The sequence below is a fragment of the Mucilaginibacter phenanthrenivorans genome, from assembly GCF_024721155.1.
Classification (GTDB): domain Bacteria; phylum Bacteroidota; class Bacteroidia; order Sphingobacteriales; family Sphingobacteriaceae; genus Mucilaginibacter; species Mucilaginibacter phenanthrenivorans.
On sequence record NZ_JAHVAP010000018.1, the window covers coordinates 1 to 56836 of the forward strand.

Below are 56836 nucleotides of genomic sequence, written 5' to 3' on the forward strand. Positions count from 1 at the left end.
TCACGAAAAATAAACAATCTAAAAGCAAATATCGAACCTTTTCTAACTTTAAACCAGCGTATTAGGCCCTTAACTTAATGACATTGGCCGTCGGTACGCAACCCTGCGTTTACATCTGCGTTGTTTTGTTTCTGTTGTTTAACGGATTAAAATCCGTTGCTATTATATTGGCCGAGGCGCTGCCTCTGAATATTCTTTTCTAAAAAAACACTGCCCTCACAAACCTCTAGAGCCATCGGCTCGACACATTTTGTAACAACGGGTTTTAACCCGTTGCGAATGCTCACCCAATCAACCACTCACTCAAAACAACTTCGTCTGCCTCCCTCCCTTCGGCATAAACAAGGTATAATCAAACTCCGGCATTTCACGGTCAGCTAAAAAACGCGTGGTTGCCATTTTAAACATCTGGTGAATGGATTCCGCAATCTTTCCCTCGCCGCTCATTCTCCTGCCGAAATTACTGTCGTTCAAATTACCGTCGTGACAGGATTTGATCATGTTCAAAACCTTTTCGGCCCTGTCGGGAAAAGCCTTGTTAATCCAATCCGTAAAAATTTCGCTAATGCTGCCATTGAGGCGAACAATGGTAAATCCTGCTGACAGCGCGCCTCGATCTGCTGCTGCCTTTATAATTGCCGGCACTTCGTTGCTGTTTAAACCGGGAATTATCGGTGCCGCCATTACCCGGCATGGAATCCCCTTTTCGGTCAACTTTTGGATCACCGCCAGCCTGCCGGTTGCCGTTACCGTGCGTGGTTCCAGTTTTTGGCGCAACTGCTCATTGAGCGACGTGATGGAAACGTTAACATGAACCAGGTTCATTGAAGCAAGTTCGGTCAGGATATCCAGGTCGCGCAGGATCACGTTGTTTTTGGTGATGATGCTAACCGGGTTCCGGTATTTTAAAAACAACTGTAAAAGCGACCGCGTAATTTTCAGCCGGCGCTCAATGGGCTGATAGCAATCGGTATTGCCGGAGAGCAGGATGCAAACCGGTTTGTAATTCTTTTTATTGAAATACTGCTCCAAAAGCTCGGCTGCATTGCGCTTTACAATGATCTTGCGCTCAAAATCGAGGCCGGCGCTAAAGCCAAAATATTCGTGCGTATTCCGCGCGTAGCAATAAATGCAGCCATGCTCACAACCCTGGTATGGGTTTATGGAATACATGTGGCTCAGGTCCGGGCTGTTCGATTCGCTTACTATCTTCTTTGGGGTTTCCTCAAAAAGCTGGGTGGCGCTGTTTTCAAGCAAGGGTTCATCCAGCCCCTCTATGTGTTCCAGCACATACTTGTTCTTTAAAAACTTGTTGTGTGTGTTTACCTGTGCGCCGCGGCCCTTAAAAAACTCATCGTTATCCTCATATCCCATGAAGACAAATTTGCTAATTATTTTAGCAAATCACAATTCTATCAGCTTGTTTTTTATGGCGTACAATACCAGCCCAATCCTGCTTTTAACGCCCAGCTTTTCAAACAAATGATCGCGGTAACCGTCGACGGTGCGGATGCTGATGCACATTTGTGTGGCAATTTCCTTATAGGTAAGCTCTGATGCCGCCAGCTTCAAAAACTCTAGTTCGCGAAGCTGCAACGTTATCTGGTTGTGGGCCTGGTTAAACGAGTTGATCAAAAGCCGAGTAACGAACTCCGGATAGTAAACCTCACCTACCGAAACCTTTTGCAGGGCCTGCTCAAATTCAAACGGCTCCGAATCCTTAAGCAGGTAGCCCTTTGCGCCAAATTTGAGCATGGTGAGCACCTTATCCGGGTCCTCCAGCATCGATAAAACAACAATGCGGATCTCCGGGTAGTTTTCCTTGAGCCATAGTGCGGTAGCTGCGCCGTCCATTACGGGCATGTGAATATCGAGTAAAACAATATCGGGCTTTAATCTTGCGGAGATCTTGCGGATCATTTCCTCACCGTTACTGGCTTCAAAAAGTATGTTAAATCCTTTAAAATTATTAATTAATGATGTAATTCCGCTTCTAAAAAGGCGGTGATCATCAACTAACGCGATCTGGATGTGTTCCATTAATATAGGGTATTTGTTGTAAAAGGTTTAGGGTAACTTTAACGTGGCATCCGGCGCCGGGCGAGCTGTTTATTTCTGCCGAGGCGCCTATGGCTGTCGCTCTGTTTTCAATATTCGTCAGTCCCGAACCCTTGCTATGGTCAAGCGAGTTAACTGAAAAGCCGTCCCCGTCATCTTCGAGTGTTAAATTAAACATTTCAGGAATATAATACAAACTGATTTTCAATTGCGCTGCCCCTGAATGTTTAATGGTGTTGTTAACAGCCTCCTGGAAAATGCGGAACAAAACCAGCTCCCGTTGTTCGCCGAGGGGAATGCTCTCGCCACTAACAATCAGCTCGGCATTGATCAGCCCGCTTTTATTTAATTTTTTTACTTCGTTTTCAATAGTTTTAACTAGTCCCTGTTTGGTAATATGTTCAAAGCTGAGGCTTTTTGAAAGATCGCGCAGATCGGTTATTACCTGCGCGATCAAATCCCTGTTCTCGTTGATCTTTGTCTGTTGACCGGCATCTGCAGTGCTTATCATCGCCATATTAAGCTTCACAAATGATAACACCTGGTTAATATTATCATGAAGCTCACGACTTACATAGGCAAACGTTTCCTCCTGGATCTCCAGCCGGGACTTTAAAAACTCCTGGCGAAAGTTGGCCTCCAGGGCGTCGCGCTCCAGTTTGTTTTTTATCTGCCGTTTTTGGTATAGTACAATAAAGTAAACGATAAAGCCAACCAGGAACACAAAAAATGCTGTAGCCGAAAACAAAACCACATAAAGTTCATCCGTACTTGGACTTTTAACCATAATTAAAATCAACGGCGCGTACCTGCTTATTATTAATAAATATCGATATCCCTATTACAATATAAAAAATATAATTTACAGCAAAACTAAATCCTACCATTATACCTAAATCTAATTTATTCTGGATAAAATAACTGGTTAGTGCGTAATTCAGGAACATGGTTGTTCCGTAAAATAATATATTCAGGTTAAACCAAAACAAACTCTGCTTAAACAAGCTAAGTTCAGACGGGTTCAACAGCATTTGACTGAATAAAAACAATGAATAAATTACGTAGACAATTTGGGATATATTTAGGATTGCCGATGGAAATTGCATCAAACTTTCAAATACAGCTAAATTTATTATTTCCAAAACCAACATTGCGGGCATAAGCAGCAATATTATTTTTTTTAACCGGGCATTCTCTATTAAGTTATAATAAATGTATGAGAAAAAGCAGAATTCAATAACGGCCCATATATGCGCTAGCGGCATGCTATTGTGATATATTTTACCAACTATTTTTTTTATCGTTTCGCTTATTAAAGTGGATACCATAAGAATAACCAGGAGCTGAAATGCCCGGGTAAGCTTCTTATAACGGGTAATCCCGGCGATTGAAATTAGCAGCAATAGGAATATATATACGTAAAATGCCTTTTCCATAAGTTTATATTAAATCAGTACAATAGGGAGGGCATGGGGTTAATTGATCCCATGCTTCATATTTACCAAGATACGGGGCCGCGCCGTTCTCCTCGTTATAATCAGGATTGGGTGATGCCCCGGTAAGCACCAGTGTGAATATATTTTCAGTAGCAGTTTGATGATCCGGGTGTTTCGCAAAATGTACGCTCACCCCAATATTATTAGTGTCGCTTAAAATAGCGTCCAAACACCTGCGGCTGATGAAAAAGCCATTCAGGAAGTGGCCGTCGGGCGTTACCAGGGCAGGGCCGCCGGTTGCTGAATTCTGCGTTTGGTAGCTGCTGATTAAATTTTTCGCTAATGTTTTGTCGATGACTGCTGACATGGTTAAATTGATTAAAGGGTTAGTTATTAGGGCGTGAAGATAGTTGTTGCGGGTGAGAATACTGGGAGTTAATTAACTGTTTTTTTACCGTTATTTAACGCAGTAAATACCGTTATTTAACGGGGTGATAATTTAGAATTTTTTGTTATGAATTTCGACCCAAAACGCTGTTAAATCCCCCTTGGAGATCCATGCGAAAACTAAACAAAACGCCAAAATTCATGTTAACCCACTGATGCGTAAATTTTTACAAAACCTTTTAACCAGGCCGGTAGTGCAATTTGCAAACCGGGTATCATCCCGGCCCGACAAAAGAAGGGTTGACAAAGCACTAAGCGGGTTATATGAAGAGATTAAGAGCAGGAACGTTAAAAAAGGCCTGCTGCTGCCCGTTGATTCGCAAATTGACAAATTTATTATCCTCTCCGATCAGCATAAGGGCGCGCGGGATGGTGCCGACGTTTTTGCAAAGGCCGATAAAAATTACCTGGCCGCGCTCGACTACTACAATAAGGAGCATTTTTTTTATATCAACCTGGGCGATAGCGAAGAGCTTTGGGAAAACCTTTTTGTTACGGTGAAGCGGCACAATAAGGCCACATTTGAAAGCGAGAAGAAATTTATAGCCCGTAAGTCATTCATCAAGATCTTTGGTAACCACGACCTTTATTGGGATAATGATCCGCTGGCTGCGGTAAACCTGCAAAGTATCTACGGGCAACCGGTTGATATCCACGAGGGCGTAATACTCGAAGTTAATACCGCTAATAAAAAGCCGCTTGAAATTTACATGACCCACGGTCACCAGGGCGATCTGCAAAGCGATGGCAACTGGTTCAGCAAGTGGTTTGTGTCAGATATCTGGGGGCCGTTCCAGGCATACCTGCGGATAAACCCCAATACACCGGCCAATAACGATCAGCTAAAAACCGACCATAACCGGATGATGTATGAATGGAGCTCGAAACGGAAGGATACCCTGTTAATAACCGGGCATACCCATCAGCCCGTATTCCGGTCGTTAACCCAGCTTGAACTATTATATGAGGGTTTAAGGCAGGCTAAGGCGGGTAACCGGAACGACGAAGCCGCCACAATTCAAAACAAAATAGATAAGCTTCACCTTAAGGCATCGCGCCCTCCCGATTTTAAGGGATACCTGGACACCTACTTCAACAGCGGCTGCTGCTGTTTTGACGACGGCGACATAACCGGCATTGAAATAGCCGAAGGCTGCATCCGGCTCATAAAATGGGAATATGGCAAGGGTAAAAAAAGCGAACGATCGGTGTTGGAAGAAAGCAGGCTGGAAGATTTGAAGCTTAAATAGCAGTATACTTTGGCAGCACCTTATTGGCATACTCTTTATTAAACGTTAAAAGTAATGACCCGTAGGGTCTACCTCTTTGTAGAAAAAACATACCACGTCCCTTTGCCTCGTAGAGGCTACCCTTCTACACAATATATTGCGGATAAGAAATTCATGAAATGTTCATTCGTCGATAAATTTCAATGTAACCCTGGTCCGCCTGTTGAACGGCTGCAAAGGGTAGCCTCTACGAGGCGAAAAATATTTTCTTATAAACATTTCTACAAAGCGGTAGACCCTATGGGCCAAATATTTTTACACCAGCACAGTCCAATCTAATCGGTTACGCACCTCCGGAGCGCAAATCGCTTTCCTGTTTTTTCTACCGATATTTTGCTCCTAACGGAGCATGAAACGTGGATGGTCAAGCAATCAAAAGCGGGGATACGCGCGGCCTGATAAAAATCTCATCAAGCGCAAAGTTAAAATCCCCTCCAAAGGAGAGGATTATTTTTCATGAGTGCTGCGCAATTGAGGTGAGGTCAAAATCTACTGCGGACTCCCTGCGCTCAAATACATCGCCAAATTATTTACGCTTTTGGCCACTACACCAATTTGGTCCTGCGCTTCTTTCCAGTTGCGTTGTTCAATGGCCTCGCGGATGCCGGGGAGGGTTTTTACACCGTAACCGGTATAAAAGCCGGGTGCATATATGGTATGCCTGTACCATGGGCGGCGTGGCAAGCCATCAGATAATAATTGTTGTTCGGCGTGGTACAATAATTTGTTCAGCTTATCATTATTGGCGGTTGATTGCGATGCTGTGGACCATGTTACGGCCAGCTTATCGGCAACTTTTTTAAGGGTATCAACCGCGGTTTTTAAAGCGGCAAAATCAAGCTTTGGTACGGTATCCTTTGCTACGGGTAGTTTTTCATTTTTTGTAGGATCATTTGCTAACGCGAACGCATTGCCTTTTATCAGCTGATTTTCCATGTCAGTATTTTCACGCATCTTGTCGAGCAGCTCGTTTAGTTCGGTAACGTATTTATTAATGGTAGTTTGCAGGTTGCGGAAGTCGAACGGCAGCAGTTCGGCATCGGCCATGCGTAAAACGGCATGCCCGGCAGTTTGCGATAATGCCACGCCATACTTAAATGATGAATCCTTAAACCTGCGGTAATCATCAAACGAATCATAAATGGAATGGTACTCGCCGCCGCCATCCTCGCCGCCAAAACCAAGGTCCAAAGTTGGAATGCCTAAGTGTTGTAAAAACGAAGAGTAGTCGGATCCCGAACCCAGTGATTCCAGGCGGCCACCCTTGCGGTCCAGGATCTCCTTTTTATCTTTTGCCGATGAAGCGCTTACCACGTCATGCGCCTTCTTACGGTCATACACACTTACACTGGTTTGCGGGTCAATTACATTTTGGGTGATCTCGTCCATAAACGGTTCCAGCGCCTGTGAGCCACCTGCGCCTAAAAAGCCGCGGCCATTCCCATCCGAATTGATATAGATAACAGCCTTTTCCTGCAATTCCTTATCATGCCCCTCTGCAAATTCGGTAGAGCCCAGCAGCCCTGGTTCCTCACCGTCCCATGAACAGTAAACGATGCTTCGTTTTGGCTTCCAGCCCGACTTAAGCAGATCACCCAAAGCCTTGGCCTCATCCAGCATGGCTGACTGCCCGCTGATAGGGTCGCCCGCACCGTTTACCCAGCCATCATGGTGGTTACCGCGCATCACCCATTCATCAGGCCATTGCGAGCCCTTTATTTTTGCTATCACATCATAAGCCGGAACCAAGTCCCAGTTAAATTCCATTTTTAAATGCACCATTGCCTTGCCCGCCCCTATATGGTAGGTAATGGGCAGGCCGCCCTGCCAGTCGCGCGGGGCAACAGTACCATCCAGGGCCGCCAGGAACGGTTGTGCATCGTGATAACTGATTGGCAAAACCGGGATCTTCAATATGGTAACAGCGTCCTTCCTGTCCAGGCGCTTCGCGTCCTTAGTGGCGCCAACGCCGGGTGTAAGGGGGTCGCCGGGGTAGATCACCATATCCATCACCGAGCCGCGCTGAACGCCGTATTCATTCTTATACGCGCCTTTAGGGTATACATCTCCGGCGGTGTAGCCATCGTCCTTAGGGTCAGAGTAAATAATACAGCCAACAGCCCCGTGTTCGTAGGCAACTTTTGGTTTTATCCCGCGCCATGAGCGGCCGTATTTAGCGATCACAATTTTGCCCTTTACGTCAATACCCAGTTTTGCCAGTGTTTCGTAATCATCGGGTAGCCCATAATTTACAAACACCAGCGGCGCACTCACATCGCCATCAGCGCTCCATGCATTATAAGTTGGCAATTGGTTGGCCTGGCCCGAAGTTGCATCCTCCGCCAAAGCCGGTTCCTTTAATAAAGCGGTATATTTTGTTGGGCCGGTTAGTTCCAGCACCCTTGTTTTTGGGGTTGGGAACAATACGGTATAGGTTTCAATATGTGCATCAAGTCCGTAGCTTTTATATTTCTGCAGAATTTTTTCGGCAACTATTTTGCTTCCCGGCGAGCCTACATTGTGCGGAATTGCAGCCAGCTCCTTTATCGTTTCCCCAATTCTTGGCGCGCTTAAAGAGGCGTCAAAAGCTTGTTCGGTTTGTAATTCCTTAGTCGATGATGCCGGCGTAAAGCCACTGATGGTTTTCTGCTGGGCGGTAGCCGCTGCGGTTATTGCTATGAAAGCCAGTGTAAGTGTTTTTTTCATGTTTTACAGGAATGTATGTGATCCCGTGAAAATAGTGAATTTAGGGTGGATTGACAAATGATGTGGGGATGATGTGCGGATGTGCGAGTATGTAAATGTGCGGATGGTTCGAAGTTAATAAGGAGGAACTACATGTCACTAAAAACGCTATCGACAAAAAAAGAAACGCCTTATTCTTACAAATTCATTTATATATTTATTCTGATTTTAATTCCCTAATAACCTGCCTGACAAAACACATCATGAGTATTCAAAAAAAACGCCTGCTGTTCTGCTTAATAGTAGTTTTTGGTATAACCAGCGCTGCTGCACAAAGCCAGCCTGATTCTACTACCCAAAAAATAGATGCCTTATTTAAATGGTGGGATAGCCCCGGGAGCCCCGGGTTTGTGGTAGGTATTGTACGGAACGATTCGCTTATTTTTGCGAAGGGATATGGGATGGCCAACCTGGAGTACAACATCCCCATTACACCCGAAACTATTTTTCACATGGCTTCGGTTTCCAAGCAGTTTACTGCTTTTTCAATTGTGCTGCTGGCCCGTCAGGGAAAACTGAACCTGGATGATGATATTCGAAAATACCTGCCATGGTTTCCGGATCTGAAAGTAAAAATTACAATAAGGAACCTTTTGAACCATACCAGCGGTATCCGCGATCAGTGGCAATTACTTGCCATTGCAGGGACCCGGCTAGATGATGTAATTACAAGGGATCAAATTATAAAGATCCTGGGCAAACAGCAGGCCCTCAACTTTAAGCCAAACGACGAATACAGCTATTCGAACAGCGGGTTTACTTTGCTGGGCGAAATTGTACGCGCGGTTAGCGGTAAAAGCCTGCGACAATTTACCGACTCAGCCATTTTTAAACCGCTGGGGATGAAAAACACCCACTTTCATGATGATTATACCGAAATAGTGCCCAACCGCTCTTATTCGTATGATCGTAAAGACGCCAAACATTTTGCAAACAGCACACTCAGCTATTCGGTTGTGGGCGCTACCAGCCTTTTTACCAATGTTGATGACATGAGCAAATGGGTGACGAATTTTTATAACCAAAAGGTTGGCGATCAGAAGGATATTGAACAACTAACACAACATGGCAAACTGAATAACGGCAAAGATATTGACTATGCGCTGGGCATTTCGGTGGATGATTACAAAGGGTATAAAATGTATTCGCATAACGGCGCCGATGCCGGTTACCGCACCATGGTTAGCGTTTTTCCTGAGCTGAAAATGGGGTTTATTATTTTCAGTAACCTGGGCGATACCAATCCGTTTGGCAAGGCCAATCAATTGAGCGCCCTTTTTATTAAAGATCGTTCACCCAAAAGTGCTACGCCCAAGCCCGCAGTTGCCGATAGCGCCAGTGCCATTTTTAACGATACTTTGGCTATCAAAAAGTTTATGGGAAGTTATATTGCAGATGATGGCACCCGGTATGGCTTCACGCTGAAAAACAAAAAGCTTTATCTGCAAGAGAGTGGAAAAAGCAGCCAGTTAGTTAAGGGAATAAAGGACACACTTGTGATGCTTTACTGGCCTGTGATGAAGATTGTTTTTACGGCGAAAACCTCTAAGGAAATAATAGTGAACGAATACGATCCCTATAACAATCGCCGGCTGGTAAAATATAATGCTGATGCAAAACAAACGGACGAGGTATTGCGCACCTATACCGGCACCTACTATTGCCCGGAATTGGATTGCAACTACCGGATTGTGTTAAAGGATCATCATTTAATCCTCACCAATAACAAATACAATGATACCCCGCTCACTTTGTACGGGGATAATCACTTAACCGATGGTTTTTGGTGGATGGATAATTTACTAATTCTCAGAAATGCCAAAAATCAAATAACCGGGTTTGAGGTTAACTCGGGGCGAATAAGGCATTTGTTATTTAAAAAAGAGAACCGGGATTAACGGACCGGGATTAAAAGATTAAACGGATTTCTAAGGCATGGTGAATGATGCAGTCGCGCTGTTCTGCGGACGGGCACCCGCATCCCAAAACTGGGATTACGGGGTTAATAAATCCGCCCGACAATATTACGATTCGGGAAATCGCTAAAATCCGTTAATCCCGGTCACGAATTCCATCATCGCTGCCCCGGGATCTTCCTGCTTCATGAAATTCTCACCAATTAAAAAGCCATTAAACCCGGCAGCTTTTAATTGTTTGATGGTTTCAGGATTGCTGATGGCGCTTTCCGAGATCTTTAAAAATTCCGCCGGAATGTGCGGTGCCAATTTATAGGATGTTTCCACCGACACGGTGAAATCGGCCAGGTTGCGGTTGTTTACGCCGATGGCATCAAGATTGGGGTTGATGCTGCGTTCCAGCTCTTCTAAATCATGCACCTCCAGCAGTACATTTAAACCGAGACTTTTTGCCAGCGAGGCCAGGGTATCAATTTCAGTTGGCGTAAGGATGGCTGCGATCAGCAGGATAATATCGGCGCCCAATGATTTTGCCTCTATCACCTGGTACTCATCAATCATGAAATCCTTACGCAAAATCGGGATGGTGTTGGCCTGGCGGGCGGCAACAAGGTCGGCCTTTTTGCCCATAAAAAAATTGCGGTCGGTTAAAACCGACAGGGCCGAAGCCCCGGCTGCGGAATAGCCATTGGTGACAGCCTTAACGCTAACTTTATCGTTAATGATCCCCTTTGACGGCGATCTGCGCTTAAATTCGGCGATAATGCCGGTACGACCGGGCGCCAGCAAAAAATCCTTAAAGGAATAACATTCCCTGTGAAAAAGTTCAGATTCTTCCAGTTGTGTATAAGAAGTGCGGCTTTTAGCACGCTGTACTTCCTTCCTTTTGTTGATTACTATTTTATCTAAAATGTTCATGCCCCTAACCCCTAAAGGGGGATTTAAGCCCCCAACCCCTAAAGGGGAGGAAGCGGTTATTTATTAATTATTTTTACACGCTATCATATATTCGCCACCATTTCTCCCCCTTTAGGGGGCCGGGGGCTTAGCTTAGCCAGTTTTTCATCATTTCCTTCCCAAATTCTGTTAGTATCGATTCAGGGTGGAACTGTACGCCGCGTACATCATACTCTTTATGACTCAATGCCATTAACGAGTTATCGGCTTCATCAATCGCAGTAACTTTTAACGAGGAAGGCAATGATTTTCCATCCACTACCCATGAGTGATAGCGGCCCACCTTAAACGTTTCCGGCAATCCTGCGAAAAGGCGTTCGTCCTTGTCTGTTACTTTTATTGGCGTGGCAATACCATGCATCGGCTGGCTTAGGTTATACAAACTTCCGCCAAAAACCTCGGCAATGGCCTGCTGGCCCAAACATACGCCGAAGATGCTTTTTGTAGGGGCATACTTTTCAATTACCTCAAGCAGCAAACCGGCCTCGCTCGGGATGCCGGGCCCAGGCGACAGGATGATGCGATCATAAGCGTCCACATCACCAATGCTGAATTTATCATTCCTCCATACCTCGCATTGCAAGCCAATCTCGTTTACCAAATGCACCAGGTTGTAGGTGAATGAATCGTAATTGTCTATTATTAAAATGCCCCCCGGCCCCCTAAAGGGGGAGTGAGCTTGTATATCTATATTGTCTGTCATTTCTCTTTATTATGCTAAATAAACTTCTGTTCCCCCTTCAGGGGGCTAGGGGGCCCTACAGTTCCTCCGCCAATTCAATGGCCTTCCTTAAAGCCGCTATTTTATTATCAACCTCCTTCAATTCACTTTCTGCTATGGATCCTGCCACAATACCGGCACCAGCCTGGTAATGCAGGGTGCTGTTTTTGCTTAAAAACGAGCGGATCATGATGGCATGGTTAAAATCGCCGTTAAAGCCAAGGAAGCCTATCGCGCCGCTGTAAAAGCTGCGTTTTGTTTTTTCATTTTCGTCGATGATCTCCATGGCGCGAAATTTTGGTGCGCCGCTTAAAGTACCTGCGGGGTAAGTATCCGCAACTACTTTAAATGATGATACGCCGGGCAGCAGCTTGCCGCTCACGTGCGATACCAAATGGATCAGGTGTGAATAATATTGAACTTCTTTAAATGCCTTAACCTCTACCTCGCCGCAGTGACGGCTCAAGTCGTTACGGGCAAGGTCGACCAGCATCACGTGTTCTGCAGACTCCTTGGGGTCGTTTTCAAGTTGACGGGCTATCTCGGCGTCCTTCTCATCATCGCCGCTCCGTTTAAAGGTACCGGCTATCGGGAAGATGTTGGCCACTTCATTTTTAACGGTGATCTGTGCTTCAGGCGATGAGCCGAAGATCCTGAAATCGCCATAATCAAAATAAAACAAATAAGGTGATGGGTTGATGGAACGCAATGCCCGGTACACGTTAAATTCATCGCCCAAAAACTTCTTTGAAAAACCACGTGATGGCACTATCTGGAAAACGTCGCCGCGGTAAATGTGCTGTTTCATTTTCTCAACCACAGCCATAAACTCCTCATTGGTGAGGTTTGATTGTTCCTCGTCCTTGCTTTCGAAACGGTATTCAGGGAAATTCTTATTGCGGATCAGGTCGGCCAGTTTTTCCAGGCCGTTATTATCGGGCTCGCCTTCTGGCTGGTTCTGGAAAATATAAAGCTCGTTCTTAAAGTGATCTATGGCGATGATATAGCGGTAAACATGGTACTGCATTACCGGCACCTTGCGCGAGGTATCATCGCTTTTCTTTAGCACGATGGTTTCAAAGTGTTCCACGGCCTCGTGGGTAAAATAGCCGAAGATCCCGTTCGAAATAATTTTGCCCGGGAATGGCGTGGTATCAAAGCTGCCGATAAATTCATTGATCCTGGTTATCAGATCGAATTCGCCCGGTGCATAATTTTCTACGCTGTTGTCGGGGTAGGTTATTTTCAATGCGCCATCATTCAAAACAAACCCGCTGATGGGTTCGCAGCAAACGTAGCTCATGCTGTTTTCGCGGCTATGATAGTCTGAGCTCTCCAGCAGCAGCGAGTTCGGGAAAACGTCCCGCAAACGTAGATAGATGCTTACCGGCGTGGTGGTATCGGCAAGTAGCTTTTTATGCGTTGTTATTATTTTATATTTCTTCATATCGTATTTAAAACGCTGTAAAACAAAAAAACCCGGCGAATGAGGGTCGCCGGGTTTCCTATTTAGGTTTATAATTGATTAATCGTTCAGATCAAAAACTTAGCCGGCTCCAAATTTAATTGGTGCCACCAGCTGTTCTTATGTGTAGTTTCGATCATAACGGTCACAAATTTATAAAGAAAATTGAATTAGCAAATTTTTTCTGTGTTTTTTTATCATTAACCGCCAAAAAGAGGCAAATGACCAGCCAAAATGGTGGCAATAATTATTAAAAAGGCTATGATATAGAAGATTGCGATGGTGCGGTGCTTACTTTCAGGTAAAATGATCTTTTTTGATTTGCTGTGCCCAATGGTTATTAAGGTAATGGCAATCACCATTCCAACCCAATGTTCAACGGTAAAATAGCGGGTAACATCATTCTTCATGGTATCACTGCTGAAAGACACCAATGGGCTAATAAAAAACAGGATGATGCCGATAAGCAATTGTGTATGCACCGAGATGAGGGCAAATAAATTTGTTTTGCGATGCGACTCGGTATACGGCTTTTGATTTAACCATCCAATCAGCGATTGAACAATGGCAATAAGCACTAAAATAAATACGATGTACCTGAAACCGGAGTGCAGGTGTTGAAAAAAGCTATACATATCTGTCGGATAAAAATTTATCGAATATACGATTCCGTTGTAAGACTTACGAAGTTTTCAAAACTTCGTAAGTCTGGCAGGCATTAACTACTTTTAGCACTATCAACCTGCAGCCCCTGGAAATCGCAAAACATATCGTCAAAAACATAATCCTCTACCTGCTACTTTGTGTGGCTACATTTTTAATGCTGCGAGGAATTGTACGTTACTATCCCATGCAGGATAATATCGGCTTTCTGCAATTTAAACAGGACTACGTTCATATTATCCAATGGAAGATTGCCTTTTATACGCATGTGTTTACTATTATATTCGCGCTATTGGCAGGCTTTACTCAATTTTCTAATTACATTTTGAAACAGTATCGGGCCGTGCACCGATTGGTGGGAAAGTTATATGTTTATGATATTTTGTTTTTAAACTTCCCCGCGGCTATGATAATGGCCATATACGCCAACGGGCAGCTGCCTGCTAAAACTGCATTTGTTGTTTTGGATTGCCTGTGGTTTTGGTTTACTTATAAGGCGGTTGCCGAAGTAAAAAGGAAGAATATAAAAGCTCACCGGCAGTATATGATCCGTAGTTATGCGCTTACGCTTTCTGCAGTTACGCTAAGGCTTTGGAAAATTATAATCCTGGCTTTTGTTTATATCGATCCGTTACACCTTTATATGATTGATGCATGGATGGGCTTTGTTCCGAACCTGTTATTTGCCGAATGGCTGATAAGGAGAAATAAAAAACAGGGAACGCCTTACCGCTCGATACGAATATTATAAACTATCAGGAACAAGAACGCGGCAGAAATTAAGATTAAGCTTACCAGGAAAGTGACACCAGAAATTACTTTTGGGTATTTATTACCTGATATTTCCAACGTGTGGTAAATTTTCCGGGCGATAAAAAAGGAAATAGCAAAAGCAACAGCCAGCAAAAAAAGTGGTAAAACAATCAATATGAGCATTGGATATGTTTAAAGTTTAACTGCCAGTAGGTTAACGTGTTTTAAACGCCAACCGCAAGATATTATTTCTTCGCGGGGGAAAAAATAAACCAAAAGATAATAGTGACAATTTTGCTGGACGCTCAATAACTCTCGCTCAAAGGCGGGATCGCATTCTTCTCCGGGTTCTTAGGTTTCTTTTCCTTTGGTGTGAAAAGGTGCTTTACTTTATCCCAAATTCCAACAACTGAGTCCTCGGTTATAAAATGCGAGGCCTTTTGGGATACAAGACCCACAATGGTTTTTATAATGAAGTTTGAATTGCGGAAGATGGTTTTATTAAGCGTAAACGGCAGCACGAAGCGGGAGATCAGGCCTACCAGGTCCTGCTCAAAAAAGCTGCTGGTTTTGCCATCCGGAGCAATTGATTTTGGAAACAGCGTTCCTATTGTTGATATGGTAGATGAAAATGTTCTGAAACGGTCGCCAATGGCTACACTTTGCTCGCGCTCCAGTTCCTTAAGCCGGTAGATCTCGCCCCTTAAATCGCTTATGTTTTTGATAGGTACATCCATTGGGTGTTAGTTTTTAAAGATCTTTTGGATAAAGGCGTTAACAATTGGTTTTTCAAGCGCCGATTTGTTGAATTTAATAAGCAAGGCGATAATCAAATATATTATTGCCACGCAGCCAAAACCCAGCCAGTCGGCGCCGAAAAGGCTGCCAAGATAAAAGGCGAGTGTAAAACTGGCGAATATGAAAGCCAGCACCATTGCCATTACCGTTACCACATCGGCAATAAGGCTGGCTGCAATTGAAGTTCCGCCCTCAATGGCCTGGTATTTCGCCAGCTTGATCCGCGTTTCGGCGTAGTCCTTAAGCTGATCAATAATGGGTTGTGGAGGTGGAGTATCTTTTTCTGCTTCCATATTTTTTAGTCTGGAGTCGTAAGTCTTAAGTCCGGAGTCAAAAAACTATCGACTTCGGACTTAAGACTTTGGACTTAAATTCATGCGTGTTCCAAATCGTCCTGGTATTCTGCTTCAGCGCTGCTGATCTTTGATTTAATATTATCAACAACCTTATCCTTCAAATTCATCAGGTTTTCAATCTCGGCCGTGGCTGTTTCCTTTATGGAATCGCCAAGATTTTTCAGTGATTCAGCTAACTTATCACGTGTTTCGTTGCCTTTATCAGGTGCAAATAATACGCCCAATGCTGCTCCTGCCGCTAATCCTACAAGCAATGCGACAAATACTTTTGAGTTATCGTTCATATACTATAAATTTTTAAGTTGAATAATTGTTTTCGTTTTGAGTAAATATATTGATAAATGTTACCAGGCAAAGATAACGACTTAGAATTTAGTTCATGGTTCATGGATGATAGTTCATGGTAAAAATTTAGCATCCGTCGCTTCGGCTATGAACTATGGACCATCAACTATGAACTTTCTCATCCATCCGGCCCGGTTCTTATCCTTTCCAGCCTGTCGGCAGCAAGGCGGTTTGTTTCATAGATTTCCAATAATAGCAAAAAGTATGATAATAACAGCGGCCCGAACACCAATCCTAAAATTCCGAACAGCGGAATGCCGATAAAAACACCGATTATCGAAATAATTGGGTGCGTGTTACCCACGCGTTTATTGATGATCATCCGCAGCACGTTATCAATATTGCCGATAAATAATAACCCGTAAGCCATCAGTAAAATGCCCTTTACACTATGCCCCCCAGCTATTAAAATTATGCCGGCTGGTATGGTTAATGTTGGCGCGCCAACAACAGGCAAAAACGAAATAAACGTACCAATTACCCCCCAGAATATCGGATCGGGAATGCCAAAGATCCAGAAGCCGTTTGCCAGCAGTGTGCCTTGTGTTAACGCAATTATACCTTGTCCCAGTACATTTGAGTAGGTGGAATTTCGCAGGGCGACGGCAAATTTTACGGCATGCTGCTCGCGGAACGGGGCATATTTTAACAGCCCGGTTTCAAACTCACGCATTTGGGTGAACATAAAATAAAGCAGGAAATACATTACCAGCAGCGTAATGATTATTTGCGCCGCGCTCCCTAAAATTGAGGGGAACAGCTCTGTTGCATAGGCACCCAGTTTCTGGAGCGTATTTTCAGCAAGATGCGGCTGGTTAAAGTTGTAGCCGGCGTAATCGTCAATTTTTGTTACCCATTCCTGCAAGTTAAATGACTCCTTATTAATACTGCCAATTTTACCCACGACCATGATACTTAACGACATCAGCGGCAGGATGATCACTACCAGCGATGTAAAAATGATCATTACGGTAACCAGTGTTTTATTCCATCCTTTTTTTTCGACCAGGATAAGATAAAGCGGCCTGAATATGGTGAAAAGTACAATGGCCCCGAGTATAGAACTGAATAAGCCGCTTAATGCATATACCAAAAAACAGCCCAATATTATTATGGCTGTTAATATGATATTGTTGCGCTGCTTATAGTTAAAAATGGACATAAGGCCTAAATATACCTAATAAACGCAGGGTTAGAAAAATGTTTTGGAGGGGAAGTAATAAAGTGGTTGGAAATGTTGTAGTTGTTGTAAGAGTTGTAAAGGTTTCGATGCGCATGCCTACTATTTTATAAATGTTTAGGGAGGTTTTTACCTCTTTAACGTTTACAACAACTACAACTTATTCGACTTCTTTTAACAGCGTATCAATCCGTGCAGAGCTCAGGGAGATGGAATCAAGATAAAAAATACAATCGGCGGTTGGTTCGGGGATCTCGTAGCGCAGCTGCTCAATGGCGAGCAAAATATTTGAAAGCTGATTTTTTACATCATGCTTTAATGCCCGCATTGCTTGTTGGTTAACGTCTGCGGTTTGCGATTCTTCAAGTTTTGCAGATCCCTTCATATCACTTTATATTAATGGCCTTCATTTTATTATACAACGTTTTGCGGTCAATGTTTAATATTTCGGCGGCCCGGGTTTTATTGAAGTTAACTTCCCTTAGCACCTTCAGTATGGTTTCATACTCGGCTTCCAGGGCAGCATTCTTTAAATCGTGCCTGTTCTCCTTTATCTCCTGCATTTCGGCAACGGGGGTATAATCATATACCGGCAATTTAAAGTTGGTTAGTTCAAGCGGCAGCGCTTTCATGGTTATCTCGTTGCCCTCGGTAAGCAAGGTGGCGCGGCGCACCACGTTTTTCATTTCGCGGATGTTTCCCTGCCAGCGGTAGGTCATAAAGCTGTCTATCACCTCGGGCGAGAACGAAGTAACGTTACGGCCAAGTTCCTGGTTGGCGATCCGTAAGAAGTGATCGGCCAGGAGCATGATATCTGAACCACGCTCACGCAGCGGAGGTATAAATATGCTGAATTCGTTAAAACGATGGTAAAGGTCCTCCCTGAACTTGCCCCGCTGGATCCCATCCTGCAGGTTTTCATTGGTGGCTATAATAATGCGCACATCAAGGTTGATCTCCTTGGTGCTGCCTATTCTTTTAACCTTGCGTTCCTGCACGGTACGCAGCAGGGCGGCCTGGATCTCGTATGATAAATTACCAACCTCATCCAAAAATAAAGTGCCGCCATTAGCCATTTCAAAGTGGCCAATTTTGGTGTATAAGGCACCGGTAAACGATCCTTTTTCATGCCCGAAGAATTCGCTGGCGGCAAGTTCCTTGGTAAGCGATCCGCAATCCATCGCAATAAATGGCTGGTTATACCTTGGACTATTTAAATGGATACTTTTGGCTACCGACTCCTTGCCGGTACCGCTTTCGCCTAAAATAATTACACTATAATTGGTTGGCGCCACCAGCTCAATTTGCCGGGCCAGCTCCTTTGACACCTTGCTGGTGCCCATCACAAACTCGTTGCTGAAAACCTGTTTTTTACTTTCGCGGCTGGCGCTGCTTACCTTATCGTAGCTAACAGATTCTGTTTCCTTATCTTCAACCAGGGCGTGATGCGTTTCAATGGCCTTGGTAATGGTATTTAAAATTTCATCAGGATACAGGGGCTTGGTGATATAATCATAAGCGCCCATTTTTATCAGCTCAACGGCCATCTTTATATCAGAGTAGCCGGTGATGATGATCACACCCGTTTTAGGATATTGCGTTTTAATGTTTTTAAGCATTTCGCGGCCATCAGTATCCTCCAGCCTGAAATCGCAAAGCACAAGATTAAAGTTCCCGTTTTTAAGGTACTCCATACCCGAGGTACCTGTTGACGCGGTAGTAACATCAAAGCCGTTACGCGTTAAAAACTTTGAAAGTAGTAACGCAACATTAACTTCATCATCAATGATGAGAATTTTCTTCATAAAGCAAATACCGTTTTACTGATAATAGGGGAATTTACATGTTAATTAAATATGTAACTCCGCTAATTTATAAATTTAATCCCATCATACGTTTTTGGGCGACAAAAAGTTATACAAACAAAAAAGAGAGCCTGCGGCCCTCTCTTTTATAAGTAGATGTTTGTGGGGGAAGAGAGAGTCAAGATGACAAGAATAAAGAGTCAGGAAAAATAAAATATTTCCGTTCTTGATTCCTGACTGTTGACCTCTTGCTTCTTAATTATAAACCGAAGGCGTAAGCTACGCGTAAACCGAAAAAGTTTACTTTGCTGTCGCTAACTTCGCTGTTGAATTTGGTTGAAGCTTCATACCTCACACCTGCATCAATAAAGCTTTTGCCGCCAAGCGGGAACTGGTAACCAATTTGTGGTGCGTAAACAAATGCTGCTGATTTGTTATCGGCCAGGTCAGATTTGTTTAGTAAAAACGCGGCACCTGCTTCGCCCTGAACATAAAAGTTAGGAACTACGAAGTATTTTAAGCCCGCCTTTACAGGTAGTAACTGAATGTTTGGAGCGTCAATACCTGTGCCACCGATGTTGTTTTTACCCTGGATGCTGTTGTATCCTGCATTCAAAGTAACAAACAAATTTTGTGCTACCGGAAGGTCGGCCTGAACTGAACCGCCGATGTTCCAGTTGTATGAATCTGATAATTTTCCCGTCGGGATACCTGCGTCAACACCTATGCTTAAAATTACTCCGTTTGAAGTTGTGGTTTTAGTAGAAGTAGTTGTGGTAGAAGTTTGTGCTTTTGCGCCAAATGCTAAACCGGCAAAGGCTAAAGCTAAAGCTGAAATTTTTAATGTACTTTTCATGACTATATATGTTATTAAATTGTTGTGTTTTGATTAACACGGGGACAAAGTAACAGCACATTTTAACACGATTTTTCATCCTATTGTCACGATTATTCAATCGTTTGATTAACAGCAAATTAATTTTGACCTTTTTTGTCATTTGGTCAGGGCTGTGTAAAAATATTAGCTTAACGACCCTTAAAAGCGGGTTTTCGTTTTTCAAGAAAGGCTGATACGCCCTCCTTAAAGTCTTCAGTTCCGAAACATTTCCCGAAATTTTCTATCTCTGTTTCAAATCCGTTGACGCTATCTTTCAGCCCGGCGTTTACTGCAGTTATCGCAGCTGCTATGGCAAGCGGCGCGCGCGATAATATTTTGTTAAGGATCTCTTCGGCTTTAATTAACAATTCGTCCGGGGTGGTTACGTGGTTAACCAGGCCCAATTGAAGCGCTTCTGCAGCAGGGATCATATCGGCAGTCATGATCATCTCCAACGCTTTGCCTTTGCCAACTAATTGGGTCAATCGCTGTGTGCCGCCGTAGCCGGGCATCAAACCCAGGGTAACTTCAGGCAAGCCCATTTTAGCATTATCAGAAGCTATGCGGATATGACAAGCCATCGCCAGTTCCAATCCGCCACCCAGAGCAAACCCATTAACAGCAGCCACTACCGGTTTGCTGCCATTTTCAATTAAATTGAAAACTGCGTTATGCCCAAGTTTGGCCAGCTCAGTGCCTTCTTTAATATCCAAATCAGCAAACTCTGAAATGTCTGCCCCGGCAACAAATGCCTTTGGGCCGGCACCTGTAATAATGATACCGCCAACGGTTGCAGTGCTGAACGCTTCGGTAATGGCAATATGCAACTCGGCAAGGGTAGCCTTGTTAAGCGCATTCAGTTTACTTTCGCGGTTGATGATTACGTAGCGAATACGCTCCTTGTCTTCTATCAGTAAATTCTGGAATGGCATAATAAATCAGTTTAAAAATTCCGGTGCAGGTGCACCCAATTTGTTATGTATTTAACAATATCCTGCGTACTTGTTCCGGGAGGAAACAGCTCGCCAACGCCAATCTTTTGCAGTTCGTTCATATCCTCCTGCGGGATTATCCCGCCACCGGTAACCAGCACATCATCCATTTTTTTCTCCTTTATCAGGTTCATGATCTTCGGGAAAACCGTCATGTGTGCACCGGAGAGGATAGAGATACCTATGGCATCCACATCCTCCTGCAAAGCAGTATTCACCACCATTTCGGGTGTTTGGCGCAGGCCGGTGTAAATCACCTCCATCCCGGCATCGCGCAGCGACGTGGCAATAATACGAGCGCCGCGGTCGTGCCCGTCCAGCCCAACTTTGGCAACTAAAACACGGATGGGGCGGTTAAATGGATTGCTCATTAATAGCTGATTGGTTGGGGTAAAAGTAAGAAGAAAATTAAGCTATTGTATTATTACTCTTAGAAAGGTACTTGTCGAGTTGTTCAATCACTTTATTTAATTCGTTCTCAACCTCAGCATTTGTAAACCGTAAAATATTAAATCCCCATTCCTTCATCACAATATCACGGTTATTATCATATTCCTTCTTCAACAAATGGATTGGTCCATCAACTTCAATAACCAATTTGTACCTGGCGCAATAAAAATCTGCAATGTAAAATGCCTTCCTGCCGGTGCCCTGGATAATAAATATGGGAAACTGACGCAAAAATTTCTCGCCACCTATATTCCGTCTCCTTATTTCATCCCATAATATTTTTTCGGCCGGTGTTTGGTTGTTTCTAAGCTGGCGGCAAAGATCAGTGACGGGGTTCATGGGCTTAAAGGTTGCGGTGCTTGATATAGATAAACTAAATGTACAGATTTTTTTATTCACCCCACAAGTCGGTCCTACTCCTAAACTTATTTTACCCCACCCTACCTCCCCTTATAAAGGGGAGGAGCTAGGAAGCCTTTTTGAATCATTTTCTAAACCATGCAAATCACCCCTCCCCCTAAGCTTAGGGGGAGGCCGGGAGGGGGTATGAAATGTTTGTGATGAAGAAAATGCTTGTTTGGGGAGCCCGGCCATTGGCATAATCTCCAACAGGCAATTTCGCACCCCAATAACCTTGTTTTTACCTCACCCAGCCTCTCCTTATAAAGGAGAGGAGCTAGAAAAGCTTATTTCTCTACACCAGGCCGATCACCCCTCCCCCTAAACTTAGGGGGAGGCCGGGAGGGGTTATGAAATGTTTGTGGTAAAGAAAATGCTTGTTGAAGAACCGTTAGCCTATCAAATTCCAATTTCTTACCTTTGCCCGATTGTACAAATATCATGAGTGAAGAAAGATCATTAAATTTTATAGAGGAGATAGTTGAAGAGGATTTAGCCGCCGGCAAAAACAATGGCAGAGTACTTACCCGTTTCCCCCCCGAGCCTAACGGATACCTGCATATTGGCCACGCAAAGTCGATTTGTTTGAACTTTGGATTGGCGCAGCGTTACGGTGGTAAAACTAACCTTCGCTTTGATGATACCAACCCAAGTAAGGAAGAAACCGAATACGTGGATAGTATTAAAGCTGATGTAAAATGGCTTGGCTTTGAATGGGCCAATGAATTGTACGCATCCGATTATTTTGAGCAGCTTTATGCATTTGCCGTTAAGCTTATAAAAAAGGACCTGGCTTATGTTGATGACAGTACTTCTGAAGAGATAGCCGCACAAAAGGGCACGCCAACAGAGCCCGGTACGCCAAACCAGTACCGCAGCCGCAGCATTGAAGAAAACCTGCAGTTGTTTGCTGATATGAAAGCCGGGAAATATCCCGACGGTGCCAAGGTATTACGCGCAAAGGTTGACCTGGCATCGCCAAATATGCTGATGCGTGATCCGCTGATGTACCGCATTAAGCATACCCACCATCACCGCACCGGTGATGCATGGTGTATTTACCCCATGTATGATTTCGCCCACGGCGAGTCGGATGCGATCGAGGAAATTACCCACTCGGTTTGTACGCTTGAATTTGTGTCACACCGCGAATTGTACAACTGGTTTATTGAAAAGCTGGAGATCTTCCCTTCAAAGCAATACGAGTTTGCCCGTTTAAACCTTAACTACACAGTGATGAGCAAGCGCAAGCTGCTGCAGTTGGTTGAGGAAAAGCAGGTTGACGGCTGGGACGATCCGCGGATGCCTACCATTAGCGGTTTACGCCGCCGGGGTTATACGCCTGCATCTATCCGCGAGTTTTGCGAGCGCATTGGTGTTGCCAAGCGCGAGAATATGATCGACGTTGGTCTGCTGGAATTCTGTATCCGCGAGGACCTGAATAAAACAGCCTGGCGCCGTATGGCCGTGCTTGATCCTATTAAAATGGTGATCACCAATTACCCCGAGGGTCGAACAGAAAATCTTTATAGCGAAAACAACCCTGAGGTTGAAGGCGGTGAAGGCGGCCGGGACATCCCGTTCAGCAATGAGCTTTGGATAGAGCGCGAGGATTTTATGGAAGAACCGCCAAAGAAATTCTTCCGGTTGGGCGTGGGCCTGATGGTGCGCCTCAAAAGCGCCTATATTGTTAAATGCGACAGTTTTGTTAAGGATGCCGATGGCAATGTAACAGAGATCCATTGTACTTACATCCCGGAATCGAAATCACAGAATGATACCAGCGGGATCCATGTTAAGGGGACTATCCATTGGGTGAGCGTACCGCATGCCAAAACTGCTGAAGTGCGTTTATATGATCGCTTGTTTAAGGTGGAAGACCCGTCAAACGAGGATGGTGATTTTAAGGAATATATAAACCCGAACAGTTTACATGTATTGCCCAATGTTTACATTGAGCCTGATCTTGCAACTGCTGTTGCCGGCAAAGGGTACCAATTTATGCGCAAAGGTTATTTTACGCTCGATAAAAACTCAACCAGCGACAAGCTTGTATTTAACAGAACGGTAACCTTAAAGGACGGTTGGGTTAAGAAATAAGCGTTATTTTTGTGCGCTGCAAAAAGCCAATCCTGAGGGTTGGCTTTTTTTGTATAAATATAAAAAACGCCAATAGGGTAACAATAAGGCCATTTTTACCGTAAAAGACCGCATGAAACAGACAACAAAATTTTTAATTGCGGTAATGGCTGCTGCCATTACGTTGGGCTCCTGCAAAAAGAGCTCCGACCCGAACGCCTCCAGCACGCAATCAATGAAGCTCACATTGAACGGGAAAGCTGTAAGCTATAGTGCATGTTTAATAAGTACTGCTGAAGCCGGCTCATCAAAGCAAACGATAATAACCGGTACTACTCTTGCTAATGGCGTTCCAACCGGTGCTACTTTTGAAGTTGAGCTTTTTAAGGATATTGCCTTAATTAAAGCAGGCGATGTGTTCCCTGCTTCTACCGTGTTCGCCCAGGCAAATAGTTCAGCACTATTATACTTCCCGAACGATAATGATTTTTTCGCAACCCAACCGGGGAATCCACAAGGAACAGTTACCATCACAGCTGTAACTTCCGATATTATTAAAGGGACCTTTTCCGGTAAATTATTTACACAAGACGATTACGAAGGCAAAACTGTGAAGTACACAGCTACAGGCGGCACCTTTGTTGCTTCAAAAAGTATTGGCAAATAAAAACTTACCGGCAAAATTGTTTTGCTAAAGGGGGCAGTCCCCTACTGCCCGCTATATTTAACGTATACATTGTATAGCACATTCAAATCCAGCTGCGTTAATTGCGGAGTGATGTCGGTTTGAACAAAATGCCGCTTAAAGGCCACTACTGCTGCATTAAGATCTGAAGTATCGTAACCTATCAGCTTAAGCGCTATGGTGTAGTCAAAATTTTCAGGCGGAAGCTCTAATAGATCGTCGCTCCAAAATCCGAAGCCATGTTGGGCGAGCGTTTTCCATGGGAAAAGGGGTCCGGGATCTGGTTTACGTTTGGGTGCAAAATCCTGGTGACCGATGAAGTTTGCCTGTGGGATGTTATAGGCTTTTTTAAGCTGTGCCAATAAGATAAGCAGGCTATTGATCTGCTGATCGGTAAATCTTTCCTGGCTGTTATTATCTATCTCGATGCCTATCGAGCAGCTGTTCATATCCGTAACGCTTCCCCATTTTCCCAACCCGGCGTGATTGGCTCTTAAATAATCATTTACCATGTGGAACACCTTGCCGTTTTTGGCGATCACATAGTGAGCGCTGGTTTGCGTAGTTGTAACGGTAAAGGTTTTTAGCGTTTGCTGCACCGAATCCTGAGCGGTAAAGTGGATGATCACAAAATTAGGCTTCCGGATGCCGAAATTAACTGTGCCTACAAACTCCGAGGGGATCGCCATGCCGGAGCTATCAGTCAAGGTTGCCGGTAGTTCCTGTTTTATGGTTTCTGTAAAATCTTTTGTCTTGTCTTTATAAAATTTATTGGTTAGGGCGTATGGGCCCTTAGGGGAGCAGGCGGAGATGAACACCACGAATAACAATAGTAAATGGGTACAGGTACTTTTCATAAAATAATGCTGTAGCTAATTTACATAAATAACATCACTAATGTTTTATCAACACCAGCGTTAGTTTCTTTTATTTACTTTCTTTCCATCGGTGTCTAACCGTCGTTCCAATTTCTTTACGTCTTCAGCTGCGGGAAGAGCTTCCGGTTTTACGCCTCTTTTTAACAGAATGTCTCTTACCGCCTTATTATTATCGACATGTTCCTTTGAAATAGACGATTGATTATTCAGGTCTTTTTCAATTACATTATGGCTGGTTAGTTCATTTGCAAAATCTTTTGCTTTGATTGTGAGGGTAGGGAGGAAATCAGCTAAGGGCTTAGCCGCCGGCACACCCAGCTTTTTCTTCATATCATTAGTACTGAAGCCGCCAAATAAGGCCTGATCACCCTTGGAGCGGATGATTGCAAAGCCCTGGCTATCTACACCACGTTCATATAAAATACCGGATAGTTTTTTCTCGGATTTAGATAGTTTATCGCGAGCTGTAACTCGTTCTACGTCTATCAGGCGTTGTTCAATAATCTCTTGCTTGCGCGTTTGAACAGCAAAATAAGTTTGAGCAAACGCAATTGCCGGTTTCGCTGGGTCGCCGTTTTGAGCAATCAGGTAACAAGCATAGCGGGTTAATGCGATATCTTCAAGTTCTCTTTGTGCTCCGTTTGCTATCGCGATCATTTTACCGACATCGGCAAAATGATCTGAGACGCTGGAATCGGCATTTTCACACGCTTTTTTTGCTTTATCAATTACATTTATAAAATTAGTCCATTTGGAATATCCTAAGATTTCCTGTAACTCTCTCGCGCTCCAGCATTCTATTCCATTATAGTTATAACAGGCTTGTTCAAAGCGACCAAATAATTCAACTATTACTTCCTTTTTCATAAATGTGAATAAAATGCAATATAATTCTCTGTCAACAATAAAACAAACAAAATGCTAAAAATATTGGCAATTCATAGTGTTGATGATTGAGCACAAAAAAGCCCGACCTCATTCTGAAATCGGGCTATAGTCGTTAAGACAAGTTCAGTTTATTGTCCCAAAATCCATGCAAAAATCAATGGTACAACTATAGTAGCATCACTTTCTACAATAAATTTAGGCGTATGAATATCTAACTTACCCCAGGTTATTTTTTCGTTTGGAACAGCTCCTGAATACGAACCGTATGAAGTTGTTGAATCAGAGATCTGGCAGAAATAGCTCCAGAACGGAATTTCGGGCATTTCCATATCCTGGTAAAGCATTGGCACAACGCAGATAGGGAAATCGCCGGCAATACCGCCACCGATCTGGAAAAATCCTACTCCCTTACCGCCTGAGTTTTCGGGATACCAGCCGGCTAACCAGGCCATGTATTCGATACCGCTCTTCATGGTTGAAGCTTTTATTTCACCTTTGATTACATACGAAGCAAAGATGTTACCCATTGTGCTGTCTTCCCATCCCGGTACTACTATCGGCAGGTTCTTTTCGGCAGCAGCCAGCATCCATGAGTTTTTAGGGTCTATCTCATAATATTGTTCCAATACGCCGCTTAGCAGCATTTTGTACATGTATTCATGCGGGAAATAACGCTCACCTGCGGTGTCTGCATCCTTCCATAATTTATAGATATGCTTTTGTAAGCGGCGGAAAGCTTCTTCTTCGGGGATACAAGTATCGGTAACACGGTTATAATGGTTCTCTAATAAGTCCCACTCATCCTGCGGACTTAAATCGCGGTAATTAGGCACACGTTTGTAATGTGAATGTGCTACCAGGTTCATGATATCCTCTTCCAGGTTCGCTCCTGTACAAGAAATGATGTCGATTTTTCCTGCGCGGATCATCTCGGCAAGCGAAATGCCTAGCTCTGCGGTGCTCATGGCGCCTGCTAAGGTAACCATCATTTTTCCGCCTTCAAGCAGGTGGGTTTCGTATCCTTTTGCTGCATCAACCAATGCTGCTGCGTTAAAGTGCAGGTAGTTTCTTTCAATAAACTGCGATATCGGGCCTTTTGTAGTGCTCATGTCCGGATCAATAAATTTGCTGCAAAAGTAGGGATTTTGGTGAATTTAAAAGGCGAGGCGCAAATAAATACACGTGAAATCTGTTTTAAGATATGCGAGCGGCTTTTTCATAGCGATGGGTTTTAAACCCATCGCTATAATTCGATGCGCTAAAAAGATCAATCCTCAATAAATTCAACGGGTTCCAAATCCTTCATTTCTTCATCGGTAAATAACCTGGAGTGGATCATAAAACGAAAGCCGGAGGGGATCTCAATCGAAAAACTGGAGCCCCGGCCTTTGGTTACGCCGATGGTAAGCTGGGTATGTTGCCAATATTCAAACTGGTCCTTGCTCATCCAAAATTCACAGCCATCAATGGTGCCGAGTTTTACATCGCTGCCGCCGAGTTTAAATTCGCCCTTCTCAAAACACATGGGTGATGAGCCGTCGCAGCAACCCCCGCTCTGGTGAAACATCAGATCGCCGAAGCGGCTTTTTAAATCCGCAATCAGGCTGGAAGCATCGGCATCTACTAAAACTCTTTTTGTCATGATGATATTTTAAATGAAAAAGCACATACCCGGGTTAGTCAATCCCGGTGCATGTGCAGGATCAGTTAATCAGTTACTAAAAAAAGCCCAGTTTGTTTTTGTTGTAGGAAATCAGCATGTTCTTTGTCTGGCGGTAATAGCCTAGCATCATTTTATGATTCTCGCGGCCAAAGCCAGATTTTTTATAACCGCCGAAAGGTGCGTGTGCGGGATACGCATGGTAATTATTCACCCAAACACGCCCGGCTTGTATTGCGCGCGGAACCTGGTAAAGTTCGTGTGCATCGCGTGTCCAAACACCTGCACCAAGACCATAAAGTGTGTCATTTGCTATCGCGATGGCTTCTTCGGTAGTTTTAAAGGTAGTTACGCAAGCCACCGGGCCGAAGATCTCTTCCTGGAAGATGCGCATTTTGTTGTGCCCTTTAAACAAGGTTGGCTGGATGTAGTAGCCACCACCAAGTTCGCCGTCCAATTGTTTTATTTCGCCGCCGCAAAGCACTTCTGCGCCTTCTTCCTTGCCGATCTTAAGATACGATTGAATTTTTTCGTATTGATCGTTCGATGCCTGTGCGCCCATCATGGTATCGCCGTCGAGCGGGTTACCCATTTTTATGGCTTTAGTTCTTTCAATTACCCTGGCTATAAATTTATCGTAGATGTTTTCATGTACCAATATGCGCGATGGGCAGGTACAAACCTCGCCCTGGTTAAGGGCAAACATTACTGCGCCTTCTATCGCCTTGTCAAAAAACTCATCATCAGCATTGCCAACAGATTCAAAGAAAATATTCGGTGATTTACCGCCAAGCTCCATAGTAACAGGGATGAGGTTTTCAGACGCATATTGCATGATCAAGCGCCCTGTTGTAGTTTCTCCGGTAAATGATACTTTGGAGATTCGTGGTGATGATGCAAGCGGCTTGCCTGCTTCCGGGCCGAAGCCTGTTACAATGTTTAAAACTCCGGGAGGCAGGATATCTTTTATCAAATCCATCAATATCATGATAGAGGTCGGCGTTTGCTCGGCAGGTTTTACCACGCAGCAATTACCGGCGGCAAGGGCAGGTGCAATTTTCCAGGTAGCCATAAGTAACGGGAAATTCCACGGGATGATCTGTCCAACAACGCCAATCGGCTCATGCAGGCAAATGCTCACGGTATATTCGTCATGCTCAGAAATTCCGCCCTCTTCGGCACGAATCACGCCGGCGAAATAACGAAAATGGTCTACAACCAGCGGAAGATCTGCAGCTCTTGTTTCGCGGATGGCCTTGCCATTATCAATACATTCAACAACTGCCAGGTATTCCAGGTTCTCTTCAATTACATCGGCAATTTTGTTGAGGATGGACGCGCGGTAAGCGGCAGATGATTTACCCCAGGTTGCGAATGCTTCATGAGCGGCATCCAAAGCCAGCTCAATATCTTCTTTGCCTGATCTGGCTGCTTTGGTGAATGCCTTCCCATCAATAGGGGAAATATTTTCGAAATATTCGCCTTTAACAGGCGGCACAAATTTGCCGCCAATAAAATTGTCGTACTTTTCTTTAAAAGCCGGTTTTGCAACAATACTCATGTTTTTTAGTTTTAATTGGTAGTGCTAAGTTAGGCTTGCTGCTTGCCGACCATTTGCACTATGGTATCAAATGGTAGCACAATGCTATCATTTTGGATAAGTATTTGTAAATGAATATTAGTATGCCTAATTTGTACTCAATTTGGCAACCGCCGATATGACCAATAGAAACCTGGTAAACCCGTTATCGCTTTCAACGCAGAAGGAGGTAAGAACGCTTGTAGAAAATCGTAAGGCTTACACTATGAACCATTGTGAGCTAAACATTTTTGAAACCTACGAACGCAGCGAACTGGTGCCACTAACTTTCAGCGACCTGGTAATCACCAGTATGTTGCGCGGCAAAAAAGTGATGCATTTGTTCGACCAACCAGGGTTTGATTACCTGCCGGGTGAAACGGTAATTGTACCGCCAAACATCACCATGAAAATTGATTTTCCGGAGGCAACAGCAAATCAACCATCACAATGTACCGCGCTGGCCATTAACCAGCAGGAGATCATGAACACGCTTGATTTTTTGAACGAGAATTACCCGCGTGAAGACAGGAATACCTGGAAACTGAACTACAACCAGTTTCATTTTTTTAATAATTACGAACTGGCGCAGCTGATCAATAAGCTGATCCGCATCAGCACCGGCGATGCTTTGACAAAGGATGTGCTGGCAAACCTCACCTTGAAGGAACTGCTGATCCGCATTATGCAGATGCAGAACCTGCACGATGTGAGCGCACATTCGCACGAGCTTTCTACCGGGAGCAGGTTTGCCTACCTGCTGGAATATATCCGCGTACACCTCACCGAAAAGCTAAACATCGACGCCCTGAGCCAGATGACATTTATGAGCAAGCCCAGCTTTTTCCGCGCCTTTAAGCAGGAACTTGGCATCTCGCCGGTTGATTATATCATAAAGGAGCGTATCCAGCTGGCAAAGCAGTTGATGAATAATCCCTACAACAGCATCTCCGAAGCTTGCTTTAAAGCCGGCTTTAATAACCTTAATTACTTTAGCCGGGCCTTTAAAAAAATAGAGGGCATTACGCCAAGCGGATATAAGAGCGGGGTAAGGGGTGCGAATTGAGGGACAAAATCAGCACTTTAGCCCATCGTCATTGCGAGGAACGAAGCAACCTCTGCACATGCTAATCAACGAAATACAAACTTTGTGGTGACCTGAATGCCGCATTTTAGGTCACAAAACGCAAGGTTCGTGAGCGTCCTCTGTAGAGATTGCTTCGTTCCTCGCAATGACGATCTGGTTTAGAGATGTCTCTATGCAACCACCACCATCTCCCTATCCACCTCAAAATACTTATCCAATTGCATCAAACTTTTCTCAACTATGAGCCCGCTTTTGCAAAAGCTTAACAGGTACTCGCCATCCAGCCTGTTGTACAGTTCATTCAGATCACTATCCGTTCCCGTTTTTTGGATCACCACCGAATCATCAAAGATCTTGCTTACTGTGGCCCCGTATTTTTGCAACAGCAGCCAAAGGTCGTCATCCATTAATTCGTTCGACACCCGGTAAAAGCCAACTTTATTTAATTCCTGTTCGCCAGGCATATAGGCTATTGCATGATGCACCTCGATGATCTTTTCAATCTTCCGCAGCAAGGTTTGCAGCTCGTTTAAGGGCAGCTTAACTTCCATGGTGATCAATACAATCTCGCTGAGGTCGGTACGCGAAACATTCAGGCAGCCGACGGTATAGCTGCGCCTGTTGAGTATGTCGAGGATCTGGCCGAGCAAGCCTTTTTTATCATCGGAATAAATAGCAATGATGCAATGATCATTTTGGGTGGGCCGGGGTGTTTTCATACATTAATTATTGGTTTTTGAGCAAAAAAAAAAGCCCTCCGGTGTGGAGGGCTAACAACTATCTTTAAATTTTTTATATAGTTAGGTTACCCTCCATTTGTTTAAAATGACAGTAATAACCAGCAGAATCAGGTTAAAATTCAGCGCTGCACCCAAAAGCGGGCTTGCTGAATTAGTGTTTGCGATATGTAAACTATTTATGCGCATTTGAATATTGGCAAGGTAGTAAATTATTTCAATTGTGCAGCTAACCCGTTAATTTTTACTGCCCCAGGTAAGCCGCAATCACCCTCATGCGCATCTTATTTAAATCAACGGTATCGGTATTTGAGAGTAAAATAAACGTAAGCCCTTTATCAGTCAAATGGATCCAATTGGAGTGGTGCCCGTAGCCGGTACCCTGCCTTTCGACAAAAATGGTATTCACTTTCCCAAACTTTTTAGGATACACCCAAAAGCCGAATGCCACGTCGCCAAGCTTTGGATAGGAGGTAAGCATCAGGTCGGCAGTTTTCTTTTTGAAGATCGTATGATTAAAAATAGCCTGGTCAAATTTCAGCAGATCTGTTGGTGTCGAATATATCCCGCCTGCTGAATAATAGTTATCTATATAATAATTGGTGGATGAATAAAGCACAGTTGTGCTGCCATCCTGGTTTGAATACCCCTCATCAATATTTTTTATAATATCCTCATGGTGCAGCAACCCTGTATGGTTCATTTTAAGCGGGATCAATATTTTTTCCTTTAACACCTGCTCATAGGGTTTGTGGTAAACGTTTTCAATTATCTTACCCAATAAAATATAGTCGCCGTTGTTATAATTAAACTTGGTGCCGGGGGTATCTATCAGCTTTTCAGAAACATACCGGGTAATAAACGTATCCAGGGGCCAGGCATCATTACTATACGCTTCAAGCAGCATCTCCCGGTTGCTCAGGTCCTTATGAAACATGCCGCTGGTGTAGGTAAGTAAATTGCGGATAGTTACCTTTTTTGCCGCCTCGCCTTTATAATCGGGGTAATACGTTGATATGGTTGAATCAAGGTTGACCTTGTTTTGTTCCACCAGCTGCATTATTAAAGCCGCCGTAAACGTTTTGGTAACCGAAAATAAATGGAATATAGTTTGGTTGGAATATTTGATGTTATAATGCCTGTTGGCGATGCCTGTATATTTAAGATATTCAATTTTACCATTTTTGGCGATAAGCACCGCGCCGTTAAAGTTTTTTTTGATGCAGGAGTCAACCACCCTGTCAACCCGTTTTACCTGGGCGAAGCTTGTGTTTATAATAAAGAGGCAGATGATAAGGAAGACGGTCTTCATAGTAGTTTAGCGGTTAATGCTGCTAAAATATATAATTGATATTATATTAAAGGGTGAAGGACTGTGGAATTACGGATAAATCGCTTTTAAATTCAATGACAAATAGGGCGCTCCTATGGAGCCGTTAGTTATATTCATCTATGCAATAAACAGGTGACTCCGCCGGAGTCCTTGATTGGCCGCCCAATAGTTCCAGCGGAACTACCTGTTTATAGGACCGTAAGACGCTGTTTAACGGCTCCATAGGAGCCTCCTGTTTTAAAACGATTTTCCTGTGTTGAATTGGCCGCTATCAAAGCCTTTTCGTCACCCTAATCCCATCTTTCGCGGTGCTGTTTTGCATAGCACTCATTTTTAATAGTTTTGTTATGGGTAAAGAAAAAATATGAATAAATATTCCGGGGGGATTCAGTTGAAAAAAGCTAGGCTTTCAGCTTCTAAAAGACCACTTTCTTCCCGACTTTCGGACTTTACTGACTTCCGGACTTTCCCAACTTCTTTCAATATATTTGTTTACATGAACAGCATTAAATTCATCGCCGCATTTTTATTTGTGGCTTCTGTTGCCGCTGCACAAACAGCACCTCCCAGCGACATCGCAACCATACAACAAAATTTCAAGAAACTTGACGTACTCGGCAGTGTGCTTTACGTAGCAGCCCACCCGGATGACGAAAATACCCGCCTGCTGGCCTACCTGGCACAGGAAAAGCATTACCGCACCGGCTACCTGTCAATGACGCGTGGCGATGGTGGGCAAAACCTGCTGGGCAATGAGCAGGGGGAGCTGTTAGGGTTGATCCGCACGCAGGAATTACTGGCAGCACGCCGGGTTGACGGTGCAGAACAATTTTTTACCCGGGCTAATGATTTTGGCTTTTCGAAGGGGCCGGAGGAAACATTGAAGATCTGGGATAAGGAAAAGGTGTTGAGCGATGTAGTTTGGGTGATCCGCAAGTTCAGGCCCGATGTGATTATTTGCAGGTTCCCTACCACCGGCGAAGGCGGACACGGGCATCATACCTCATCGGCAATTTTAGCGCAGGAGGCATTTGCCGCCGCTGCCGATCCGAAGCGTTTCCCGGAGCAATTGGCGTATGTACAGCCATGGCAGGCTAAAAGATTATTGTGGAACACCTTTAGTTTTGGCAGTGTTAATACCACCAGCCCTGACCAGTTTAAGATTGATGTGGGCGTTTATAACCCAACACTTGGCAAAGGCTACGGTGAATTGGCTGCCGAAAGCCGCAGTAATCATAAAACGCAGGGCTTCGGCTCTGCACGCCAACGCGGCAGCTCATTTGAATATTTCAAGACCATTTTGGGTGATGCCCCGCAAGCCGATTTAATGGATGGCGTAAACACTACGTGGAAGCGCGTTAAAGGCGGTGAAGATATTGATGCAGGGATAAATATCATCCGCAAGAATTTCGATGCTGATAAACCGCAGCAATCGGTGCCGGCCCTTGTGAAGCTGCTTGCTAAAGTTAGCCAGCTGACCGACGCTTACTGGCGCGCTCAAAAAACAAAAGAGCTTAACAATTTAATAACTGCCTGCGCCGGACTATGGTTTGAAGCTTACGCTGCCGAGCCAACCTACGCCGTTGGCGGGCAAATAAGCATTCGTTCACAAATAATTAACAGGTATGGCTTAAATATTTCGCTCGATAAGCTAACGGTAATACAGCACCAGGATAATGCCGGCAACACCAAAGACTTTTTTGAGCCGGAAGCGCAGTATGAATTGCCGGTAACCAATAAGACGATCCCGGCCAACGAGCTTCAAACAATCAGCAACGATTGTGTGGCCGGGGCTATTTCACAACCCTACTGGCTTGAGTCGCCTCACCCTATTGGTGTTTATTCCATTAGCAACGAGGGCAATATAGGCAACCCGGAAAACCCCGGCGCCCCAATAGTAAGGTTTGAGTTTTTGATAGAAGGCCGCCCGGTTGTAGCAGACCGAAAGCTGGAATTTAAATACGTTGATCCGGCTAAGGGCGAGATTTATCAACCTGTAGAGATCACGCCCCCAGTCACCGCTAACATAGTTGCCAAGGATTATATCTTCAACTCGAAGCAGCCGCAGAACATCGAAATAAAATTAAAGAGTTTCACCAAAGCATCAGGTAGTATCAGTTTAAAACCTTTGACGGGGTGGAAAATAAGCCCTGAGAAAATTGATTTTTCAGGCAAGGAAAAAGGCGATGAATGGTCAGCTGTTTTTATGGTGAGCCCAATGGATGGTCAGCAAAAAACCGGCGTTTTGCTGGCTGTAACAACGGCTAATGGTAAACAATATGCATTGGGCCTACAGCGCATCAGGTATGATCACATCCCTAATATCACCTTGTTCCCCCCATCGCAAACCAAACTCATTGATATCGACCTGAAAATTGCAGGCAAAAAAATTGGGTATATAGAAGGCGCAGGCGATCTTGTGCCCGAGGCATTGCGCCAGGTGGGGTATGATGTACATGAGCTGAGCGAAAAGGAGATAATGAACGGCGATCTTTCCGGCTATGATGCCATTGTTACCGGGGTGCGTGCCTACAACGTGAATGATCGTTTAGCCATTGAGCAGCCCAAATTGCTCGAATATGTAAAAAATGGCGGCAACCTGGTTGTTCAGTATAACAACAACAACGGGCTGGTAACCAAGCAAATTGGTCCGTATCCATTCCGACCGGTTAACCAGCGGGTTACGGATGAAAATGCAAAGGTGACCATCCTGGATAAGCAAAACCCTATTGTAAACTACCCCAACACCATAACCCAGGACGATTTCAGCGGCTGGGTACAGGAACGCGGGCTTTATTTTGTAGGCGATATCGACCCTAAATATCAGCAGGTATTGCAAATGAACGATCCCGGCGAGGCGCCCAATAGTGGGGCGCTGATCACTGGCAATTACGGCGAGGGGCGATTTGTTTATACGTCACTGGCATTTTTCAGGCAATTGCCGGCGGGTGTTCCGGGGGCATATAAGCTGTTCATCAATTTGCTGAGCAAGCCAAAAACGCAGGTGAATCCATAACGCAAACTGTAGGGCCGTATCGCATACGCCCTCGCCGCGCGACGAATAATACAAATGAACTAGATAGCGTTGGTTGCCTGTATTGTGTATAAGGGCGTATGCGATACGCCCCTACGGAAAAATAAACACCCCAAACAATTAACACTTCGCCTATTGCGATACATTATTTAATCTTTATTTTTGCTCCATAATAAATCGATTGTCATGACACATCACGAAGAAGAAAAAAGCTACGATTACCTGTATTACCTGATAGGATTGCTGAGCGGCCTGTTTACAGGTGTAGTTATCGACTATACTGCCATTCTTATTCCAATTTTAGGCGTTGTGGGCCTGTTATTTGCGGGCTTTTTCCTGAACGTTTTCGTGAGAGGACGTGGCCAGGCCTGATCCTGAGCTGCCTGCATTTATACGTAGCTGGAACCAGTTTTATGGCATTGTTGCCGGCTGGCTGGTCCTGCTAATTGTTGCTTTCTGGCTCATCACCATCATTTTTGAATGAGCTTAACCGACTGGATCGTCCTTGGCGTTACGCTGCTTACCATTGTAATATATGGTGTATGGAAAAGTGGCGCCAACACAAATATCGATCAGTTCCTGATGGGCAACCGCTCCCTCCGCTGGTACCACGTGGGGCTGTCGGTAATGGCTACGCAAGCCAGTGCTATCACCTTTTTATCCGCACCCGGCCAGGCCTATTCCGATGGGATGCGCTTTGTGCAGTTCTACCTCGGCCTGCCGCTGGCCATGATCGTGCTCTGCGTTACATTCGTACCCATCTTTCATAAACTTAAGGTTTATACCGCTTACGAATTTTTAGAAAACCGTTTCGACCTCAAGACCCGTGCGCTAACGTCCTTTTTATTTTTGATCCAGCGCGGGCTGTCCACCGGCATCACCATTTATGCGCCGTCCATTATCCTGTCGACCATCCTCAACATCAATACCGTTTATACCACGCTGTTTATTGGTTGCCTGGTAATATTCTACACCGTTTACGGCGGTACTAAAGCCGTCTCGTATACGCAGCTGCTGCAAATGAGCATTATTTTTTTAGGGATGTTTTTTGCCGGGGCCATGGTGGTGCACCTGCTGCCCGATAATGTAGGTTTTGTTAAGGCCATTAAGCTGGGTGGTAAGCTGGGCCGTATGAACGTGATAGACTGGAAGTTTGACCCGAGCAACCGCTACAACGTTTGGAGCGGGTTGATCGGCGGTTTCTTTTTGCAGCTTTCCTATTTTGGTACCGACCAAAGCCAGGTGGGCCGCTATTTAACCGGCAGCTCCGTTGGGCAAAGCCGGATGGGGTTGATCATGAATGGGCTGCTCAAGATCCCGATGCAGTTTTTAATCCTACTGATAGGCGTGTTGGTTTTTGCATTTTACCAGTTTAACCGACCGCCCATGTTTTTTAACCAGTACGAGGTAAAACAGGTAAAGGCAAGCAGCTATGCCGGGCAATATAATAAGCTTGAAGACCAATATACCGCAGTATTTGCCGCCCGTAAAAACAAGGCGGATGCACTGGTAAGGGCATTGGATGGAAACGACAAAATACAAATAAACCAGGCGCAACAGGACTTAAAAGTTGCCGATAAGCAAGCCGCTGACATCCGCAAGGAAGCCATCGGTATTATGAAAAAGAACAATGCCAAGGCAAATGAGGATGATACCAATTACGTGTTCCTTAACTTTGTTACGCATTACCTGCCCCGTGGATTGATCGGTTTGTTAGTGGCTATTATATTTTTGGCCTCCATGGGCTCAACGGCAAGCGCATTAAACTCGCTGGCATCTACCAGTGTGGTTGATATTTATAAGCGCATCATCAACCCCGGCGCTACCGATAAAAACTACTTGTATGCCTCAAGGTTAGCCACCATTTTTTGGGGACTGGTTTGTATTGGGATGGCGCTTTACGCCAGCAAGGTTGGTAATTTGCTGGAGTATGTAAACCAGCTTGGTTCGTATGTATACGGTACCATATTGGGCGTGTTTGTGGTAGCCTTTTATTTAAAAAGGATAAGAGGCAACGCGGTATTTATAGCCGCTGTTATTACAGAGCTAACCATTTGCCTGCTGGGCGTTTTCGGGCTGGTTGCCTATTTGTGGCTAAACGCGATAGGTTGTATTATGGTGATTGTAATTGCTGTGGGCATTAACCCGTTATTTCCTGAGAAGCGGTTAAACTAAGATTTTTAAGATTAATAGGATTTTAGGATGCTTTTCTTTTTTTGAACCATGATTCGCTTGATTTAAGGATGACAGGATTGTTAGCTTTATTAGCATCAAGTAATCCTAAAATCCTTTAATCATCGTTCAAAAACTAACGACGCGGCATATAGATAATTATACAGGCGCCTATCAACGCTATTGCGGCTCCGATAATATCATATTTATCGGGTTTAAAGCCATCTACCTTCCAGGCCCACAGCAGGGCCATTACAATGAAGATGCCGCCGTAGGTGGCGTAAACCCGGCCGAAGTTAGCAGTTTGCCAGGTGGCTACGACACCGTAGAGCACCAGCACCAACCCGCCGATGATGCCGTACCAAACAGGCTTATCTGATTTTAACCACAGCCAGATCAAATAGCCGCCGCCAATTTCGCACAGCCCGGCTAATACGAAAAGACTTAACGATTTAATGATGCTCAAATTTTTATTGGGAAAAGATTAAAAAAAATCCGCCTGGCCCGGCAACGTTTGCCATAATTCCATTTTCTGGAAAAGAAGTCCCAAAATTAACTTTTAGCCTGGTCAATAACGGCTTGATTTAGCCTCACATATTCATCGTCGTTACTTGCCTTTGCCATGTCGACACCTTGTTGGGCAGCTTTGATTGCGGCTTCCTTATCGCCCATTTTAAGGCGGATGCGGGCTTCCCATAGCTTAAACCATGAACCTTCAGGTTCCACCTTTTGCGCCTCAAGGGCCCATTTCAATGCGATGTTTAAATCCTTATTATTTTCATAATAATACTGTATGGCATTAAAGTAATAAGGCTTGCGGTCGCCCCTCATTAGTTTATCAATGTTGGCCATTATCTTCGCGTCATCATCCGTATTTAGCTTAATATATACTGCGGTATGATCCCACACCAGGTGCAGATCGGCAGAATGCGTGGTTTCATTTGCAAATTGAATAGTGAAGCTTTCGCGTTTTTCAGCAAGGTAGATAGGCTTTATCGTAAAACGCAAAAGGTCGTCGGCTTGCTTGTAGTCGTAAGCGCCCCATTGCTTTGCGGTTTTATTTAAAATAATTGTCCACTCATCCTTATCAGGAATACTGAAAAGAGAATAAGTTCCGGCAGGTACCTTGTGCCCCTCTATTATCACGTTTTCTGTAAAGCTTATGGTGGTAGCGGCATTTGCGCCGGTGCGCCAAACCTGCCCGTAAGGGTTTATTCCGCCAAAAATAACCCGCCCTTTAACGGCTGGCCTTGAATAAGTTATGGTGATTTTGCCTAAGCCAAAATCCTGAATAATGGTTTGTGTAGGGCTCGCCTCCGGAATACGTGGAGCCTGCGCGTTGCTTTTACAACAAATGCCTGTTAAAAATATAACAAGTAGTAGGTATAGGTATTGCTTTTTCATGGTTGGAATGGTTGTCATGTCGGAATTAAGATCAAAAGTAAGGAACCGGGGGTAAAGACAAATCTTTCTGAAAAACAAACCTGTTAGCTCATATTTAACCAACTACGTTCTTTTTCATCTTGACTCTTGTCTCTTGCTTCTTGACTTTTAACGTACTGCTAAGTTATTAATTGTCGCTTTATTATAATATCAGACTTGAAAATATTACAAAGGTAAAGTCGCATAAAAAAATAAAAGCCCCCCACACTTGCTGCGGGGGACTTTCAACCTAAACCTTATCACAATTGAACTGGTGAGTACCAGTCCGCATATTGTTTATCAATTACTGTACCAAATAATATGCGGTGAAATATATTCTGCCAAAAAGCCTGTATGACAAAGGTGCGTTATATGCTTTTTAAATGTACCGCAGGGTATACATCAATAAAAACGTGTTGTTTTTTTTATACACTACTTGATCTGTTTTGCAACATTTTTTCGACGCAGAAAGGTGTCGAACAAAAACAAGCCAAGCACTACGTCGAAAAACAGGAAGCCCTCAACAATTGGCTTTGATATGCTGCTGCTTATCTGCGGAACCTTAAAGTCAACCGGCACCTTTGCCGCAACATCCGGCAAGCTCTGGGCCGACCAGTTAAAACTAACCAGGGTATAGGTAATGAACCCCGCCAGGGCAATAATAAAGAATAAGGCTATCCCCATAATTATCCGCTTGTTGATAGCGGCCTTAAGCGGCACCTGCGCATTTTCGGTGCGGATGGCCTCAATTACATTGTACGTAAAAGCCATAGGCGGCTCGTCAAGCTCAATGGCTGAAAACTCATTGTTAAGCGCCAGCAATTCCTGGTATTTGAGGCGATAGGCTTCATCGCTTGCGATAAGCTTTACAATGGCGCTTTGCTCATCCGGCGTGCAATTGCCGTCAATGTAGTTCCAAAGTTGTTCTTCTATATGATTCATATCAGTTCCTTTGCTTCATGTTTTAAATTGCGTTCCAGCTTGTCTTTTAAACGCTGGCGCGCCCTGAATAATTTTACCTTCACCGTATTGGCCTCCATGCCCAGCGCCTGCCCTATTTCCTCCAGCGATTGTTCGCCTTTGTAAAACATGGTTATTATGGCAGCATCGTCGGGCAAAAGCTGTTCAATGGCCTGGTTAAGATAAAAAGACCTCGACTTATTTTCCGCATTGTTAACGTCATAAGCCGAAGATTGGCTTTCTACCTGTATAAAAGTGCCTTCGTCATCAATCGAGTCAGTGTCCACCCGCTTCTTCCGCAAAAATGTCATGGCAGTGGTATACACAATACTATAAAGCCACGTACTGAACTTTGCCTGCCTTTGGAACGTTGATAACGAGCGGTATGCCTTTATAAAGCAATCCTGCGCAATCTCCTCGGCATCTTCCCGTCCCTTTGCAAAACGCATGGCCAGCGTAAACACAAAGCGCTGGTGCCGCTTAACCAAATCGGCATACGCCGACTGGTTTCCCGCCAGTACCTGGTCTATCAACTCTATATCCGAAAGCTTGCTTTGCATTTATATAGATCTCTGACGATGTATTATCAGTTGAGGTTACACTGTTTTGTAAAGATAGTTGTTTTTGGTTGTGTAAAGTTGTAACGGTTGTAGTTGTTGTAGGGGTTGTAATGGTTGTAGTTGTTGTAAGAGTTGTAATAGCAAATAATATTTATCCGATTTCCGTAGGGGCGTATTGCATACGCCCTTGACACCAGTTGGGTTGAAATATTGTATAGGGCGTATGCAATACGCCCCTACAAACAAACATTTACAACTTTTTTCAATCTATGTGTAACCTCTTTAAAAATCATGTGGTCATAGCTTACAAATACACCATAATGGTGCTTTAAACAAAAACAAATTATTAAAAATTAAGAATTAAATATCATGGAAGATCACGCAAAAGAACTTGGAGTAATGGTGGCAATTATAGTGCCTTTAGCCTTATTCGCAATGATTTTTGGAATTGTTTACCTTGCCAAACGCGAAAGAATGGCAATGATTGAACGCGGTATGGATCCGCGCAGGTACAAAGTTCAATCGGCTCCTTTTCTAAACTTAAAATGGGGTTTATTAATGATAGGCGCAGGCCTGGGCTTATTTTTGGCTTACGTTTTAGATAATACCTTGTTTGCCCACATCGCACACCGGTTTGATGACGACGGCAACCCCGCTATCTATTTTTCACTGATTGCGATATTCGGCGGCCTGGGTTTGTTTATCTCTTATCTTATTGAGAAGAAGGAGAATGATAAAGGCGGAGATAAGTTAGATTAAGTTGATTTGGTGAGTGGTTGATTATTTAGTTGAGAAATAACATAGGACAGGCAAACTTAATCAACCCAATCTAACTCAATCAACCTACTCAACTATAAATAACGCTCCTTCAAAATATTCCAGTGATGCTGCTCGTGCCCTGCAATCATATAGGCATAAGCGCGAACAGAAAAGGGACTGCCGCTGGCAATTCCTTTTTGCATGGACTGCTGTTCTGTTAACGACTTGAACAGGTAAATGCTCGATTCACGAATTGTTTTAAATTCATTTGCAAGGTCTTCAAGCGGGCGGCTGTTAAAGGTCGCCTGCTCCATATACACATCCTGGTCGAAACCCGGCAGCGTTATCGACTCGCGCGAGAAAACCAGTGCCCGGTAAGCAAACACTCTTTCGGTATCGGCCATGTGGCCCAGCACCTGCTTAATGGTCCATTTGCCATCGGCATAAGCATGCTTGGCTTTTTCATCGCCTAAACTGGTAAATAATTTGTAGCTTTCTTCCTGCTGGCGTTTAAAGATGTCTAAAATTGGCTCATCGCCCACCAGCTTTACATAGCGGCCGGCATATTCCGAATACTCATCGGGATTTGGTCTGTTTATCATATCGAACGTTTTTTAATACAATTCTAAAGGTAGTTCCCTTCCCAACTTCCGAATCCTTCACAAAAATTTGCCCGTTGTGGTAATTTTCAATCATGCGCTTGGTTAGCGACAACCCGAGGCCCCAACCTCTTTTCCTGGTAGTATAACCAGGCTGAAATACCGTGTCAAATTTGGAACGTGGAATGCCCTTCCCGGTATCGCTTACATCAATAAATACCTGCTTTTTAATTTTGTTGCCTGAAATGTCAACATGAATCTGCCCTTTGCCTTCAATGGCGTTAACCGCATTTTTAAGCAGGTTTTCCAGCACCCAGTCAAACAATGGCACATTTAACCCGGCCACCAGGTGCGGGTTGCCGGTGAGCTCGAAGCCGATATTTTTGCTTACCCTTACCCTAAAGTAGTCTACAAAATCCTTCACCACCTCGTAAACCTTATGCTCTTCAAGCTTTGGTGTTGAGCCGATCTTTGAAAAACGATCGGCAACAATTTCGAGCCGTTTTACGTCGTTTTCCATCTCAACAATCAGGGAGTCGTTTTCTGAAAACCGTTCCTTCATCAGCTCAATCCATGCCATTAATGAAGATATAGGGGTGCCCAGCTGGTGTGCTGTTTCTTTGGCAAGCCCAACCCAAACCTGGTTTTGCTCTGATTTTCGCGACGAGCTGAATGCCGTATAGGCCAGCAATAAAAATATGGCGATGACCGAAAGCTGGATATAAGGGAAAAACTTTAGCTGGGTAAGCAGGTCCGAGTCCTTGTAATAGACAAGCCACTCGAGGTTATTGCCCATTACCTTAAGCCTGATAGGCGCATGCTGCGATTTCATGTAAGCCAGTTCCGACTCAAAATAAGGAAGGTCGTATTTCTTGTTTTTATTTCCTTCGGCTTCCAGTTTTATATGCGTTTTTCCTGGGTCGAGGCCCCGGGTAAACTGGATATCCCCCTTCAGATCGGTAACAATTGCCGGAACAAGCGAACTATCACGTACAGCTATGGTATAGTTCAGAAAATCGTTATCATCAGATGATAGGATCTGTTTCATGCTCATGGCCCAAACCTCCGCACGGGTACGTTCGGAGCGGGCAATGTTGCGCACAAGGTAACTGGTATACAATAATGAGCCGCTCGCGATTATTACCGCAAACGTGAGCAACGAGTATTTCCAGCGTTTTTTTTGTTGGTATGGATTCATGGGTGTAAGAAGTCCGAAAGTCAGTAAAGTCCGAAAGTCCGAAAGATTGTCCAATGGATATCAGTAGGGAAAGTTCGAAAGGGCGGCTTTCTTATATCGGCCCAAAATACGTATTTAGTATGAAAGACAGAAAGCGAAGCCGCAGTTAACCATTGCCGCAGTTTGGCCCGTGTATTTACGGCGGCAAAATATTACAGCAAACAAAGCTCCCATATGTTTTAATATGCCCGATATTCTTTATTTTGGTACCGAGTTTAAACTGTTGATTATGTTAATTATTGTGTCCTTAATTTATTCAGCCGCCCGGGTATGAAAATGAGATGGGTGAGCCTGTTGCTGCTGGTATTACTGGCAGCCGGCTGTAGTAAAAAGGAAACCCCGGAGCCGCAAAAGCATACCGGCACAGGTAGTTTTGCATTAGGCTCGCTGCTGCAAAGCAATATGGTGGTGCAGCGCGACAAGCCCCTTGTAATTTGGGGAACAGCAGCAGCAAATGAAAAGGTAACAGTAAACGTAAGCTGGAACCTAAATACCCTCAATACCTTTGCCGATGCCTCGGGTAACTGGAGGCTAAGCATACCTGCAAGCCCTGCCAATGTCAACCCGCAAACCATAACTGCCAAGCCTGATGGCGGGGCGGGGATAGTGCTTACCAATATTTTATTAGGGGATGTGTGGGTTTGTTCGGGTCAGTCGAACATGGTGATGCCCGTTGATGTGATTGCGCCCTTTACAGGGGTGATTGACTACCAGGCCGAAATAGCCGCGGCCAACTACCCATTGATCCGCACGCTTGCCGTGCAGGAAGATTACGAAAACAGCCCGGCCACAGAACTAAAGAAGGCCGTAAAATGGAATATTTGCTCGCCTCAAAACGAAGGGAGCTTAAGCGCTGTTGCATACTTTTTCGCCCGCAAGCTGCATATTACGCTTAATGTACCCATAGGTATTATTGTATCGGCCATTAACGGATCATATTGCCAGGAATGGACCAATACGGATGCTATTGCAAGCGACCCTGTTTTAACTGCCAATTATTCCGGCAACAGTTCAACGCTGTATAACGGGATGATCAGCCCGCTCACAAACCTCGCCATCCGGGGTTTTATTTGGTACCAGGGAGAAAATAACCAGCACGATGATCCGGCAAGCTATACCAGGCTTAATAGTGCGTTGATAAAAGGCTGGCGAACGCAATTTAAGGACGCAGCCCTTCCATTTTACCTTGTACAACTAACACCCTTCGCCGAAGATTATAACACCACCAATCCACCGGGCGGTGATAAAACACTCGACTATCTTGCAAAGTTCAGGGAGGGGCAGGCCAATGTTTTATCCACCCCGGGCACGGGCATGGCTGTTACCATGGACGTTGGGGAAGAAGCCAATCATCACCCCCGCAACAAAAAACCGGTTGGTGAAAGGCTTGCGCTGCTGGCTTTAAAAAACACCTTCAACCAAAATGTTGAGTGTTATGGGCCTCATTTTTCGTCGTGGTCGGCAAATGGTAATACAGCAACTATCAGTTTCAGCGCAGGCACCGCAAATGGCTTAACGACCATTAATAACCAGCCTTTAAAACAGTTCTTTTTTGTTGCCGGTACTGATCAAGTTTTCAGGCAGGGTGTTGCAAACATAGCAGGAAATGGGATTACAGTAGTGGCCCCTGCAGGTACGCCCCTGCCGATCCTGGCTGTAAGGTATGCCTTTACCAATGCGCCGGTAACCAACCTGCAAAACGCTGCCGGGTTGCCTGCGGAGCCGTTTAGAACGGACAATTGGGGTAATTAATTACAGGGAGTTTCTATAAGTAACCTTAAAAGGTATGGCAACATGCTCCTTGCCGTTGTTGAGCACCATTTCGGCGGTCTTTTCGCCCATCAGCTTAAAGTTGGTGGATATGGTGGTGATGCCGTTAAGGATGATCTTTTTAAGCGGCGTTTCGTTATAGCTGATCACGCCGATATCTTCACCGATCTTCAGTTTATCGCCGATAATTTTTTCTATCAGCTCCACCAAATCGTCCTCCATTAAATTGATATAAACAGTGCCGGGCTGCAGGGTTTCGTTTTTCAGGGAGTGGATGATGCCATATTCGAAGGCATATTTTCCGCAAAAATTCAAGAACCCGGTTAGGATCTCCTTTGAATAATAGCTATGTTCAGGGAAGATGATTTTGAGCGTATGGTACTTGCTCAGCTGTTCCACAAGTTGTTCCAGGGCGAAATAAATATCCTGTTCAAAATTCTCGTATACTGCACCAAAGTTGCCGGTTAAGCCCTCTAAAAGCTTATCCATCAGGATCAGCTTATCCTTAGGTAGTTCATTAATAACGGCTATGGCATTTTCGGTGCTTTCGATAAAATGCGGAATGATCACCAGTTTTGAATAGTGCTCGATGCTGTTTGCCAGCAGCTTTTTAAATACGTTGAAATTATTGTTGTAGATGTAAAAATCAATGGCTGCGTTACTGCCCAGCGTTTCGGCAAAGGCATCGTAAATTATTTTTTTGTGGCTGCTCAGCTTGTTAAAAAGCAGCAGCACTTTTACAGGCTGATTAAATGAGGTTGCCGAGATAAAATATCCTTTACCCGCTATAGACTTGATAACGTTGTATCGTTTTAATTCCTTATAGGCGCGTTCAATGGTATTGCGCGAAACTTCGAGGGCAATGCTCAGGTCGTTTATTGAGGGCAGGATGTCGTCCTTGTCAATTTTCTTTTCTTCGATGCCCCGTAAAATGGAATTGCTTATCTGCAGGTACTTAGGGGTAATGGAGTACTCATCAATATTAATGATCTTTAAATAATTTTTCATCTGCCTTTACCTGCGTTAGCTTGATCGGGTAAAACTAAATATTTATTCTAAAAATAAAGCACGCCAAATGGCAGAGGGATAAATTTTCGTTGGTTGATGAGCAACATTTTCAAAATGCGCCGTAGGTGCAAAATATCGGTAGAAAATATACCGCGGTCTTCAATCTTTTTTATATTCTTTCTACCGACATTGAACCCCGATGGGGTTCTTTTTAGCAATGAAAATACCTTGCCGGTAAAAATGGAATAAGATCCAGAACCCTTTTACAACCCTAAAAGCGCATTGATTTTTTCCACTGCCAAGCCCACATTGTTACATACCAAGACAGTAAAGGATAGTTAACTAGATGCATTTTCATTAACTTGGCTACCCAATTAAACACATCCTGATTAACCAAATGAGAAAGATCCTAACTTTATTTTTTGTCCTGCACATAGCTGGTTTTTGTTTTGCACAGGTTAAGGTTCAATACCTGCTAACCGAAAATACCGTAGACCCCATTAGCATTGATGCTATTAACCCCAGGCTTAGCTGGCAACTGAACGCCGGCGATAAACGTGGTGTAATGCAAACAGCCTATGAATTAAAAGTAAGCAGCGCAAAGGATAAACATGAAGTTTGGAAAACGGGCAAGGTAATGTCCGATCAATCCATGTATATTATTTACAAGGGCGAGCCGCTTGCAGCCGGCCAAAAATATATTTGGCAGGTAAGGATTTGGGACAACGCAGGCAAGGCATCTGCATGGAGCGAACCTGCCAGTTGGCGCATGGGGCTGCTTACCGCCGCCGACTGGAAGGCCCAATGGATTACGCCTGCAGGCAAGGAAGACTCAATCAACCGCCCGAGCCCCCTGCTTCGCAAACAGTTTTCGCTTACAAAAAAGGTAAAATCGGCTTTCGCTTACATCACAGCACATGGTTTATATGAGGCACAGATCAATGGCCGGCGCGTTGGCGATGCCTATCTTACACCCGGATGGACCAGTTATAACAAACGCCTGCAATACCAGGTTTATGACGTTACCAACATGCTGCAGCCCGGCGCAAATGCAGTTGGCGCAACGCTGGGCAGCGGCTGGTACCGGGGACATATAGGGTTCCCATCGGTAGGAAACAAATACGGGAAGGATATCTCTTTGTTATTCCAGCTGGAAGTTACCTATACCGACGGCACAACGGCGACCATCATATCGGACGATACCTGGAAGACCTCCACAGGGGCGGTAAGGTTTGCCGAGATCTATTATGGAGCCGTTATAGACGACAGGAAAGAGCAAAAAGCCTGGTCGACTGCAAATTTTGACGATAAAAAATGGACTGCCGTTAACGTTAATAACTTTAATAAGGACGTTTTGGTAGCTACCATAAATGAACCTATCAGGAAACATGAAACCTTTAAGCCGATAAAGATCTTTAAAACGCCAAAAGGTGAGCAGGTGATAGATTTCGGCCAAAACCTCGTTGGCTGGATCCAGATGAAGGTGAACGGGCATGCTGGCGATACCGTCAAGATCTCGCATGCCGAGGTGATAGACAAGCTTGGGAATTTTTATACCGAGAACTTACGCTCTGCCCGTGCAGAGAATGTATTTGTGCTGAAAGGCGACGGCAAGGAAACATTTGAGCCTCAATTTACCTGGCAGGGATTCAGGTTTATAAAGGTAGTGGGCTACCCGGGCGAATTAAAACCCGAGGACTTTACAGCCATTACCCTATATTCTGATATGAAGCCGGAGGGAACATTCTCCTGCTCAAACCCAATGCTTAACCAGTTACAGCATAATATTCAATGGGGCCAAAAAGGCAACTTTTTAGATGTACCTACTGATTGCCCGCAGCGCGACGAGCGTTTGGGCTGGACAGGTGATGCGCAGGTTTTCTCGCGCACCGCATCGTACAACATGAACGTGCATAACTTTTTTACCAAGTGGATGAAAGACGTCGCGGCCGATCAATTTTCAAGCGGCAGCGTGCCTTTTGTTATACCTAATGTTATTGGCGCCGGCGAACAGGGCGGCAGCACCGGCTGGTCTGACGTATCAACCATTATTCCATGGAATATCTATTTAGCCTACGGCGATAAACAAATCCTGGAGAACCAATATGCCAGCATGAAGGCCTGGGTTAAATTCATGGAAAACAAAAGCCGTAACGACCTTTGGAACACAGGAGACCACTTTGGCGACTGGCTGTTTTACAGCGTAAATGACGATACCGACGGCACCTCGGCTATCACCAGTAAATACCTGATCGCGCAGTGTTTTTATGCTTATTCAACGCAGCTGATGATCAACACTGCGCAGGTTTTAGGCAAAAAGGACGATGAGGCTTATTATACCGATCTGTTGGCCCGAATTAAAAAAGCCTTTGTAAACGAATATGTAACACCGAACGGACTGATCTCGTCCGACACGCAAACAGCGTATGTGCTGGCCTTGCAATTTGACATGCTTCCCGAGAATTTAAGGGCACAAGCTGCGGTAAGGTTGGTTGATAATATACACCGTTATCGTAACCACTTAACCACCGGCTTTTTGGGAACCCCTTATTTATGCCACGTGTTGAGCAGGTTTGGTCATGCCGATGTTGCTTACCAGCTATTATTGCAAGACACTTACCCATCATGGTTGTACCCGGTAAAGATGGGTGCCACAACCATTTGGGAAAGATGGGACGGCATCCGTACTGACGGTACATTTGAAACCCCGACCATGAACTCATACAACCACTACGCATACGGCGCGATCGGCGACTGGATGTATCGCGTTGTAGCAGGGATCGACACAAAAACAGACGCGCCGGGCTATAAGGAAATCACCATAAAGCCAACAATAGGAGGCAACCTGCAAAATGCATCGGCTGACTATGAAACCAATTACGGCAAGGTGAGCTCGCACTGGAAAATTGACGGTGCAAACTTTTTGCTTGATGTGGAGGTGCCTGCAAATACAACAGCCACCGTTTATATTCCGGGCACCAGTAGCAGCTCGATAACGGAAGGCGGCAAGGCAATGGCATCGGTTCCGGGAATAAAAGCAGGCGATGCAGCTGACGGATATGTGGCTGTAAATGTAGGGTCGGGCGTTTATCATTTTGTAACGGCAAAACCGTGATTGTAGGGGCGTATCGCATACGCCCTCTCGTTCGAAACAATACAAAATAAACCAATAACAAAAGGGCGTATGCAATACGCCCCTACAATAAAACCTAATAATAAACCAAACCATGGGCATAATTTTCGGCGTATTTTTTCATTTCATTGGGGGCTTTGCATCCGGCAGCTTTTATATTCCCTATAAAAAAGTTAAGGGCTGGGCCTGGGAAAGCTTTTGGATAGTAGGCGGGATTTTTTCGTGGCTTATCGTGCCACCGCTGGCAGCGTGGCTCACCATTCCAGGCTTTGCCGAAATTATCAAAAGTGCCGGTTTCGATGTTTTAGGATGGACATACCTGATGGGCATTCTTTGGGGCATTGGGGGCTTAACCTACGGGCTCGGGGTTCGTTACCTTGGCGTATCGTTGGGCAGCACCATCATATTGGGCCTTTGCGCTGTGTTTGGCTCACTGGTACCGTCAGTTTACTATGATTTTTTTCCGAAGGCAGGCAAGGATACCATCACCATGCTGGTTACCTCGCATTGGGGGCAATTGGTATTGCTGGGGATAGCAATTTGCGTTATCGGTATTATTATTTGTGGCAAGGCGGGCACCATGAAAGAAAAGGACCTTGCAAAAAACTCATCAGCGAAGGAAGAAAATAAAGACTATCGTTTTGGATTAGGAATTTTTGTAGCTATTGTTTCGGGTATCCTGAGCGCCTGTTTCAACTTCGGTTTAGAGGCCGGTAAATCAATGGCAGATACTGCAAACACAGTTTGGACTGCTGCACATCCTGGCGCCGGCAACTTCCTGTTTAGGAACAACGTGGTTTACATAGTAGTACTTTGGGGCGGACTTACCACCAACTTTATCTGGTGCATGATACTGAACGCCCGCAACAAAACATTCAGCAACTATACTGATCCGAAAACGCCACTGTTAAAGAATTATCTCTTCTCGGCATTGGCCGGTACAACATGGTTTTTACAGTTCTTTTTTTACGGGATGGGCGAAAGCCGGCTTGGTAACGGAGCAAGCTCCTGGATCCTGCACATGGCCTTTATCATCCTGATAGCCAACGTATGGGGACTTGTATTAAAGGAATGGAAGGGTGTAAGCAAACAGGCGTTCACAACCGTTTTAGTTGGTATTGGGGTAATTATATTATCAGTGCTTGTTGTGGGGTATGGAAATGCGATAAAGTAACACAATGTGTTCCCATAGCGATGGGTCCTGAAACCCATCGCTATGACGGCTAATTTATTTCCTGAACATCGACGCTATCCAGATAATAAGCGCAATAACAACAATTACGGCAATAATGCCAACAACGGCTCCGGCCTTAAAAATGCCTGCAATTACCGAACAGCTGCTTAAGCAAAGCAGCATTAAAATAAGCGATGGAAAATATAATCTTTTCATGGTAGGTTTTTTTAACAGGTATAATACCATGAAGCCTGAATAAGTTTTAGTTGCTTCCAATTATTTTAAAAGCCGTCATCTTCAATTCATAGATTCACCCTGTCGCCATGTGCTTTTGGCTCCGAGATCACTAAGAAATGCAGATCGGCCCCGCCATTATTTGAAATGCGGTGCCGGGTATTGGGCGTTATGTGAATGGATTGATTAGCCTCAACGGTTTGAAGTTTCCCATCCATCTCAAAGGTTGCTGTTCCCGAAAGGATATAAAACACCTGCTGTGCACGATGGTGATAATGCAATTGCTCGCCCAAAGCAGGCGGAATGCGTTCCTGGATCACGCTTAAGGTATCCGATTTTAAAAGGTGCCAGCCATCGCACTTTTCTCCCCATATGTAATGTTCAGCATTTTCCGTCGAGGTAATCATTGCTATTAGTTATTATTCGTTTCGTATTCCCGTATCAATTTTTTGGTGGCGCGGTTTCGCCAGGCGGTTAAAAGCAGTAGTTCCAGGTCGGCGGGCAGTACAGTTTTAAGGCGGACGAGCATATAATCGTAATTAAAATAATGGTCCGTCACAAAAAAAGCATCCGGTTTGGTGGTGATCCACCTGTCGCGTTCAAGGGTTTGCAGCACAAGGGTTTCGCCATCATCCCACAGCCGGGCAAAATACTTTTTGTTCACATAAAAAGCGGGTGTGCCAAAGCAAAGCTTCTCCTCAACGCCGGGTAGGGGCATTAGCTTTTGTCGTAAAAACTCAAGGTAAATGAAGGTATCTGCGCTCATTTCCATTGGGCTAATTTCGGAAGAAAATCGTTAACGAACACCATTCGACCTAAATCAGGGCCAGGGGCGATTGACCTATGATAATCAGGTAAAATTACCCCATAAAATCGCGTGTTTTTACGGGACCTGCCGGCGACTGATTTGCCTAAATTTATACCTCCAGCACGACATTCACCCGAAAATAAAATGGAAAAGGATAAAAAAGACGTATGGGACAGACTGCAAGCCGTTGGTACGGCTTGCATCCCGCTTATTATTGCCATTGTTGGCTGGGTTTTTACCAATAACTATAATAAAAGCCAGGCCGAGCTACAGCAAATAGCCTTTGAAAAACAAAACGAGGTTCAAAATATCCAGGTGCAGGTTTCGCAAGCGCAGCTCATCAGGGACCTTACGCAACAGCTGGCAAGTACCGATAAAACTGTTAGGGACATAGCACTTGCAGCGATTGTTTATTCTGCACCAAACCTGGGGAAGCAGGTGGCCGACATTGAGTCGAAAAAAGACGCGGCATCGGCCGCGCTGGTTCAAAACCTTTACGACGGAAAACGAACGGATGTTATCACCGGGCTGTTTTCAACAAGCGCACAGTCGCGCTTATCAGCATATAACGAGATCATCAACAACTGGCTGACTGACGATCAGTTCCTGGCCGACCTGATCGTGCAGTCGAAAAGGTTAATAAATACTACTAATACTTTGCAGGATCGTAATAACGGGCTTTATAATGCAATGGTGGTTTTTCAGAACTATCAGCCGACAATGCTGCTTAAACATAAGGCAGACCTGGAAGACTTAATAAATTCCTTACCATCATCAAACAGCAAAACAAAGGACCAGGGGAACGTGGTTTTGAAGAGGATTGGCGGGTAAGGGGTAAAGTTTTATGATTCACATAAGTTTCCTTTAAAAACACTTTAGACAAAACGGGATGTAAGCGATCTGATTTGATTAATGCTTTGTTTTTTCGCCATTGATATAATCCAAAGCGCGCTGTAATGCTTTTTCGGGCGCCGAGTATATATCAGGAATCACGCCCCTCCAATCGTTTTCATTTGCCCCTATATTGTAATAAAGCTTGCTTGAAACTGTTAATTCAAGCCCGCTGTTTGGCAGATGAGCAGTTACAATATCGCCATAGCTTTTGATTAACCCACCAGTTTCCTCGCCAATAACAATCCCCCTTTTGTAATATTTAAAGCACTGCGCAAAGTCCGCTGCAGATGAGTAGGTTTCTATATTTATCAATAGTATAACCCGGCCACTAAACCGTAAGGGGTTATCCGCAATATTTGTCTTTTCAATATATTCAGTATCCAATGAGCCGTTGGGCCTGGAAAGCAATACTTTATCAGCACTGTCAAGCGGTTTTCCTACATGGTGCTCACGTAAACGTTGCTTTAACAAGGCGCTGTTCTTTTTAAGCACTTTGGCATACTGGGTAAATGGTCTGTTAAAAATATATTGAAAAAATGCATCTCCAACATCTGAGTCGCCCCCGCTATCATTTATTAAATTGATTATAAGATTTTGTACGTGCTTTTCTTTTATCACGCTAAATGCCGAATCAGCAAAGGCTTTAAATCCATCCCAATCAAAGCTTTTGAAATCGATAACCGCCGTTTGATTATCATTTAAGAGCCGAAGTGAATAAATCGAATCAGAATGACTATTGCCATCGGCATGCCCTTTAGCCATTTCATCAAGGACGTTTTTACGGATGCCCTTTAATGTAATATCCTTAACAACACCTTTACTTTTGTACTTCAGGCGATAAATACCATTTGCTTTATAAAGCGCTTCGAGATAAAAATAAAAGCGTGTTGCACCGAACTCCGCCCGGAATAAACGGTTTTCGCCTGTATTTAAATCGATAATATCGTTAACTATTTTTAGGGCAGGTATGTTATTGATACTGAGTATTTCGGCATCGGCAGGTAATTCCGCCTTAATCCCTTTATAAGCTCCGGAGCATGTAATAAAAGGTTCTTGAGTTGACAGTTTAAAATTGTAAGGCAGAACAAACGGATTAAGGCTATTATAAAATTGGCTGACATGAAGATCGGTATGGCCGTCATCCAAATTTCCCAGCAGCGGTTCTATCCGCAGGTAAAAATCCACCTTATCCAAATTTCTATCCAGGTGACTTTTAACCCGATTAACATTCTTAAAAAATGAAGCTTTTGGATACTTGTAAAATGGATTAGGGTGCGCTTCCTGCAAGTATTTAACCATGCTATCAACATCCTGCCTCATTTCCTGCGGCGTATAATTCCCTGGGGTTTGCCCCAAAACAATATTGAAAGATAAAATACAAAGAAGTAAAATGATTTGTCTTTTGGTAACGCTGGCAATTCTAATAAAATTACTAATCATGGCAGGTGATTTCTTTAATGGCATCCAAGATATAAATAAAAGTGAACCCAGGCCTGCAAAAGCTTAAAAACTGCGGCATCATCAAAAAATTGATCTGTACCGATTCGCACGTAAACACCGGTTTGCTTGTTGATGATGAGTTTGTGGATATAAGAAGCCTGGACGAACTCATCTGCACAACATTGGGCTAATACACGGATTTATCCCTAAATTTGCTTTACATCAATCCATCCTCCCATGAAACAAAAATTCCATTACGCCACCGTTAGCGAAGCAATAGAGCAGCTTAAAAAACAAGGCTACACCCTTGATCTGAACTTAAAGGAAAATCATTTTGTGGCCGGCGAACAGCAATACCCGGCAGATGAATTTGAGATAGTTGACCTGTACCGCTATGAGGGCGCATCGGATCCTGCGGATGAAGCTACCGTTTATGCGCTGGCATCGGCATCGGGCGCTAAGGGAATTTTAGTATCGGGCTATGGAATTTCTACGGATGATGATTCGGTTGATACATTAAAACAGCTGCATTATAAATATCAGCAATCACAAAGCTGAATTCATTAAGCCCCATTTAAGAACAACTTAAATGGGGCTTAAATAAGCATAGCTACTCCTCGTTCAGCTCCGCCAGGTCGTCCTCTAATGATTTTATCTTTTTAAAGTACTTTATTTTGTAATAAATGTGGTTGCCTATTAATGATACTATGGTTAAAGCGCCGCAAATTATTAATATAGTGTTTGTTGGTATTGCCCAATAGGCGTTAATAAACAATTTTAGGAAGGCATAGAAATATGCCGGGTAAAGAAAAAGGTAGATAACATTCATCAGCACATAAAATCTTTTAAATTCAACCAGTGTTTTGGTTAACGTCTCTTTAAGATTTTCCCTGTTGTAGATGACGAAGATATTTTGCTGCCGTTTATAAACCCATATGGTAATAAGGGCATAAATTATCATTATGGCTACATATACCACGGCCTGGCCAAATGTGGTATTTTTATCAGGAAAGAAATAGTGTCCGGGCAGGATCATTAAAAGAAGTACGATTAGCATTGTGCAGATCGCTTTACCAAGTTTGCCCCAGTAAACGTTTTTTTCGTGTAACTGACCTAAAGTGTTTGTTGCGTTCATGATGATGTGGTTTAATGTTTCAGGTGTATGTTTTTGTTGTTTAAATTCCTTTTGCTGGATAGTGTTCCAGTGCGCTTTAAAATCGTCCAGTTCCATGTTATCCAATATTAATAAGTGTGCGTAATTTCGATTTGATCTGGTTGAGCTTAAACCCAACGTTCGATTCCGACAGGCCCAGGATCTCGGCTATTTCGCGGTAGCTGCAGTCGTCCATATACAACATGGTGAGCGCGCGTTCAATCTCCGTAAGCTTCTTTATGGCTTCAAACATTTGGCTGATGTTTTCATCAATCGCATTAGGCCCGTCGGCAGCAATATTAAATGCCTCGTCATCCAGCCCGGCGAATTTTTCACGCCTGCCGGTTTTCCTTAGCCTGGTGATGGCGTTGTTAATGGCAATGCGATACATCCAGGTCGACAGCTTTGCGTCGCCCTTAAAATTTGGATAGCTCCGCCAAAGCTGCAGCACAATATCCTGGAAAAGATCCTCCCTGTCCTCGCGGCCATTGCAATACATATTGCACACCTTGAAGATGAGGCCCTGGTTTTCGGCAATGAGTTTAAGAAATTGATCTTTCAAAAATGTTGTTTATGCAATTAGTCGCACAGTATCAGAAAAACTTAGCAGAAAGTTGAAATTTATTTTGGGGGAATCGATTTATTGAGGTTTTCCCTGAAAGAAGAAAGAAGAATTGAGGTTTAGGAATAATTGAAAGCGGAAGAAACGAAGAAGTTAGGTAAGACTTGCGAAGTTTAATTCGATGGTGTTTGTTTTTTAGCGGCCTCATTGAGGGCTTCGCCGTTTAAAAACTTCGCAAGTCTGTTACTTATTATTTTATCCCGTAATGGTCGTTCATCAATTTCTCAAACAAACCACCTGGCAATACGTGTTTTAAAGTTTTGGCAATGGTTTGGCCGAATGCCCCAACCAAATACCGGTGTGCCGGGCTGGAAGAATCAACTATCTGCACCAGCTTTTTGCCGATCACTTCGGGATTGGCGCCAATGCTTTCATCTTTTTCCATGGCGGCAACGGCGGCATTATATTCCTTTTCCAGCATTTCATTTTTTATAGGGAACGGAACCTTTTCGCGGTTTTGGGTAAAGTCGGATTTAAAGTCGCCCGGATTTATCAGGGTTACCTTAACGCCGGTGTTGCGCAGCTCCATGCGCAGGCTTTGTGAATAGCCCTCGATGGCATATTTGGATGCGCTATACATACTTTGATAAGGCAATCCGAACAGGCCTGCGAGTGAGCTGATGTTTACGATCAGCCCGCTTTTTATAGCGATCATGTGCGGCAATACAGCACTGCTTACTCGAACCACGCCAAAGAAATTCACCTCAAATTGCTTCTTTGCGCTTTCAACAGGCATGGCATAAGCCGGACCGGTTACGCCGTTACCTGCGTTATTTACCAGCACATCTATGCGGCCCTCGGTTTTGATGATCTTGTCGATAGCGGCATTTACCGAGGCATCGTCAGTTACATCAAGTTCAATTGGTTTGAATGTTACTGATGTCATGCGTTTCAGGTCGCGCGATGAGCCGTAAACTGTATGTCCCTTTGCCTGGAGTGCTGTGGCACAGGCCAAACCTATCCCGGACGAAGCGCCGGTTACCAAAATTACCTTACCCATTGTTTTATAATTGCTTAATGTGTTGATCTGTAGTTTAACAGGAGGCGTAAAAATGCGAATTAATAAGGAAGTAGAAAAATTGTTTTTTGAATATTATGGTAACGTTTTCATGCAGATTATTGGACATCTATTGAGGCTTTGCTTACCGATTCGTTTTTTACAAATGAGTATATACCCATACGAAATCAGGGCTTGAGCGCCCAAACCATCTACTACCACCCGCTTCACCCGCAAGTACTCCTTGCGATCATTCCCTACTGCTGATCCTTATTGTTCTTT

General features: G+C 44.2%; 58 protein-coding genes (1 of these 58 cut by a window edge). 16 read left to right on the forward strand and 42 right to left on the reverse strand.

Going from position 1 to position 56836, the window contains the following annotated elements; genetic code table 11:
- Nucleotides 1–303 precede the first annotated feature (303 nt).
- Genes KXD93_RS27970 through KXD93_RS27990 form a run of 5 tightly spaced genes read right to left on the reverse strand, consistent with a single transcriptional unit; the run spans nucleotide 304 to nucleotide 3861 of the window.
- Nucleotides 304–1374 carry a PA0069 family radical SAM protein gene (locus KXD93_RS27970; protein WP_258140864.1) on the reverse strand — a complete coding sequence of 357 codons (1071 nt, stop codon included), beginning with the start codon at nucleotides 1372–1374 and terminating at the stop codon, nucleotides 304–306.
- Between the two features lie 30 nt (nucleotides 1375–1404).
- Nucleotides 1405–2040 (reverse strand): response regulator, encoded by a 636-nt coding sequence (locus KXD93_RS27975; RefSeq protein ID WP_258140865.1) that lies wholly within the window; start codon nucleotides 2038–2040, stop codon nucleotides 1405–1407.
- Nucleotides 2012–2845 carry a sensor histidine kinase gene (locus tag KXD93_RS27980; protein WP_258140866.1) on the reverse strand — a complete coding sequence of 278 codons (834 nt, stop codon included), beginning with the start codon at nucleotides 2843–2845 and terminating at the stop codon, nucleotides 2012–2014. Before KXD93_RS27980 ends, KXD93_RS27975 begins: the two co-directional genes overlap by 29 nt.
- Complete coding sequence (locus KXD93_RS27985) at nucleotides 2838–3494, reverse strand: hypothetical protein (RefSeq protein ID WP_258140867.1); 657 nt, start codon at nucleotides 3492–3494, stop codon at nucleotides 2838–2840. The genes KXD93_RS27980 and KXD93_RS27985 overlap by 8 nt, the downstream gene beginning before the upstream one ends.
- A gap of 4 nt (nucleotides 3495–3498) precedes the next feature.
- A complete protein-coding gene (locus tag KXD93_RS27990) occupies nucleotides 3499–3861 on the reverse strand; it encodes a hypothetical protein (protein WP_258140868.1) in 363 nt (120 codons plus the stop codon).
- A 235-nt stretch (nucleotides 3862–4096) separates the two neighbouring features.
- Here KXD93_RS27990 and KXD93_RS27995 point away from each other — a divergent pair, with 235 nt between their 5' ends.
- A complete protein-coding gene (locus KXD93_RS27995) occupies nucleotides 4097–5191 on the forward strand; it encodes a metallophosphoesterase (protein WP_258140869.1) in 1095 nt (364 codons plus the stop codon).
- A 528-nt stretch (nucleotides 5192–5719) separates the two neighbouring features.
- On the opposite strand, the gene KXD93_RS28000 is transcribed toward KXD93_RS27995, so the two are convergent.
- Nucleotides 5720–7936, reverse strand: a complete 2217-nt coding sequence (locus KXD93_RS28000) for a transferrin receptor-like dimerization domain-containing protein (RefSeq protein ID WP_258140870.1) — start codon at nucleotides 7934–7936, stop codon at nucleotides 5720–5722.
- Nucleotides 7937–8178: 242 nt separating this feature from the next.
- On the opposite strand from KXD93_RS28000, the gene KXD93_RS28005 reads away from it, so the two are divergent.
- Nucleotides 8179–9873 carry a serine hydrolase domain-containing protein gene (locus KXD93_RS28005; RefSeq protein WP_258140871.1) on the forward strand — a complete coding sequence of 565 codons (1695 nt, stop codon included), beginning with the start codon at nucleotides 8179–8181 and terminating at the stop codon, nucleotides 9871–9873.
- 144 nt (nucleotides 9874–10017) lie between these two features.
- Here KXD93_RS28005 and trpC read toward each other — a convergent pair whose 3' ends face one another.
- The 4 genes from trpC to KXD93_RS28025 form a co-directional block, all read right to left on the reverse strand.
- Nucleotides 10018–10809: an indole-3-glycerol phosphate synthase TrpC gene (gene trpC, locus KXD93_RS28010; protein WP_258140872.1), complete on the reverse strand. Its 792-nt coding sequence runs from the start codon at nucleotides 10807–10809 to the stop codon at nucleotides 10018–10020.
- Nucleotides 10810–10936: 127 nt separating this feature from the next.
- Nucleotides 10937–11551, reverse strand: coding sequence for an anthranilate synthase component II (locus tag KXD93_RS28015; protein ID WP_258140873.1), 615 nt, complete (start codon nucleotides 11549–11551; stop codon nucleotides 10937–10939).
- A gap of 55 nt (nucleotides 11552–11606) precedes the next feature.
- Nucleotides 11607–13016 carry an anthranilate synthase component I family protein gene (locus KXD93_RS28020; protein ID WP_258140874.1) on the reverse strand — a complete coding sequence of 470 codons (1410 nt, stop codon included), beginning with the start codon at nucleotides 13014–13016 and terminating at the stop codon, nucleotides 11607–11609.
- Between the two features lie 218 nt (nucleotides 13017–13234).
- Entirely contained in the window at nucleotides 13235–13669 is a 435-nt protein-coding gene (locus KXD93_RS28025) for a cytochrome B (protein WP_258140875.1), read from the reverse strand.
- 215 nt (nucleotides 13670–13884) lie between these two features.
- Here KXD93_RS28025 and KXD93_RS28030 point away from each other — a divergent pair, with 215 nt between their 5' ends.
- Nucleotides 13885–14448, forward strand: coding sequence for a DUF2306 domain-containing protein (locus KXD93_RS28030; protein WP_258140876.1), 564 nt, complete (start codon nucleotides 13885–13887; stop codon nucleotides 14446–14448).
- Nucleotides 14449–14755: 307 nt separating this feature from the next.
- Here the strand turns inward: KXD93_RS28030 and KXD93_RS28035 are convergent, their stop codons facing one another.
- The 10 genes from KXD93_RS28035 to KXD93_RS28080 all read right to left on the reverse strand — a co-directional run bounded on the left by KXD93_RS28035 (nucleotide 14756) and on the right by KXD93_RS28080 (nucleotide 21592).
- Nucleotides 14756–15187 (reverse strand): hypothetical protein, encoded by a 432-nt coding sequence (locus tag KXD93_RS28035; RefSeq protein ID WP_258140877.1) that lies wholly within the window; start codon nucleotides 15185–15187, stop codon nucleotides 14756–14758.
- A 6-nt stretch (nucleotides 15188–15193) separates the two neighbouring features.
- On the reverse strand, nucleotides 15194–15541 hold the full coding sequence (locus KXD93_RS28040; protein WP_258140878.1) for a phage holin family protein: 348 nt from the start codon (nucleotides 15539–15541) through the stop codon (nucleotides 15194–15196).
- Between the two features lie 80 nt (nucleotides 15542–15621).
- Nucleotides 15622–15888, reverse strand: coding sequence for a YtxH domain-containing protein (locus KXD93_RS28045; RefSeq protein WP_258140879.1), 267 nt, complete (start codon nucleotides 15886–15888; stop codon nucleotides 15622–15624).
- Nucleotides 15889–16067: 179 nt separating this feature from the next.
- Nucleotides 16068–17111 carry an AI-2E family transporter gene (locus KXD93_RS28050; RefSeq protein ID WP_258140880.1) on the reverse strand — a complete coding sequence of 348 codons (1044 nt, stop codon included), beginning with the start codon at nucleotides 17109–17111 and terminating at the stop codon, nucleotides 16068–16070.
- Nucleotides 17112–17289: 178 nt separating this feature from the next.
- Entirely contained in the window at nucleotides 17290–17514 is a 225-nt protein-coding gene (locus tag KXD93_RS28055; protein WP_258140881.1) for a hypothetical protein, read from the reverse strand.
- Between the two features lies 1 nt (nucleotide 17515).
- A complete protein-coding gene (locus tag KXD93_RS28060) occupies nucleotides 17516–18934 on the reverse strand; it encodes a sigma-54-dependent transcriptional regulator (protein ID WP_258140882.1) in 1419 nt (472 codons plus the stop codon).
- Between the two features lie 259 nt (nucleotides 18935–19193).
- Nucleotides 19194–19790: an outer membrane beta-barrel protein gene (locus KXD93_RS28065; protein WP_258140883.1), complete on the reverse strand. Its 597-nt coding sequence runs from the start codon at nucleotides 19788–19790 to the stop codon at nucleotides 19194–19196.
- A gap of 170 nt (nucleotides 19791–19960) precedes the next feature.
- On the reverse strand, nucleotides 19961–20743 hold the full coding sequence (locus tag KXD93_RS28070) for an enoyl-CoA hydratase-related protein (protein WP_258140884.1): 783 nt from the start codon (nucleotides 20741–20743) through the stop codon (nucleotides 19961–19963).
- An 11-nt stretch (nucleotides 20744–20754) separates the two neighbouring features.
- Complete coding sequence (locus tag KXD93_RS28075; RefSeq protein ID WP_258140885.1) at nucleotides 20755–21174, reverse strand: cobalamin B12-binding domain-containing protein; 420 nt, start codon at nucleotides 21172–21174, stop codon at nucleotides 20755–20757.
- 37 nt (nucleotides 21175–21211) lie between these two features.
- Nucleotides 21212–21592: an endonuclease domain-containing protein gene (locus KXD93_RS28080; protein ID WP_258140886.1), complete on the reverse strand. Its 381-nt coding sequence runs from the start codon at nucleotides 21590–21592 to the stop codon at nucleotides 21212–21214.
- Between the two features lie 501 nt (nucleotides 21593–22093).
- Here KXD93_RS28080 and KXD93_RS28085 point away from each other — a divergent pair.
- Together KXD93_RS28085 and KXD93_RS28090 are read left to right on the forward strand one after the other, a co-directional pair.
- Nucleotides 22094–23752, forward strand: coding sequence for a glutamine--tRNA ligase/YqeY domain fusion protein (locus KXD93_RS28085; RefSeq protein ID WP_258140887.1), 1659 nt, complete (start codon nucleotides 22094–22096; stop codon nucleotides 23750–23752).
- Between the two features lie 112 nt (nucleotides 23753–23864).
- Nucleotides 23865–24398: a hypothetical protein gene (locus KXD93_RS28090; protein WP_258140888.1), complete on the forward strand. Its 534-nt coding sequence runs from the start codon at nucleotides 23865–23867 to the stop codon at nucleotides 24396–24398.
- A 41-nt stretch (nucleotides 24399–24439) separates the two neighbouring features.
- On the opposite strand, the gene KXD93_RS28095 is transcribed toward KXD93_RS28090, so the two are convergent.
- The 5 genes from KXD93_RS28095 to KXD93_RS28115 all read right to left on the reverse strand — a co-directional run bounded on the left by KXD93_RS28095 (nucleotide 24440) and on the right by KXD93_RS28115 (nucleotide 29403).
- Nucleotides 24440–25273, reverse strand: coding sequence for an N-acetylmuramoyl-L-alanine amidase (locus KXD93_RS28095; protein ID WP_258140889.1), 834 nt, complete (start codon nucleotides 25271–25273; stop codon nucleotides 24440–24442).
- Between the two features lie 60 nt (nucleotides 25274–25333).
- Nucleotides 25334–26161 carry a DNA damage-inducible protein D gene (gene dinD, locus KXD93_RS28100; protein WP_258140890.1) on the reverse strand — a complete coding sequence of 276 codons (828 nt, stop codon included), beginning with the start codon at nucleotides 26159–26161 and terminating at the stop codon, nucleotides 25334–25336.
- 149 nt (nucleotides 26162–26310) lie between these two features.
- Nucleotides 26311–27291, reverse strand: coding sequence for a deoxyhypusine synthase family protein (locus tag KXD93_RS28105; RefSeq protein WP_258140891.1), 981 nt, complete (start codon nucleotides 27289–27291; stop codon nucleotides 26311–26313).
- Nucleotides 27292–27449: 158 nt separating this feature from the next.
- The gene (locus KXD93_RS28110; protein WP_258140892.1) at nucleotides 27450–27824 is read right to left on the reverse strand and encodes a DUF779 domain-containing protein; all 375 of its coding nucleotides are present in this window, start codon (nucleotides 27822–27824) and stop codon (nucleotides 27450–27452) included.
- Between the two features lie 76 nt (nucleotides 27825–27900).
- Entirely contained in the window at nucleotides 27901–29403 is a 1503-nt protein-coding gene (locus KXD93_RS28115; RefSeq protein ID WP_308726309.1) for an aldehyde dehydrogenase family protein, read from the reverse strand.
- Nucleotides 29404–29560: 157 nt separating this feature from the next.
- Between KXD93_RS28115 and KXD93_RS28120 the strand changes: the two genes are divergently transcribed.
- Nucleotides 29561–30487 carry an AraC family transcriptional regulator gene (locus KXD93_RS28120; protein WP_258140893.1) on the forward strand — a complete coding sequence of 309 codons (927 nt, stop codon included), beginning with the start codon at nucleotides 29561–29563 and terminating at the stop codon, nucleotides 30485–30487.
- A 191-nt stretch (nucleotides 30488–30678) separates the two neighbouring features.
- Here KXD93_RS28120 and KXD93_RS28125 read toward each other — a convergent pair whose 3' ends face one another.
- Together KXD93_RS28125 and KXD93_RS28130 are read right to left on the reverse strand one after the other, a co-directional pair.
- Nucleotides 30679–31227 (reverse strand): ACT domain-containing protein, encoded by a 549-nt coding sequence (locus tag KXD93_RS28125; protein ID WP_258140894.1) that lies wholly within the window; start codon nucleotides 31225–31227, stop codon nucleotides 30679–30681.
- 262 nt (nucleotides 31228–31489) lie between these two features.
- Nucleotides 31490–32557, reverse strand: coding sequence for a serine hydrolase domain-containing protein (locus KXD93_RS28130; protein ID WP_258140895.1), 1068 nt, complete (start codon nucleotides 32555–32557; stop codon nucleotides 31490–31492).
- Between the two features lie 517 nt (nucleotides 32558–33074).
- Here KXD93_RS28130 and KXD93_RS28135 point away from each other — a divergent pair.
- The 3 genes from KXD93_RS28135 (at nucleotide 33075) to KXD93_RS28145 (ending at nucleotide 37787) form a co-directional block, all read left to right on the forward strand.
- Nucleotides 33075–35594 carry a PIG-L family deacetylase gene (locus KXD93_RS28135; protein ID WP_258140896.1) on the forward strand — a complete coding sequence of 840 codons (2520 nt, stop codon included), beginning with the start codon at nucleotides 33075–33077 and terminating at the stop codon, nucleotides 35592–35594.
- Nucleotides 35595–35798: 204 nt separating this feature from the next.
- The gene (locus tag KXD93_RS28140; protein ID WP_258140897.1) at nucleotides 35799–35984 is read left to right on the forward strand and encodes a hypothetical protein; all 186 of its coding nucleotides are present in this window, start codon (nucleotides 35799–35801) and stop codon (nucleotides 35982–35984) included.
- 108 nt (nucleotides 35985–36092) lie between these two features.
- The gene (locus KXD93_RS28145; RefSeq protein ID WP_258140898.1) at nucleotides 36093–37787 is read left to right on the forward strand and encodes a sodium:solute symporter family protein; all 1695 of its coding nucleotides are present in this window, start codon (nucleotides 36093–36095) and stop codon (nucleotides 37785–37787) included.
- Between the two features lie 133 nt (nucleotides 37788–37920).
- On the opposite strand, the gene KXD93_RS28150 is transcribed toward KXD93_RS28145, so the two are convergent.
- From KXD93_RS28150 to KXD93_RS28165, 4 genes are all read right to left on the reverse strand, one after another.
- Nucleotides 37921–38250, reverse strand: a complete 330-nt coding sequence (locus KXD93_RS28150; RefSeq protein WP_258140899.1) for a YnfA family protein — start codon at nucleotides 38248–38250, stop codon at nucleotides 37921–37923.
- An 86-nt stretch (nucleotides 38251–38336) separates the two neighbouring features.
- A complete protein-coding gene (locus tag KXD93_RS28155; protein WP_258140900.1) occupies nucleotides 38337–39188 on the reverse strand; it encodes a DUF2911 domain-containing protein in 852 nt (283 codons plus the stop codon).
- A gap of 450 nt (nucleotides 39189–39638) precedes the next feature.
- Nucleotides 39639–40148 (reverse strand): anti-sigma factor, encoded by a 510-nt coding sequence (locus KXD93_RS28160; RefSeq protein ID WP_258140901.1) that lies wholly within the window; start codon nucleotides 40146–40148, stop codon nucleotides 39639–39641.
- A complete protein-coding gene (locus KXD93_RS28165; protein WP_258140902.1) occupies nucleotides 40145–40726 on the reverse strand; it encodes an RNA polymerase sigma factor in 582 nt (193 codons plus the stop codon). Before KXD93_RS28165 ends, KXD93_RS28160 begins: the two co-directional genes overlap by 4 nt.
- Before the next feature lie 369 nt (nucleotides 40727–41095).
- Between KXD93_RS28165 and KXD93_RS28170 the strand changes: the two genes are divergently transcribed.
- Nucleotides 41096–41485, forward strand: coding sequence for a DUF6249 domain-containing protein (locus KXD93_RS28170; RefSeq protein ID WP_258140903.1), 390 nt, complete (start codon nucleotides 41096–41098; stop codon nucleotides 41483–41485).
- A 92-nt stretch (nucleotides 41486–41577) separates the two neighbouring features.
- Here the strand turns inward: KXD93_RS28170 and KXD93_RS28175 are convergent, their stop codons facing one another.
- Together KXD93_RS28175 and KXD93_RS28180 are read right to left on the reverse strand one after the other, a co-directional pair.
- The gene (locus KXD93_RS28175) at nucleotides 41578–42087 is read right to left on the reverse strand and encodes a DinB family protein (protein WP_258140904.1); all 510 of its coding nucleotides are present in this window, start codon (nucleotides 42085–42087) and stop codon (nucleotides 41578–41580) included.
- Nucleotides 42062–43282 carry a sensor histidine kinase gene (locus tag KXD93_RS28180; protein ID WP_258140905.1) on the reverse strand — a complete coding sequence of 407 codons (1221 nt, stop codon included), beginning with the start codon at nucleotides 43280–43282 and terminating at the stop codon, nucleotides 42062–42064. Before KXD93_RS28180 ends, KXD93_RS28175 begins: the two co-directional genes overlap by 26 nt.
- A gap of 309 nt (nucleotides 43283–43591) precedes the next feature.
- Here KXD93_RS28180 and KXD93_RS28185 point away from each other — a divergent pair, with 309 nt between their 5' ends.
- The gene (locus KXD93_RS28185; RefSeq protein ID WP_258140906.1) at nucleotides 43592–45073 is read left to right on the forward strand and encodes a sialate O-acetylesterase; all 1482 of its coding nucleotides are present in this window, start codon (nucleotides 43592–43594) and stop codon (nucleotides 45071–45073) included.
- Here KXD93_RS28185 and KXD93_RS28190 read toward each other — a convergent pair whose 3' ends face one another.
- Nucleotides 45074–46099 carry a GntR family transcriptional regulator gene (locus tag KXD93_RS28190; protein WP_258140907.1) on the reverse strand — a complete coding sequence of 342 codons (1026 nt, stop codon included), beginning with the start codon at nucleotides 46097–46099 and terminating at the stop codon, nucleotides 45074–45076.
- A 397-nt stretch (nucleotides 46100–46496) separates the two neighbouring features.
- Here KXD93_RS28190 and KXD93_RS28195 point away from each other — a divergent pair, with 397 nt between their 5' ends.
- Entirely contained in the window at nucleotides 46497–49214 is a 2718-nt protein-coding gene (locus KXD93_RS28195) for a family 78 glycoside hydrolase catalytic domain (RefSeq protein WP_258140908.1), read from the forward strand.
- A gap of 112 nt (nucleotides 49215–49326) precedes the next feature.
- Nucleotides 49327–50406, forward strand: a complete 1080-nt coding sequence (gene rhaT / locus KXD93_RS28200; protein WP_258140909.1) for an L-rhamnose/proton symporter RhaT — start codon at nucleotides 49327–49329, stop codon at nucleotides 50404–50406.
- Between the two features lie 54 nt (nucleotides 50407–50460).
- Here the strand turns inward: rhaT and KXD93_RS28205 are convergent, their stop codons facing one another.
- The 3 genes from KXD93_RS28205 to KXD93_RS28215 form a co-directional block, all read right to left on the reverse strand.
- The gene (locus KXD93_RS28205) at nucleotides 50461–50622 is read right to left on the reverse strand and encodes a hypothetical protein (RefSeq protein WP_258140910.1); all 162 of its coding nucleotides are present in this window, start codon (nucleotides 50620–50622) and stop codon (nucleotides 50461–50463) included.
- Nucleotides 50623–50708: 86 nt separating this feature from the next.
- Nucleotides 50709–51047 carry a cupin domain-containing protein gene (locus tag KXD93_RS28210; protein ID WP_258140911.1) on the reverse strand — a complete coding sequence of 113 codons (339 nt, stop codon included), beginning with the start codon at nucleotides 51045–51047 and terminating at the stop codon, nucleotides 50709–50711.
- A gap of 5 nt (nucleotides 51048–51052) precedes the next feature.
- Complete coding sequence (locus KXD93_RS28215) at nucleotides 51053–51412, reverse strand: MmcQ/YjbR family DNA-binding protein (protein WP_258140912.1); 360 nt, start codon at nucleotides 51410–51412, stop codon at nucleotides 51053–51055.
- A gap of 180 nt (nucleotides 51413–51592) precedes the next feature.
- Here KXD93_RS28215 and KXD93_RS28220 point away from each other — a divergent pair, with 180 nt between their 5' ends.
- A complete protein-coding gene (locus KXD93_RS28220) occupies nucleotides 51593–52279 on the forward strand; it encodes a hypothetical protein (RefSeq protein ID WP_258140913.1) in 687 nt (228 codons plus the stop codon).
- Between the two features lie 78 nt (nucleotides 52280–52357).
- Here the strand turns inward: KXD93_RS28220 and KXD93_RS28225 are convergent, their stop codons facing one another.
- Nucleotides 52358–53782: a S41 family peptidase gene (locus KXD93_RS28225; RefSeq protein ID WP_258140914.1), complete on the reverse strand. Its 1425-nt coding sequence runs from the start codon at nucleotides 53780–53782 to the stop codon at nucleotides 52358–52360.
- Nucleotides 53783–53823: 41 nt separating this feature from the next.
- Between KXD93_RS28225 and KXD93_RS28230 the strand changes: the two genes are divergently transcribed.
- Nucleotides 53824–53973: a hypothetical protein gene (locus KXD93_RS28230; protein ID WP_258140915.1), complete on the forward strand. Its 150-nt coding sequence runs from the start codon at nucleotides 53824–53826 to the stop codon at nucleotides 53971–53973.
- A gap of 46 nt (nucleotides 53974–54019) precedes the next feature.
- On the forward strand, nucleotides 54020–54340 hold the full coding sequence (locus KXD93_RS28235) for a phosphoribosylpyrophosphate synthetase (RefSeq protein ID WP_258140916.1): 321 nt from the start codon (nucleotides 54020–54022) through the stop codon (nucleotides 54338–54340).
- Between the two features lie 52 nt (nucleotides 54341–54392).
- On the opposite strand, the gene KXD93_RS28240 is transcribed toward KXD93_RS28235, so the two are convergent.
- The 4 genes from KXD93_RS28240 to KXD93_RS28255 form a co-directional block, all read right to left on the reverse strand.
- The gene (locus KXD93_RS28240; RefSeq protein WP_258140917.1) at nucleotides 54393–55013 is read right to left on the reverse strand and encodes a hypothetical protein; all 621 of its coding nucleotides are present in this window, start codon (nucleotides 55011–55013) and stop codon (nucleotides 54393–54395) included.
- A 1-nt stretch (nucleotide 55014) separates the two neighbouring features.
- On the reverse strand, nucleotides 55015–55497 hold the full coding sequence (locus tag KXD93_RS28245; RefSeq protein WP_258140918.1) for an RNA polymerase sigma factor: 483 nt from the start codon (nucleotides 55495–55497) through the stop codon (nucleotides 55015–55017).
- A 250-nt stretch (nucleotides 55498–55747) separates the two neighbouring features.
- A complete protein-coding gene (locus tag KXD93_RS28250; protein WP_258140919.1) occupies nucleotides 55748–56557 on the reverse strand; it encodes an SDR family oxidoreductase in 810 nt (269 codons plus the stop codon).
- A 254-nt stretch (nucleotides 56558–56811) separates the two neighbouring features.
- Nucleotides 56812–56836, reverse strand: the 3' end of a protein-coding gene (locus KXD93_RS28255) for an MlaD family protein (protein ID WP_258140920.1). 743 nt of this gene lie beyond the right edge of the window; 25 of the gene's 768 nt are visible here — the last part of the coding sequence; its start codon lies off the right edge, out of view — the gene reads right to left on this strand; the stop codon is at nucleotides 56812–56814.

Bases quoted from the DNA above. Each gene is read 5' to 3' on its own strand.
- KXD93_RS27970 (WP_258140864.1), bottom strand. From the start codon at position 1,374: ATGGGATATGAGGATAACGATGAGTTTTTTAAGGGCCGCGGCGCACAG.
- KXD93_RS27975 (WP_258140865.1), bottom strand. From the start codon at position 2,040: ATGGAACACATCCAGATCGCGTTAGTTGATGATCACCGCCTTTTTAGA.
- KXD93_RS27980 (WP_258140866.1), bottom strand. From the start codon at position 2,845: ATGGTTAAAAGTCCAAGTACGGATGAACTTTATGTGGTTTTGTTTTCG.
- KXD93_RS27985 (WP_258140867.1), bottom strand. From the start codon at position 3,494: ATGGAAAAGGCATTTTACGTATATATATTCCTATTGCTGCTAATTTCA.
- KXD93_RS27990 (WP_258140868.1), bottom strand. From the start codon at position 3,861: ATGTCAGCAGTCATCGACAAAACATTAGCGAAAAATTTAATCAGCAGC.
- KXD93_RS27995 (WP_258140869.1), top strand. From the start codon at position 4,097: ATGCGTAAATTTTTACAAAACCTTTTAACCAGGCCGGTAGTGCAATTT.
- KXD93_RS28000 (WP_258140870.1), bottom strand. From the start codon at position 7,936: ATGAAAAAAACACTTACACTGGCTTTCATAGCAATAACCGCAGCGGCT.
- KXD93_RS28005 (WP_258140871.1), top strand. From the start codon at position 8,179: ATGAGTATTCAAAAAAAACGCCTGCTGTTCTGCTTAATAGTAGTTTTT.
- trpC (WP_258140872.1), bottom strand. From the start codon at position 10,809: ATGAACATTTTAGATAAAATAGTAATCAACAAAAGGAAGGAAGTACAG.
- KXD93_RS28015 (WP_258140873.1), bottom strand. From the start codon at position 11,551: ATGACAGACAATATAGATATACAAGCTCACTCCCCCTTTAGGGGGCCG.
- KXD93_RS28020 (WP_258140874.1), bottom strand. From the start codon at position 13,016: ATGAAGAAATATAAAATAATAACAACGCATAAAAAGCTACTTGCCGAT.
- KXD93_RS28025 (WP_258140875.1), bottom strand. From the start codon at position 13,669: ATGTATAGCTTTTTTCAACACCTGCACTCCGGTTTCAGGTACATCGTA.
- KXD93_RS28030 (WP_258140876.1), top strand. From the start codon at position 13,885: ATGCAGGATAATATCGGCTTTCTGCAATTTAAACAGGACTACGTTCAT.
- KXD93_RS28035 (WP_258140877.1), bottom strand. From the start codon at position 15,187: ATGGATGTACCTATCAAAAACATAAGCGATTTAAGGGGCGAGATCTAC.
- KXD93_RS28040 (WP_258140878.1), bottom strand. From the start codon at position 15,541: ATGGAAGCAGAAAAAGATACTCCACCTCCACAACCCATTATTGATCAG.
- KXD93_RS28045 (WP_258140879.1), bottom strand. From the start codon at position 15,888: ATGAACGATAACTCAAAAGTATTTGTCGCATTGCTTGTAGGATTAGCG.
- KXD93_RS28050 (WP_258140880.1), bottom strand. From the start codon at position 17,111: ATGTCCATTTTTAACTATAAGCAGCGCAACAATATCATATTAACAGCC.
- KXD93_RS28055 (WP_258140881.1), bottom strand. From the start codon at position 17,514: ATGAAGGGATCTGCAAAACTTGAAGAATCGCAAACCGCAGACGTTAAC.
- KXD93_RS28060 (WP_258140882.1), bottom strand. From the start codon at position 18,934: ATGAAGAAAATTCTCATCATTGATGATGAAGTTAATGTTGCGTTACTA.
- KXD93_RS28065 (WP_258140883.1), bottom strand. From the start codon at position 19,790: ATGAAAAGTACATTAAAAATTTCAGCTTTAGCTTTAGCCTTTGCCGGT.
- KXD93_RS28070 (WP_258140884.1), bottom strand. From the start codon at position 20,743: ATGCCATTCCAGAATTTACTGATAGAAGACAAGGAGCGTATTCGCTAC.
- KXD93_RS28075 (WP_258140885.1), bottom strand. From the start codon at position 21,174: ATGAGCAATCCATTTAACCGCCCCATCCGTGTTTTAGTTGCCAAAGTT.
- KXD93_RS28080 (WP_258140886.1), bottom strand. From the start codon at position 21,592: ATGAACCCCGTCACTGATCTTTGCCGCCAGCTTAGAAACAACCAAACA.
- KXD93_RS28085 (WP_258140887.1), top strand. From the start codon at position 22,094: ATGAGTGAAGAAAGATCATTAAATTTTATAGAGGAGATAGTTGAAGAG.
- KXD93_RS28090 (WP_258140888.1), top strand. From the start codon at position 23,865: ATGAAACAGACAACAAAATTTTTAATTGCGGTAATGGCTGCTGCCATT.
- KXD93_RS28095 (WP_258140889.1), bottom strand. From the start codon at position 25,273: ATGAAAAGTACCTGTACCCATTTACTATTGTTATTCGTGGTGTTCATC.
- dinD (WP_258140890.1), bottom strand. From the start codon at position 26,161: ATGAAAAAGGAAGTAATAGTTGAATTATTTGGTCGCTTTGAACAAGCC.
- KXD93_RS28105 (WP_258140891.1), bottom strand. From the start codon at position 27,291: ATGAGCACTACAAAAGGCCCGATATCGCAGTTTATTGAAAGAAACTAC.
- KXD93_RS28110 (WP_258140892.1), bottom strand. From the start codon at position 27,824: ATGACAAAAAGAGTTTTAGTAGATGCCGATGCTTCCAGCCTGATTGCG.
- KXD93_RS28115 (WP_308726309.1), bottom strand. From the start codon at position 29,403: ATGAGTATTGTTGCAAAACCGGCTTTTAAAGAAAAGTACGACAATTTT.
- KXD93_RS28120 (WP_258140893.1), top strand. From the start codon at position 29,561: ATGACCAATAGAAACCTGGTAAACCCGTTATCGCTTTCAACGCAGAAG.
- KXD93_RS28125 (WP_258140894.1), bottom strand. From the start codon at position 31,227: ATGAAAACACCCCGGCCCACCCAAAATGATCATTGCATCATTGCTATT.
- KXD93_RS28130 (WP_258140895.1), bottom strand. From the start codon at position 32,557: ATGAAGACCGTCTTCCTTATCATCTGCCTCTTTATTATAAACACAAGC.
- KXD93_RS28135 (WP_258140896.1), top strand. From the start codon at position 33,075: ATGAACAGCATTAAATTCATCGCCGCATTTTTATTTGTGGCTTCTGTT.
- KXD93_RS28140 (WP_258140897.1), top strand. From the start codon at position 35,799: ATGACACATCACGAAGAAGAAAAAAGCTACGATTACCTGTATTACCTG.
- KXD93_RS28145 (WP_258140898.1), top strand. From the start codon at position 36,093: ATGAGCTTAACCGACTGGATCGTCCTTGGCGTTACGCTGCTTACCATT.
- KXD93_RS28155 (WP_258140900.1), bottom strand. From the start codon at position 39,188: ATGAAAAAGCAATACCTATACCTACTACTTGTTATATTTTTAACAGGC.
- KXD93_RS28160 (WP_258140901.1), bottom strand. From the start codon at position 40,148: ATGAATCATATAGAAGAACAACTTTGGAACTACATTGACGGCAATTGC.
- KXD93_RS28165 (WP_258140902.1), bottom strand. From the start codon at position 40,726: ATGCAAAGCAAGCTTTCGGATATAGAGTTGATAGACCAGGTACTGGCG.
- KXD93_RS28170 (WP_258140903.1), top strand. From the start codon at position 41,096: ATGGAAGATCACGCAAAAGAACTTGGAGTAATGGTGGCAATTATAGTG.
- KXD93_RS28175 (WP_258140904.1), bottom strand. From the start codon at position 42,087: ATGATAAACAGACCAAATCCCGATGAGTATTCGGAATATGCCGGCCGC.
- KXD93_RS28180 (WP_258140905.1), bottom strand. From the start codon at position 43,282: ATGAATCCATACCAACAAAAAAAACGCTGGAAATACTCGTTGCTCACG.
- KXD93_RS28185 (WP_258140906.1), top strand. From the start codon at position 43,592: ATGAAAATGAGATGGGTGAGCCTGTTGCTGCTGGTATTACTGGCAGCC.
- KXD93_RS28190 (WP_258140907.1), bottom strand. From the start codon at position 46,099: ATGAAAAATTATTTAAAGATCATTAATATTGATGAGTACTCCATTACC.
- KXD93_RS28195 (WP_258140908.1), top strand. From the start codon at position 46,497: ATGAGAAAGATCCTAACTTTATTTTTTGTCCTGCACATAGCTGGTTTT.
- rhaT (WP_258140909.1), top strand. From the start codon at position 49,327: ATGGGCATAATTTTCGGCGTATTTTTTCATTTCATTGGGGGCTTTGCA.
- KXD93_RS28205 (WP_258140910.1), bottom strand. From the start codon at position 50,622: ATGAAAAGATTATATTTTCCATCGCTTATTTTAATGCTGCTTTGCTTA.
- KXD93_RS28210 (WP_258140911.1), bottom strand. From the start codon at position 51,047: ATGATTACCTCGACGGAAAATGCTGAACATTACATATGGGGAGAAAAG.
- KXD93_RS28215 (WP_258140912.1), bottom strand. From the start codon at position 51,412: ATGGAAATGAGCGCAGATACCTTCATTTACCTTGAGTTTTTACGACAA.
- KXD93_RS28220 (WP_258140913.1), top strand. From the start codon at position 51,593: ATGGAAAAGGATAAAAAAGACGTATGGGACAGACTGCAAGCCGTTGGT.
- KXD93_RS28225 (WP_258140914.1), bottom strand. From the start codon at position 53,782: ATGATTAGTAATTTTATTAGAATTGCCAGCGTTACCAAAAGACAAATC.
- KXD93_RS28235 (WP_258140916.1), top strand. From the start codon at position 54,020: ATGAAACAAAAATTCCATTACGCCACCGTTAGCGAAGCAATAGAGCAG.
- KXD93_RS28240 (WP_258140917.1), bottom strand. From the start codon at position 55,013: ATGGAACTGGACGATTTTAAAGCGCACTGGAACACTATCCAGCAAAAG.
- KXD93_RS28250 (WP_258140919.1), bottom strand. From the start codon at position 56,557: ATGGGTAAGGTAATTTTGGTAACCGGCGCTTCGTCCGGGATAGGTTTG.